Annotated in this window: 59 protein-coding genes, 1 tRNA gene and 1 pseudogene (2 of these 61 cut by a window edge); 36 read left to right on the top strand and 25 right to left on the bottom strand. The window is 62.5% G+C overall.

The window, feature by feature from the left end; translation table 11 throughout:
• Both FHX11_RS24790 and FHX11_RS24785 read left to right on the top strand, forming a co-directional pair.
• Positions 1-243: the 3' portion of a type II toxin-antitoxin system ParD family antitoxin gene (locus tag FHX11_RS24790; RefSeq protein ID WP_184362339.1), read on the top strand. Its footprint begins 36 nt before the window's first position; the window shows 243 of its 279 coding nt (coding positions 37-279); its start codon lies off the left edge, out of view; it ends in the stop codon at positions 241-243.
• Complete coding sequence (locus FHX11_RS24785) at positions 240-545, top strand: type II toxin-antitoxin system RelE/ParE family toxin (RefSeq protein ID WP_184362336.1); 306 nt, start codon at positions 240-242, stop codon at positions 543-545. Before FHX11_RS24790 ends, FHX11_RS24785 begins: the two co-directional genes overlap by 4 nt.
• A 156-nt stretch (positions 546-701) precedes the next feature.
• Here the strand turns inward: FHX11_RS24785 and FHX11_RS24780 are convergent, their stop codons facing one another.
• The 4 genes from FHX11_RS24780 to FHX11_RS24765 are packed head-to-tail and all read right to left on the bottom strand — an operon-like array spanning position 702 to position 3072.
• Positions 702-1130 carry a DUF1178 family protein gene (locus FHX11_RS24780; RefSeq protein ID WP_184362333.1) on the bottom strand — a complete coding sequence of 143 codons (429 nt, stop codon included), beginning with the start codon at positions 1128-1130 and terminating at the stop codon, positions 702-704.
• A complete protein-coding gene (locus FHX11_RS24775) occupies positions 1127-1984 on the bottom strand; it encodes a carbon-nitrogen hydrolase family protein (protein WP_184362331.1) in 858 nt (285 codons plus the stop codon). Before FHX11_RS24775 ends, FHX11_RS24780 begins: the two co-directional genes overlap by 4 nt.
• A gap of 24 nt (positions 1985-2008) precedes the next feature.
• Positions 2009-2266, bottom strand: coding sequence for a glutaredoxin 3 (grxC, locus tag FHX11_RS24770; protein ID WP_184362329.1), 258 nt, complete (start codon positions 2264-2266; stop codon positions 2009-2011).
• 29 nt (positions 2267-2295) lie between these two features.
• Complete coding sequence (locus FHX11_RS24765) at positions 2296-3072, bottom strand: ComF family protein (RefSeq protein WP_184362327.1); 777 nt, start codon at positions 3070-3072, stop codon at positions 2296-2298.
• 231 nt (positions 3073-3303) lie between these two features.
• Between FHX11_RS24765 and FHX11_RS24760 the strand changes: the two genes are divergently transcribed.
• Positions 3304-4188 (top strand): methyltransferase domain-containing protein, encoded by an 885-nt coding sequence (locus tag FHX11_RS24760; protein WP_184362406.1) that lies wholly within the window; start codon positions 3304-3306, stop codon positions 4186-4188.
• 43 nt (positions 4189-4231) lie between these two features.
• On the opposite strand, the gene FHX11_RS24755 is transcribed toward FHX11_RS24760, so the two are convergent.
• The 6 genes from FHX11_RS24755 to FHX11_RS24730 all read right to left on the bottom strand — a co-directional run bounded on the left by FHX11_RS24755 (position 4232) and on the right by FHX11_RS24730 (position 8625).
• On the bottom strand, positions 4232-4414 hold the full coding sequence (locus FHX11_RS24755) for a Flp family type IVb pilin (RefSeq protein ID WP_184362325.1): 183 nt from the start codon (positions 4412-4414) through the stop codon (positions 4232-4234).
• A 77-nt stretch (positions 4415-4491) separates the two neighbouring features.
• The gene (locus FHX11_RS24750) at positions 4492-4806 is read right to left on the bottom strand and encodes a hypothetical protein (RefSeq protein WP_184362323.1); all 315 of its coding nucleotides are present in this window, start codon (positions 4804-4806) and stop codon (positions 4492-4494) included.
• A 291-nt stretch (positions 4807-5097) separates the two neighbouring features.
• Entirely contained in the window at positions 5098-5511 is a 414-nt protein-coding gene (gene mutT, locus FHX11_RS24745) for an 8-oxo-dGTP diphosphatase MutT (protein WP_184362321.1), read from the bottom strand.
• Positions 5508-6317: a GNAT family N-acetyltransferase gene (locus tag FHX11_RS24740; RefSeq protein WP_184362319.1), complete on the bottom strand. Its 810-nt coding sequence runs from the start codon at positions 6315-6317 to the stop codon at positions 5508-5510. The genes mutT and FHX11_RS24740 overlap by 4 nt, the downstream gene beginning before the upstream one ends.
• Positions 6298-7539: a bifunctional glutamate N-acetyltransferase/amino-acid acetyltransferase ArgJ gene (gene argJ, locus FHX11_RS24735; RefSeq protein WP_184362316.1), complete on the bottom strand. Its 1242-nt coding sequence runs from the start codon at positions 7537-7539 to the stop codon at positions 6298-6300. Before argJ ends, FHX11_RS24740 begins: the two co-directional genes overlap by 20 nt.
• A 168-nt stretch (positions 7540-7707) precedes the next feature.
• Positions 7708-8625, bottom strand: a complete 918-nt coding sequence (locus FHX11_RS24730) for a peptidylprolyl isomerase (RefSeq protein WP_184362313.1) — start codon at positions 8623-8625, stop codon at positions 7708-7710.
• Between the two features lie 246 nt (positions 8626-8871).
• Here FHX11_RS24730 and secA point away from each other — a divergent pair, with 246 nt between their 5' ends.
• The gene (gene secA / locus FHX11_RS24725) at positions 8872-11592 is read left to right on the top strand and encodes a preprotein translocase subunit SecA (protein WP_184362311.1); all 2721 of its coding nucleotides are present in this window, start codon (positions 8872-8874) and stop codon (positions 11590-11592) included.
• Between the two features lie 139 nt (positions 11593-11731).
• Here secA and FHX11_RS24720 read toward each other — a convergent pair.
• Positions 11732-12361 (bottom strand): annotated as a pseudogene (locus FHX11_RS24720) (glutathione S-transferase family protein).
• Between the two features lie 232 nt (positions 12362-12593).
• Here FHX11_RS24720 and FHX11_RS24715 point away from each other — a divergent pair.
• Together FHX11_RS24715 and FHX11_RS24710 are read left to right on the top strand one after the other, a co-directional pair.
• Entirely contained in the window at positions 12594-14009 is a 1416-nt protein-coding gene (locus tag FHX11_RS24715; RefSeq protein WP_184362308.1) for a lipopolysaccharide biosynthesis protein, read from the top strand.
• A 2-nt stretch (positions 14010-14011) separates the two neighbouring features.
• Positions 14012-15283 (top strand): GNAT family N-acetyltransferase, encoded by a 1272-nt coding sequence (locus FHX11_RS24710; RefSeq protein WP_184362305.1) that lies wholly within the window; start codon positions 14012-14014, stop codon positions 15281-15283.
• On the opposite strand, the gene FHX11_RS24705 is transcribed toward FHX11_RS24710, so the two are convergent.
• Complete coding sequence (locus FHX11_RS24705; RefSeq protein ID WP_184362302.1) at positions 15280-16926, bottom strand: AMP-binding protein; 1647 nt, start codon at positions 16924-16926, stop codon at positions 15280-15282. The two genes, FHX11_RS24710 and FHX11_RS24705, sit on opposite strands and share 4 nt — an antisense overlap.
• Positions 16927-17179: 253 nt before the next feature.
• Between FHX11_RS24705 and FHX11_RS24700 the strand changes: the two genes are divergently transcribed.
• On the top strand, positions 17180-18160 hold the full coding sequence (locus FHX11_RS24700) for an aldo/keto reductase (protein ID WP_184362299.1): 981 nt from the start codon (positions 17180-17182) through the stop codon (positions 18158-18160).
• A 314-nt stretch (positions 18161-18474) separates the two neighbouring features.
• Positions 18475-19269, top strand: a complete 795-nt coding sequence (locus FHX11_RS24695; RefSeq protein ID WP_184362296.1) for a methyltransferase domain-containing protein — start codon at positions 18475-18477, stop codon at positions 19267-19269.
• Between the two features lie 67 nt (positions 19270-19336).
• On the opposite strand, the gene FHX11_RS24690 is transcribed toward FHX11_RS24695, so the two are convergent.
• Positions 19337-19924, bottom strand: coding sequence for a TetR/AcrR family transcriptional regulator (locus FHX11_RS24690; RefSeq protein ID WP_184362293.1), 588 nt, complete (start codon positions 19922-19924; stop codon positions 19337-19339).
• Positions 19925-20141: 217 nt separating this feature from the next.
• On the opposite strand from FHX11_RS24690, the gene FHX11_RS24685 reads away from it, so the two are divergent.
• The 5 genes from FHX11_RS24685 to FHX11_RS24665 all read left to right on the top strand — a co-directional run bounded on the left by FHX11_RS24685 (position 20142) and on the right by FHX11_RS24665 (position 24452).
• Positions 20142-21440 carry an MFS transporter gene (locus tag FHX11_RS24685; protein ID WP_184362290.1) on the top strand — a complete coding sequence of 433 codons (1299 nt, stop codon included), beginning with the start codon at positions 20142-20144 and terminating at the stop codon, positions 21438-21440.
• Positions 21441-21582: 142 nt separating this feature from the next.
• Positions 21583-21667: transfer RNA gene (locus FHX11_RS24680), tRNA-Leu, on the top strand.
• 284 nt (positions 21668-21951) lie between these two features.
• On the top strand, positions 21952-23136 hold the full coding sequence (locus FHX11_RS24675; protein ID WP_184362287.1) for a Fic family protein: 1185 nt from the start codon (positions 21952-21954) through the stop codon (positions 23134-23136).
• A gap of 193 nt (positions 23137-23329) precedes the next feature.
• Complete coding sequence (locus tag FHX11_RS24670) at positions 23330-23923, top strand: YqaA family protein (protein ID WP_184362284.1); 594 nt, start codon at positions 23330-23332, stop codon at positions 23921-23923.
• Between the two features lie 16 nt (positions 23924-23939).
• The gene (locus FHX11_RS24665) at positions 23940-24452 is read left to right on the top strand and encodes a disulfide bond formation protein B (RefSeq protein WP_184362281.1); all 513 of its coding nucleotides are present in this window, start codon (positions 23940-23942) and stop codon (positions 24450-24452) included.
• Between the two features lie 240 nt (positions 24453-24692).
• Here the strand turns inward: FHX11_RS24665 and FHX11_RS24660 are convergent, their stop codons facing one another.
• Together FHX11_RS24660 and FHX11_RS24655 are read right to left on the bottom strand one after the other, a co-directional pair.
• Positions 24693-25250 carry an HNH endonuclease gene (locus FHX11_RS24660; RefSeq protein WP_184362279.1) on the bottom strand — a complete coding sequence of 186 codons (558 nt, stop codon included), beginning with the start codon at positions 25248-25250 and terminating at the stop codon, positions 24693-24695.
• A 111-nt stretch (positions 25251-25361) separates the two neighbouring features.
• Positions 25362-26006 carry a DNA-3-methyladenine glycosylase gene (locus FHX11_RS24655; RefSeq protein ID WP_184362276.1) on the bottom strand — a complete coding sequence of 215 codons (645 nt, stop codon included), beginning with the start codon at positions 26004-26006 and terminating at the stop codon, positions 25362-25364.
• Between the two features lie 43 nt (positions 26007-26049).
• Here FHX11_RS24655 and gluQRS point away from each other — a divergent pair, with 43 nt between their 5' ends.
• Positions 26050-26931 carry a tRNA glutamyl-Q(34) synthetase GluQRS gene (gene gluQRS / locus FHX11_RS24650; RefSeq protein ID WP_184362273.1) on the top strand — a complete coding sequence of 294 codons (882 nt, stop codon included), beginning with the start codon at positions 26050-26052 and terminating at the stop codon, positions 26929-26931.
• Here the strand turns inward: gluQRS and FHX11_RS24645 are convergent.
• The gene (locus FHX11_RS24645; protein ID WP_184362270.1) at positions 26896-27846 is read right to left on the bottom strand and encodes a YihY/virulence factor BrkB family protein; all 951 of its coding nucleotides are present in this window, start codon (positions 27844-27846) and stop codon (positions 26896-26898) included. The two genes, gluQRS and FHX11_RS24645, sit on opposite strands and share 36 nt — an antisense overlap.
• Before the next feature lie 98 nt (positions 27847-27944).
• Here FHX11_RS24645 and FHX11_RS24640 point away from each other — a divergent pair, with 98 nt between their 5' ends.
• The 6 genes from FHX11_RS24640 to FHX11_RS24615 all read left to right on the top strand — a co-directional run bounded on the left by FHX11_RS24640 (position 27945) and on the right by FHX11_RS24615 (position 32521).
• Complete coding sequence (locus FHX11_RS24640; protein ID WP_184362267.1) at positions 27945-28778, top strand: SDR family oxidoreductase; 834 nt, start codon at positions 27945-27947, stop codon at positions 28776-28778.
• Between the two features lie 19 nt (positions 28779-28797).
• Entirely contained in the window at positions 28798-29001 is a 204-nt protein-coding gene (locus tag FHX11_RS24635) for a twin transmembrane helix small protein (protein WP_184362264.1), read from the top strand.
• Positions 29002-29014: 13 nt separating this feature from the next.
• Positions 29015-29593: a cob(I)yrinic acid a,c-diamide adenosyltransferase gene (locus tag FHX11_RS24630; protein WP_184362261.1), complete on the top strand. Its 579-nt coding sequence runs from the start codon at positions 29015-29017 to the stop codon at positions 29591-29593.
• A 197-nt stretch (positions 29594-29790) separates the two neighbouring features.
• Positions 29791-30540 (top strand): electron transfer flavoprotein subunit beta/FixA family protein, encoded by a 750-nt coding sequence (locus FHX11_RS24625; RefSeq protein ID WP_184362259.1) that lies wholly within the window; start codon positions 29791-29793, stop codon positions 30538-30540.
• Positions 30541-30564: 24 nt separating this feature from the next.
• Positions 30565-31494 (top strand): electron transfer flavoprotein subunit alpha/FixB family protein, encoded by a 930-nt coding sequence (locus FHX11_RS24620; protein WP_184362257.1) that lies wholly within the window; start codon positions 30565-30567, stop codon positions 31492-31494.
• Positions 31495-31642: 148 nt separating this feature from the next.
• On the top strand, positions 31643-32521 hold the full coding sequence (locus FHX11_RS24615; protein ID WP_184362255.1) for a 3-hydroxybutyryl-CoA dehydrogenase: 879 nt from the start codon (positions 31643-31645) through the stop codon (positions 32519-32521).
• A 35-nt stretch (positions 32522-32556) separates the two neighbouring features.
• Here FHX11_RS24615 and FHX11_RS24610 read toward each other — a convergent pair whose 3' ends face one another.
• Positions 32557-33222, bottom strand: a complete 666-nt coding sequence (locus tag FHX11_RS24610) for a TlpA disulfide reductase family protein (protein WP_184362254.1) — start codon at positions 33220-33222, stop codon at positions 32557-32559.
• Positions 33223-33245: 23 nt separating this feature from the next.
• Between FHX11_RS24610 and argH the strand changes: the two genes are divergently transcribed.
• The 4 genes from argH (at position 33246) to FHX11_RS24590 (ending at position 39202) form a co-directional block, all read left to right on the top strand.
• Positions 33246-34646 carry an argininosuccinate lyase gene (gene argH / locus FHX11_RS24605; RefSeq protein WP_184362251.1) on the top strand — a complete coding sequence of 467 codons (1401 nt, stop codon included), beginning with the start codon at positions 33246-33248 and terminating at the stop codon, positions 34644-34646.
• A gap of 100 nt (positions 34647-34746) precedes the next feature.
• Positions 34747-34941 carry a lipoprotein gene (locus FHX11_RS24600; protein WP_184362248.1) on the top strand — a complete coding sequence of 65 codons (195 nt, stop codon included), beginning with the start codon at positions 34747-34749 and terminating at the stop codon, positions 34939-34941.
• 14 nt (positions 34942-34955) lie between these two features.
• Positions 34956-36224: a diaminopimelate decarboxylase gene (lysA, locus tag FHX11_RS24595; RefSeq protein WP_184362245.1), complete on the top strand. Its 1269-nt coding sequence runs from the start codon at positions 34956-34958 to the stop codon at positions 36222-36224.
• A gap of 215 nt (positions 36225-36439) precedes the next feature.
• A complete protein-coding gene (locus FHX11_RS24590; protein ID WP_184362242.1) occupies positions 36440-39202 on the top strand; it encodes a TIGR02302 family protein in 2763 nt (920 codons plus the stop codon).
• A 144-nt stretch (positions 39203-39346) separates the two neighbouring features.
• Here the strand turns inward: FHX11_RS24590 and FHX11_RS24585 are convergent, their stop codons facing one another.
• The 3 genes from FHX11_RS24585 to FHX11_RS24575 all read right to left on the bottom strand — a co-directional run bounded on the left by FHX11_RS24585 (position 39347) and on the right by FHX11_RS24575 (position 41335).
• Positions 39347-39706 (bottom strand): response regulator, encoded by a 360-nt coding sequence (locus tag FHX11_RS24585; protein ID WP_028754822.1) that lies wholly within the window; start codon positions 39704-39706, stop codon positions 39347-39349.
• A gap of 203 nt (positions 39707-39909) precedes the next feature.
• Positions 39910-40458 carry a hypoxanthine phosphoribosyltransferase gene (gene hpt, locus FHX11_RS24580; protein ID WP_184362239.1) on the bottom strand — a complete coding sequence of 183 codons (549 nt, stop codon included), beginning with the start codon at positions 40456-40458 and terminating at the stop codon, positions 39910-39912.
• Positions 40459-40648: 190 nt separating this feature from the next.
• Positions 40649-41335, bottom strand: a complete 687-nt coding sequence (locus tag FHX11_RS24575) for a hypothetical protein (protein ID WP_184362236.1) — start codon at positions 41333-41335, stop codon at positions 40649-40651.
• A 209-nt stretch (positions 41336-41544) separates the two neighbouring features.
• Between FHX11_RS24575 and ftsE the strand changes: the two genes are divergently transcribed.
• From ftsE to FHX11_RS24555, 4 genes are all read left to right on the top strand, one after another.
• A complete protein-coding gene (ftsE, locus tag FHX11_RS24570) occupies positions 41545-42204 on the top strand; it encodes a cell division ATP-binding protein FtsE (RefSeq protein WP_184362233.1) in 660 nt (219 codons plus the stop codon).
• Between the two features lie 91 nt (positions 42205-42295).
• Positions 42296-43243 (top strand): ABC transporter permease, encoded by a 948-nt coding sequence (locus FHX11_RS24565; protein ID WP_184362403.1) that lies wholly within the window; start codon positions 42296-42298, stop codon positions 43241-43243.
• A gap of 69 nt (positions 43244-43312) precedes the next feature.
• Positions 43313-44032 carry a YdcF family protein gene (locus tag FHX11_RS24560; RefSeq protein ID WP_184362230.1) on the top strand — a complete coding sequence of 240 codons (720 nt, stop codon included), beginning with the start codon at positions 43313-43315 and terminating at the stop codon, positions 44030-44032.
• 98 nt (positions 44033-44130) lie between these two features.
• A complete protein-coding gene (locus tag FHX11_RS24555; protein ID WP_184362227.1) occupies positions 44131-44934 on the top strand; it encodes a 1-acyl-sn-glycerol-3-phosphate acyltransferase in 804 nt (267 codons plus the stop codon).
• 31 nt (positions 44935-44965) lie between these two features.
• Here FHX11_RS24555 and FHX11_RS24550 read toward each other — a convergent pair whose 3' ends face one another.
• Complete coding sequence (locus tag FHX11_RS24550; protein WP_184362224.1) at positions 44966-45499, bottom strand: gamma-glutamylcyclotransferase; 534 nt, start codon at positions 45497-45499, stop codon at positions 44966-44968.
• Between the two features lie 51 nt (positions 45500-45550).
• Here FHX11_RS24550 and FHX11_RS24545 point away from each other — a divergent pair, with 51 nt between their 5' ends.
• The 3 genes from FHX11_RS24545 to FHX11_RS24535 all read left to right on the top strand — a co-directional run bounded on the left by FHX11_RS24545 (position 45551) and on the right by FHX11_RS24535 (position 47171).
• Complete coding sequence (locus FHX11_RS24545; RefSeq protein ID WP_184362221.1) at positions 45551-46564, top strand: DUF2125 domain-containing protein; 1014 nt, start codon at positions 45551-45553, stop codon at positions 46562-46564.
• A gap of 87 nt (positions 46565-46651) precedes the next feature.
• Positions 46652-46900, top strand: a complete 249-nt coding sequence (locus tag FHX11_RS24540; protein WP_184362218.1) for a plasmid stabilization protein — start codon at positions 46652-46654, stop codon at positions 46898-46900.
• Entirely contained in the window at positions 46890-47171 is a 282-nt protein-coding gene (locus FHX11_RS24535; protein ID WP_184362215.1) for a type II toxin-antitoxin system RelE/ParE family toxin, read from the top strand. The genes FHX11_RS24540 and FHX11_RS24535 overlap by 11 nt, the downstream gene beginning before the upstream one ends.
• A gap of 75 nt (positions 47172-47246) precedes the next feature.
• On the opposite strand, the gene FHX11_RS24530 is transcribed toward FHX11_RS24535, so the two are convergent.
• From FHX11_RS24530 to FHX11_RS24520, 3 genes are all read right to left on the bottom strand, one after another.
• Complete coding sequence (locus FHX11_RS24530) at positions 47247-48176, bottom strand: prephenate/arogenate dehydrogenase family protein (RefSeq protein WP_184362212.1); 930 nt, start codon at positions 48174-48176, stop codon at positions 47247-47249.
• Positions 48173-49282, bottom strand: coding sequence for a histidinol-phosphate transaminase (hisC, locus tag FHX11_RS24525; protein ID WP_184362209.1), 1110 nt, complete (start codon positions 49280-49282; stop codon positions 48173-48175). Before hisC ends, FHX11_RS24530 begins: the two co-directional genes overlap by 4 nt.
• Positions 49283-49385: 103 nt before the next feature.
• A complete protein-coding gene (locus FHX11_RS24520; protein ID WP_184362206.1) occupies positions 49386-50165 on the bottom strand; it encodes a class I SAM-dependent methyltransferase in 780 nt (259 codons plus the stop codon).
• A gap of 54 nt (positions 50166-50219) precedes the next feature.
• On the opposite strand from FHX11_RS24520, the gene gloB reads away from it, so the two are divergent.
• The 3 genes from gloB (at position 50220) to FHX11_RS24505 (ending at position 52691) form a co-directional block, all read left to right on the top strand.
• Positions 50220-50990 carry a hydroxyacylglutathione hydrolase gene (gene gloB / locus FHX11_RS24515; protein WP_184362203.1) on the top strand — a complete coding sequence of 257 codons (771 nt, stop codon included), beginning with the start codon at positions 50220-50222 and terminating at the stop codon, positions 50988-50990.
• A gap of 14 nt (positions 50991-51004) precedes the next feature.
• Positions 51005-51430: a cupin domain-containing protein gene (locus FHX11_RS24510; RefSeq protein ID WP_184362400.1), complete on the top strand. Its 426-nt coding sequence runs from the start codon at positions 51005-51007 to the stop codon at positions 51428-51430.
• 103 nt (positions 51431-51533) lie between these two features.
• On the top strand, positions 51534-52691 hold the full coding sequence (locus FHX11_RS24505) for an alpha/beta hydrolase-fold protein (RefSeq protein WP_348649731.1): 1158 nt from the start codon (positions 51534-51536) through the stop codon (positions 52689-52691).
• A gap of 165 nt (positions 52692-52856) precedes the next feature.
• Here the strand turns inward: FHX11_RS24505 and FHX11_RS24500 are convergent, their stop codons facing one another.
• The gene (locus FHX11_RS24500; protein WP_184362200.1) at positions 52857-53633 is read right to left on the bottom strand and encodes a DUF3108 domain-containing protein; all 777 of its coding nucleotides are present in this window, start codon (positions 53631-53633) and stop codon (positions 52857-52859) included.
• A 237-nt stretch (positions 53634-53870) separates the two neighbouring features.
• Here FHX11_RS24500 and rpmB point away from each other — a divergent pair, with 237 nt between their 5' ends.
• A complete protein-coding gene (rpmB, locus tag FHX11_RS24495; protein ID WP_069612914.1) occupies positions 53871-54170 on the top strand; it encodes a 50S ribosomal protein L28 in 300 nt (99 codons plus the stop codon).
• Between the two features lie 116 nt (positions 54171-54286).
• On the top strand, positions 54287-54693 hold the 5' portion of the coding sequence (locus FHX11_RS24490) for a queuosine precursor transporter (protein WP_184362197.1). It continues 229 nt past the right edge of the window; only the first 407 of its 636 coding nucleotides appear in the window; the start codon lies at positions 54287-54289; its stop codon lies off the right edge, out of view.

Below are 54693 nucleotides of genomic sequence, written 5' to 3'. Positions count from 1 at the left end.
CCGAATTTGGAAGAGTTCGTTCGCGACGAAGTTAAACGCGGATCATTTGCGTCGGGCAGTGAATACATAGAAAACATTTTGCGTGAACGTTATGAAGACGACCGGGTAAGACAAGAACAGGAGCTCGCCGACGCCTTGGCTGTAGGACGCGAGGATATCAAGGCAGGTCGGGTCATGCCGCTGGACGAAGCTTTTGCTAAGCTTCGCGCGGAACTTGGTCTGGATAAACTGCGCGCTAAATGAAAGTCGCGATTTCTGACGCCGCATATAATGATCTGACCGCCATCGGCCGCGCAATCGCCAAGCATAATCCTGAAAGAGCGTTATCCTTTATGGACGAACTTCATAACGCGTGCTTTGAGCTTGGCGAGATGCCGTACGCGTTTGCGGAACTCGCAATGCCAGATTTGAATAGCGTTCGGCGGCGGCCCTATGGCAACTATCTGATCTTCTATGAAATTGAAGACACGACAATATATGTATCGCGTGTCTTGCACGGTGCTCGGAACTATCCACGCATATTGCGAGGGAAAACCGGCGGCTGAAGCAGGCCTGCGGCTACCAGTTTAGCAAGTGTCAGCAATGCTTAAACCTTTAGCCCCGACACATGCTTCAATAGATCGCCCTGTCCCGCCGTATTCTCAGCGGCCAGCCGTTTCACCCGAAATTATACATTGCGAGATGTTTGCAGCCACGCGGCATCAGTTGATGTCGTCGGGCAGGACCGGGATCGCGGCGATCTCGATGCCTTCTTCGACCAGAGCCTGTGCCTCGTCCGGCGTCGCCTTGCCGATGATCCCGCGCGCATCCGCCTCGCCGTAATGGATCTTGCGGGCCTCTTCCGGGAATTTCGCGCCGACATCCTCGGCATTCGCCTTGATGGTATCGACCGCTTCCTTGAGCTTGGCCATAGCCTCCTTGCGGGCGGCGTTCATGGCAAGCGTCTGCATCTCGTCCTTCTTGCGGCCGGTGGACACCGACGGCGCCATCAGCAGTTTGGAGATTGTGCCGGAATTGCAGACGGGACAGGTCAGAAAGCCGCTTGCGACCTGCCGGTCGAAATCGGCGCTTTCCGAAAACCAGCCCTCGAACTCATGGGCATTGTCGCATCGCAGGGAATAGCGGATCAAGCGGCGACGCCTCCAGACGCCGGCGTCGCGATCTTCTCCAGCGAAAATTCGCGCGCATTCTTCAGGTTCGGAATCTTGTCATGGGCCGATTTCACCGCCGAGACATCGATCTCGGCGATGACGACCGCCTCCCCGGTGCCGCCGGCGGACGCCAGTACCGTGCCCCAGGGATCGATGATCATCGAATGGCCGAAGGTCTCGCGGCCATCCTCATGCTTGCCGGCCTGGGCGGCGGCGATGACGAAAACACCGTTCTCGATGGCGCGGGCGCGCAGCAGGATCTCCCAATGCGCCTCGCCGGTCTGCCGGGTGAAGGCGGCAGGCACCGTCATCACTTCGGCGCCGGCCACGGCCTGGGCGCGGAAGAGCTGCGGGAAGCGCACGTCGTAGCAGATGGCAAAACCGAGCTCGGCAAAGGGCAGCGATGCGATGCGCGCCTCCGAACCCGGACGATAGACGGCGCTTTCGCGCCAGCTCTCGCCATTGTCGAGATCGACGTCGAACATGTGGATCTTGTCATAGCGATTGATGAGCTTGCCATCGGGACCAAAGAGGAATCCGCGATTGGCGATCTTGCCGTCATCGAGCGCGATCGCCGTCGAACCGACATGCAGATGGATGCCGAGCTCCTTCGCCAGCTCCGACGCCGTCTTGACAATGATGTCGCCGGCCTCGTCGCGCAGCACGGCGCGCAGACCCGGCCGATCCTTCTGCACCGCGCCGGTCATTTCCGGCGTCTGCACATAGATCGCGCCCTGCGCGGCAGCCTCGCGGACCAGCCGCGTCATATCGGCGGCATTCTTCACCGGATCGACACCGGAACACATCTGAATGGCGGCGGCTTTGAAGGTCATCGTCTTCTCCGAGGGTAAACCTTTTCAGGCGGCCAGCAGCGAGTCGAGCTTGCCGTCGCGGTCGAGCGCATGGATGTCGTCGCAGCCGCCGACATGCTCGCCATTGATGAAGATCTGCGGGAAGGTCGAACGGCCGTTCGCCTTGGCGATCATCTCCTGGCGCAGCTCGGGGGAATAGGTGGCATTGTGCTCGACATAGGCGACACCCTTGGCGTCGAGCAGGGATTTCGCCCGGGCGCAATAGCCGCAGAATTCACGCGTATAGATGACGACGGATGCCATGATCCACTCCGGAAATTACAGGTTACCTGTCATATAAGCTCGCCGACTGCCCTTGCAAAGGTCAAAACGGTCACATCAGACGCACCGGCCTTTTTCAACGCCCGCGTGGCCGCCGATACCGTCGCGCCGGTCGTATAGACGTCATCGACCAGCACGATGCGGCGGCCGAAAACATCGGCGGCGCGAGCCGCGGGGATCGTAAAAGCACCACGTACATTGTCCTGGCGCGCCCTCGCCCCGAGACCGACCTGCTGGCTCGTCCGCTTGCTGCGCAGCAAGGTCGCCGGCAGCAGCGGCTTGCCCGAGAGACGGGCCAGATGCCGGGCAAGCTCGGCCGCCTGATTGTATTTGCGCGAAAACAGCCGCGTGCGGTGCAGCGGTACCGGAACGATCGCATCGCAGGCGGCGACCATGCCGTCACTGGCGCGCAGCATCCAGCCGGCCATCATCGGCGCCAGATCGGTGCGGTCGCGATATTTCAGATTGAGAACGAGATCCCGCACCACCCCGTCATGCACGGCGGCGGAGCGCAGCCGGTCGAAGACAGGCGGATCGGCGATCGCCTCGGCGCTCAGTATCCCCGAACCGAGATCGTGGGAAAACGGGCTGCCGAGCACCTCGCAATAGGGCCGCTCGATTAAGCGGATGCCGGACCAGCAGATCGGGCAGAGACCGCGATGCGCGCCCGTCGACACGCCACAGCCAGGACAGGCGGGCGGATAGACGAGATCGGCAAGCATGGTCCACGGTCTGATCAAGCCGGCCCGCAGCCTCGACAGCGTGATTTCGTGCCCCACGATCCCCATATGCCCCGCAACGCCCTATATACCCCATGTGATTGACACTACAGCGCCGCACGTCACATGTGACGCGCAAAGGTCGCTGTAGCACTTTAAATCTGCTGCATAATCTTATCCTTAAATCGATTTCGATTTAAGGATAAGATTATGCAGTGGCTTTTTCCCGTAGGCTTTGCGAAGGGAAAACGCGCCGGGCCGAGATGCCTCGCCGACTGGATGATATTGCAGGAAACCGCCATGGAAATCGTCTTCGATCAATCGCTGCTTGCCGCACGCAGGCGCCGGGCGCTGAAACAGGGCGACGGGAACGCCGCCTTCCTGCTGGAGATCGCCGCGAACGAACTGGCCGAAAGGCTTGCCGTCATCGAGCGTCGCTTCGACAAGGCGGTGGAGCTGCAGGGGGCAACGGGTATTGCCGCGCGCGCCGCGCTCGCGACCGGCAAGATCGGCCATATGACGCGCATCGAGAGCGAAGCGGGTTTCGCGGCGCCGGGCGAGGATCTGGTCGCAGCACCGGCGGAGGAGCTGCCGCTGGAAGCGGGCTCCGTCAATCTCGTGCTGTCGCCGCTCAGCCTGCATGTCACCAACGATACGCCGGGCGTGTTCATCCAGGTGCGCCGGGCGCTGCAGCCCGACGGCCTGTTTCTCGCCGCCATTCCCGGCTCCGGCACCTTGCAGGAGCTGCGCGACGTGCTGCTCGCCACCGAGATCGAGCTGACCGGCGGCGCCAGCCCACGCGTCATTCCCTTTGCCGACGTCCGCGATGTCGGCGGGCTTCTGCAGCGCGCCGGCTTCACCCTGCCGGTCATCGACGCCGAGACCTATACGGTGCGCTACGACAATCTCTTCGCGCTGATGCGCGACCTGCGCGCCATGGGCATGACCAATCCGCTTGCCGACCGCAGCCGCAAGCCGCTGACGCGCGCCTTCTTCCTGCGCGCGGCCGAACTTTACGCCGAACGCTATTCCGATCCGGACGGCAGGATAAGGGCGACCTTCACGATCATCTACGTCTCCGGCTGGACGCCGCATGAAAGCCAGCAGAAGCCGCTGCGACCGGGCTCGGCAAAGGCACGGCTCGCCGATGCGCTCAAGGTCGAGGAACACAAGCTGAAGCAGTGAACGGATCGGAGCCGATCCGGCCAAATGCCGGACTGTAACGGCATCAGTTGGTGGACGCCGGCGAGTCCTCGATGGTGTTGGAGATATAGTTGAACATCGACGACAGGCTGCCGCCGAAAGCGCCGACGCCACTGACGATCGCCACCGACATCAGCGCGACGATCAGGCCATATTCGATGACCGTGGCGCCGGTCTTGTCATGGAAAAAACGCCGTACGGAACGCATACGCTTCAAGCTCCCAGCCTTTGAAAACGAGCGAATCCGGCGTCTTCATGCACCCGATTGCTTTACCTGTGCGACGGTCAGCAACCGTTGTCGGCGCCATAGCCCTGAACGATGCAAACGGAACCCGGCTCCTGCTGCAGCACGCTGCGGCGGATGGTGTAACGCTTGCCATTCTCGGTCTGGGGAATGGAACCGGTGGAGATAGTGTCGATATCGGGCGCGCTGGCCAGCACGTCGGACTTGGATTTCTCCGAAAGCATCGGCGTCAGGATCAGCGACAGCGCGACAGCCGCCGTGCCGAACAGCAAGGCGATATTCAGCGCACCCGTCCTGCGCGACGCGGAATAAGACTGCTCTTTTTCCTGAACAGCTTTCCAGAAATCGTCGTCCATCGTGTCAAGCCTTCTTTAACGCAAACACCAATCGCTTGATTGAGAGAACTCAATGCCAGAAGGTCATAAACGATCCCTTAATATCCACAGGCGAATTGGAAGCATGTCGAGTCGCGGGACAAGGCCGAATTTTCTCTAAAATATTGATATTAAATATCTAATGGAAATTAACCATATCAAAATGATACAGCTTCGAACGCACCTGCACCGATAACGATGCCGTGTCGGGCGAAAGATCCAGCAGGATGTGAACGCACCGTGGCCTTACGCACCCGCGTCCAAGGTCCGAAATCAGAGCAGATCCTGCAGAAACGGGATCAATGGTTCGTCGGCTGGCGGCATGGGATAGTCGCGCAGGGCCTGAGGCCGGACCCATTTGATCGCCTGCCCCTCGCGGCCATGCGGGATACCCTCATAGCGCCGGCAGATATAGAGCGGCATCAGCAGATGGAAGGTCTCGTAGGTATGGCTGGCGAAGGTCAGCGGCGCGAGGCAGGCGGCCTTGGTCTGGATACCGAGCTCTTCGTCGAGTTCGCGGATCAGCGTCTCCTCCGGCGTCTCGCCGGCCTCGACCTTGCCGCCGGGAAATTCCCAAAGGCCGGCGAGTGATTTCCCCTCGGGGCGCTGCGCCAGAAGAATGCGGCCATCGGCGTCGATCAGCGCGCAGGCGGCAACGAGAATGATCTTGCGGCCTGCTTCGCTCATGCTTCCTCCGGGGAGCGCCAGTAACAATAACGATAGGCCTCGCGGAAACCGAAACGGGCATAAAGCGCCAGCGCCGGCTCGTTGAAGGCGCCGACCTGAAGCCAGGCGGTGCGGGCGCTGCGCATGCGCGCCCAGCGCAGCGCCGAGGTCAGGATCTCGACGCCCAGCCCCTTCCGCCGATGCTCCGCCGCGACCGACACCGACATGATGCCGGCAAGATCATTGTCCTGCACGCAAAGCGTCGTCGCCACCGGCCCGGCATCGTCATTCTCGATGACGAAAAGGCCCGACGGCGGCTTGATGCCACTCACCACCTCCGCCAAAGCGGGCTTCAGAGCCGGATCGGCGCGATCGACCAGCAGGCTGGCATCGACATAGCGGCCGACATCGTGGCTGGGCAGATGGTCCAGCGCATCGGGCAGCTCGAGATCGACAAGATCGGCGGTCATGACGATGGTCTCGTCGAAACAGTCCCAGCCACGGTCGCGCAACAGCTCGATCAGCATGGGCGAGGCAAGCGGCGTCTCGCGCACCACCATCAGCCGGCCATAGGCTTCGAACTTGCGCTGCGCCTTCGCCAGCCGGATTTCCAGGTCGCGATGGTCGGAGGGATCGAGCGGCACGACGCAATTCAGCCGCTTCGACGGATGGCCCGCCGTCAGCCGCACTTGCCAGCTACCGTCATATTGCACGGATGAGGCGGGCCAGGCCCGGAAGCCAACGGCTTCGAGCCTGCGCACCAAGGGCAGCTTGTTCATCGAGGACAGCGCATGCATCAGTTCGGCATCAGCTCCGGTAGTCGCCATTGATGGCAACATATTCCTTGGTGAGGTCGCAGGTCCAGACCGTCGCCCGGCCATTGCCGAGCCCGAGGTCGACTTTCACCGGAATGTCCTGCCGCTTCATGACGTTCGAAGCGGCCTCCTCCGAATAGGAAGGATCGCGCTCGCCGTTGACGGCGACGCGGACATCGCCGAACCAGATGGCGAGCTTGTCGCGGTCGGCCATCTCGCCGGCCTTGCCGACGGCCATGACGACACGGCCCCAATTGGCGTCCTCACCGGCGGCCGCGGTCTTGACCAGCGGCGAATTGGCGATCGAAAGCGCGATGCGCTTGGCGCTAGCATCGCTCTCGGCGCCGGTCACCGTGATCTCCAGCATCTTGGTGGCGCCTTCGCCGTCGCGGACGACCTGAATGGCGAGGTCCTTGAGCAGCTCGTTCAGCGCCGCGCGGAAAGCAGCGAGCCTCGGATCGTCGGCGCGCTCGATGCGGGCCTGGCCGTCGGCCGCGGCGGCGCCGGTGGCAAACAGCATCAGCGTGTCCGAGGTGGAGGTATCGCTATCGACCGTCATCGAGTTGAAGCTCGGTCCGACACCGTCGGACAGCAGCGACTGCAGGGCGGAAGACGAAATATCGGCGTCGGTGACGACGAAGGAGAGCATGGTCGCCATGTCGGGCGCGATCATGCCGGCGCCCTTGGCGATGCCGTTGATGGTGACCTTGATGCCATCGATCTCGGCGCTGCGGGTGGCGACCTTCGGATAGGTATCCGTGGTCATGATCGCCTTGGCGGCTTCGAACCAGAAATCGCTCGTGGCATCCTTCGCCATGGTGTCGAGCACGCCGGAAAACTTGGTGGCGTCCAGCGGCTCGCCGATGACGCCGGTCGAGGCGAGATAGACCTCGTTCTCGCCGCAGCCGACGGCGGCAGCCGCCGACTTAGCGGTCAGTTCGGTCGCCTGACGGCCCTTGAGGCCGGTAAAGGCATTGGCATTGCCGGAATTGACGACGACGGCGCGGGCGCTGCCGTGGGCCAGGTTCGACCGGCAGAAATCGACCGGCGCCGACGGGCACTTCGAGCGGGTGAAGACACCCGCGACCGAAGCCGGCTTGTCGAAGACCATGAGCAGGACGTCCGTCCGGTTCTTGTATTTGATGCCGGCGGACGCCGTGGTCATGCGCACGCCGCGCAGGGCCGGCATGGTCACGAAGGATTTGGGAGCAAGCGGAGAGACGGAACCGGACATGAGGCCACCTGAAAGGACATGATGCCGAAAAGCGTAGGCGGTTTTCGGCATCATGCTCTATTTTTGATTCTGGAGCGGATTCAGATTTTAGGTCGATGCGATCTAAAATCATCCGGCTCCAGTGAAAGGCCCGGAAGAACCGGGCCCTGATGGTTTGACTGCGAATGCTTACTTCTGCGGCTGGGCGTCGGGCGCGGCTGCATCGGGGGCTTCCACATCCCCTGCCGGCGCGGCATCCTGCTGCTTCTGTGCGTCTTCATAGGCCTTGCTCAGCGCCGGGTCGCTGATGACGACCTTCGATTCCTGCTTGGCCTTGTTCAGGAGTTCAAGATACTTGTCGCGCATGACGAGCTGACGAACCTGGTCCTTGACCTGGTCGAACGGCGGCGGCGGAGCGTCGCGCTTGTCCTCGACCTTGATGACATGCCAGCCGAAATCGGACTTTACCGGGGTCTTGGTGTAGCTGCCGACCGGCAGCGCGAAGGCTGCGTCTTCGAATTCCTTGACCATGCGGCCATGGCCGAAATAGCCGAGATCGCCGCCGTCGGCCTTGTTCGGGTCGGTCGACTTTTCCTTGGCGAGCGCAGCGAAATCCTTGCCGGCATCCAGTTCCTTGATGATCGCCTTGGCTTCGTCCTCGGTCTTCACCAGGATGTGGCGGGCATGGACTTCTTCCTGCTTCGGCAGGGCAGCGACTTCCTTGTCGTAGCGGGCCTTGACTTCATCGTCGGTGATGCCGTCGGCGACATGCGCCTTGAAATAGGCATTGTGCAGCTCGCGGTCGCGCAGATAGGCCATGTGCGACTGGAAGTCCGGCGTCTGGTCGAGTTTCTCGGCAGCGGCGCTCTTGGCGAGCAGCTTGACGTCGATCGAAGCCGAAAGGGCGGCGACCTTCTTCTGGTCGTCGGGAAGCTGGCCGAGTTGCGGGTCGAGGTTGGCGATCGCAAGATCGAGTTCGGACTGATGGATTTCCACATCGCCGACCTTGGCAACGACTGGGTCCTTGGCGTCAGCGGCGAAGACCGGCGCCTGCAAGGTGACGAATGTTGCGAAAGCAACCGCAGCAAGTTTATTATAGCTCAACATCAAATAACCTTTCGGTGGTCACGACCGGCTCGACGTTGCGAATCCGGCAGGAAGAAAGCCTTCAGCAGGAGAATGTGGCCTTTCTGTATCGGCCAATTCCCGTTGACATCAATCGACCCCCCTCTTATCTGTCACGCAACCTCGCGTCCAGAACAGTTTCCGGGCGTTTTGCGCTATACTCCCGATTTTTTCGGAGATGGATAAAGCGGAAAACGACAGGATGAAATCTCAGAAAGGACCAGTCACATGGTCAGCCTAGGTGGAATTGCCCGCAAGTTGTTTGGCTCGTCCAACGACCGCCGGGTGAAGTCTTTCCAGCCGAATGTCGCCGCGATCAACGCGCTCGAAGAACAGATGCGTGCCCTGTCCGACGAGGCGCTGGCCGCCAAGACGGTCGAGTTCCGCCAGCAGCTCGCCGACGGCAAGACGCTCGACGACATCCTCGTGCCCGCCTTCGCCGTTGCCCGCGAAGCCTCGCGCCGCGTTCTCGGCATGCGACCTTTCGACGTACAGTTGATCGGCGGCATGATCCTGCATTCCAACGCCATCGCCGAAATGAAGACCGGCGAAGGTAAGACGCTGGTCGCGACCCTGCCGGTCTATCTGAACGCGCTCGCCGGCAAGGGCGTGCATGTCGTCACGGTCAACGACTATCTGGCACAGCGCGACAGCGCCACCATGGGCCGTCTCTACAGCTTCCTCGGCCTGACCACCGGCGTCATCATCCACGGCCTCTCGGACGAAGAGCGCCATGACGCCTATGCCTGCGACATCACCTACGCCACGAACAACGAACTCGGCTTCGACTATCTGCGCGACAATATGAAATATGATCGCGCCCAGATGGTGCAGCGCGGCCATAATTTCGCGATCGTCGACGAAGTGGACTCGATCCTGATCGACGAAGCGCGCACGCCGCTGATCATCTCCGGCCCGCTCGACGACCGCTCCGATCTCTACAACACGATCGATGCCTTCATCCCGCGCCTGTCGAAGGACGATTACGAAATCGACGAAAAGCAGCGCTCGGCCAACTTCTCCGAAGACGGCACCGAGAAGCTGGAAAACATGCTGCGCGATGCCGGCCTGCTGAAGGGCGAATCGCTCTACGACGTCGAAAACGTCGCGATCGTCCACCACATCAACAACGCGCTCAAGGCCCACAAGCTGTTCCAGCGCGACAAGGACTATATCGTTCGCAACGGCGAAGTCGTCATCATCGACGAGTTCACCGGCCGCATGATGCCGGGCCGCCGCTATTCGGACGGCCAGCACCAGGCGCTGGAAGCCAAGGAACGGGTGCAGATCCAGCCGGAAAACCAGACGCTGGCGCAGATCACCTTCCAGAACTATTTCCGTATGTACGACAAGCTCGCCGGCATGACCGGCACGGCTTCGACCGAAGCGGAAGAATTCGGCAACATCTACGGCCTCGACGTGATCGAAGTGCCGACCAACCTGCCGATCCAGCGTATCGACGAGGACGACGAGGTCTATCGGACGCATGAGGAGAAATACAAGGCGATCATCGCCGAGATCCTGGACGCCCACAAGCGCGGCCAGCCGGTTCTCGTCGGCACCACCTCGATCGAGAAGTCGGAACTGCTGGCCGACCTCATGCGCAAGCAGGGCTTCAACGACTTCCAGGTCCTGAACGCCCGCTACCATGAGCAGGAAGCCTATATCGTCGCCCAGGCCGGCGTTCCCGGCGCGGTGACGATCGCCACCAACATGGCCGGCCGCGGCACCGACATCCAGCTCGGCGGCAACCTCGAAATGCGTGTCGAGCGCGACCTGCACGAGGTCGAGCCCGGCCCCGAGCGCGACGCGGCCATTGCCCGCATCGCCGAGGAAATCAAGGAACTGAAGCAGCGCTCGCTCGCCGCCGGCGGTCTCTACGTCATCGCCAGCGAACGCCATGAAAGCCGCCGCATCGACAACCAGCTGCGCGGCCGTTCCGGCCGTCAGGGCGACCCCGGCCGCTCGAAATTCTACCTGTCGCTCCAGGACGACCTGATGCGCATCTTCGGCTCCGACCGCATGGACGGCATGCTGCAGAAGCTCGGCCTCAAGGAAGGCGAAGCCATCGTCCATCCTTGGATCAACAAGGCGCTGGAACGCGCCCAGAAGAAGGTCGAGGCCCGCAACTTCGACATCCGCAAAAACGTTCTGAAGTATGACGACGTGCTGAACGACCAGCGCAAGGTCATCTTCGAACAGCGCGTCGAGCTGATGGAAGCGGCCGATCTCTCCGAGACCGTCGGCGACATGCGCCACGAGGTCATCGAGGACCTCGTCGCCCGGCATATTCCGGAGCGCGCCTATGCCGAACAATGGGATGCCGACGGCCTGAAGATCGCCGTCGCCAACTTCTTCGATCTCGACATGCCCATCCACGACTGGGTCAAGGAAGAAGGCATCGCCGAAGACGATATCCGCGCCCGCCTGACGGAAGCCGCCGACAAGGCTGCCGCGGAAAAGGCCGAGCGCTTCGGCCCCGAGATCATGACCTATGTCGAGCGCTCCATCGTGCTGCAGACGCTGGACAATCTCTGGCGCGAGCACATCGTCAACCTCGACCACCTGCGCTCCGTCATCGGCTTCCGCGGCTATGCCCAGCGCGACCCGCTGCAGGAATACAAGGCCGAAGCCTTCGAGCTCTTCCAGTCGCTGCTGAACAATCTTCGCCAGGCCGTCACCGCGCAGCTGTCGCGCGTCGAGCTGGTGCAGCAGCCGGCCGAGCCGCAGCCTTTGCCGATGCAGGCGAGCCATATCGACGCCACCACCGGCGAAGACGAATTCGCGCCGCTCCGGCTCGTCAACGAGACGGTCGTGCCGCCGGAAAATCGCGATCCGCAGAATCCCGCCACCTGGGGCCGCATCGGCCGCAACGAGGCCTGCCCCTGTGGCTCGGGCAAGAAATACAAGCACTGCCACGGCGCCTTCGAGAGCAATGAAGTGGTCTGAGGCTTCGTGAACCGACAGCAATGAACCGAATGCCGCCGCTTGGCGGCATTCGTGTTTCTACGCCTATCGAATGTTGATCGGGGAAATGCACCAGCCCGGAGAACTCATGCGGCGACACCTCGCCAGCAAGCCATCACGCTCAAAGAGCGGAATATGGATCCTCGCCATAGAGATGGACCGTATAGGCGCGACCGATGACCTCCCGTACCCGGTCGAACCAAGCCCCGACTGCCGGATAGTCGGCGAGAACGAAACCGCAATCCCCTGCCCGGTGGCCATAGGCTTAGACGGCGATATCCGCGATCGAGAACGCTTCGCCGGCAAGAAACGGCGTGTTGGCAAGGCCGCGCTCCAGCGCGGCGAGAGCCCGGGCGCCGGCTGCGCGCTTGGCGTCGGCCATCACCCGATTGAGCTCAAGCCGTCCCGTCAGCGTCCAGAAGCGCAACGTGCCGATGATCGGTTCGACATGATATTGCTCGAAGAACAGCCATTGCATGATCTTGGCGCGCTGATAGCGTTCCGCGGGGAAGAACGGCGTACCTTCGGCGAGATAAGCGAGGATCGCATTTGATTCGGCGATCGTCCGCCCATCCTCCAATTCGAGAACGGGAATGCCGCCAGCCGGGTTCAGAGCGAGAAAAGCATCGGTGCGCCCCTCGCCCTCGAAGATCGACACCAGTCGGGTATGGTAGGGAATATTCAGCAGCCCGAACAGCACCCTGGCCTTCCAGCCATTCTGCGATGGCAAATAATCGTAAAGCGTGAGCATGCGGTCCTCCACCGGCGAGCCCTGCGACTCTGCACGCCGCGCCGCCATCCAGCCACCCGATTCCTGCGCGGTCCATGGAGGACAGGCGCCACCGTCAGGTTGCACATGCCGACAAACACACCGTTGCAGCCGCCATGCGATTTTCCTTACATGAGGAAAACCGATTCTTAACCCCCCTCTGCCAAGACTACCGCAGGGTTAAGATCATATTTCAAAGTATTGCGTATCGATCATGACGGTCTTTCAAACAGCAGAAAGAATGCTGCCGTCCGGGCTGCGGACCGTTCTGTCGCCCTATCTGCGCAAGCTTGCCCCCATTCTTGCCGGCAAAGACGAAAAATCCGTCTCGCAGCGCATGGCGCTCACGGCCTTCTCCATCCGCATCGCCGGCGCCGCCCTTGCCTTCGTCTCGCAGATCGCGCTCGCCCGCATGATGGGCCAGTTCGAATATGGCATCTTCGTCTTCGTCTGGGTGCTGATGATCCTGTTCGGCAATCTCGCCTGCCTCGGCTTCCCCACGGCCATCATCCGTTTCCTGCCGCAATATGACGCCAGCGGCGAGCATGACGCCATTCGCGGGCTGAACCGCACCGCGCGCCTCTTCGTGCTGGCGGTCGCCGGCGGGCTCGCCCTGATCGGCATGGCGGCGCTCCATGCCTTCGGCGGCAGGATCGAAAGCTACTATGTGATGCCGATCTTCCTCGGCCTGATCGCCGTGCCGATGATCGCGCTGGGCGACGTGCTCGACGGCACGGCGCGCGCCAAACATTGGCCGGTCATGGCGCTCAGCCCCACCTTCCTCATCCGGCCGACACTGATCCTGCTCTTCATGCTCTGCGCCATTCTCGCCGGCGCGGCCCACAGCGCGGTCACGGCCATGTCGGCAGCGCTGGCGGCGAGCTTCGTGACCGTGCTCTGCCAATATCTTGCGGTCGACTTCCGCCTGCGCCGCCACTATCCGGGCGGCCCGAAAGCCATCGAGTTCAACGCCTGGTTCGCCGTCGCTTTCCCGGTCTTCCTCGTCGAGGGCGTCGGCTATCTGCTGACCAATTCCGACGTCGTCGTGGTCGGCATCTTCCTCGACCCCGGCGAGGTCGCGATCTATTTCGCCGCCGCCAAGATCATGGCGCTGGTGCATTTCGTCCATTTCGCCGTCAAGGCCGCCATCGGCCCGCGCTTTGCCGCGATCATGGCCGAGGGCGACCGCGGCAAGCTCGCCGCCTTCGCGACGGAAGCCACGCGCTGGACCTTCTTCCCGGCGCTTGCCGTCGGGATCGCGATGCTGGCAGCCGGGCAATTCCTGCTCTCGCTCTTCGGCGCCGCCTTCACCGAGGGCCAGTTGGTCATGGCCACCCTGCTCGCCGGGGTGCTTGCCAAGGCATTGGTCGGCCCGGCCGAGGTACTGCTGATGATGGCGGACCGGCAGATGCTCTGCGTCTATCTCTATGCCGTCGCATTGCTTGCCAATATCGGCCTCAACCTCCTGCTCATCCCGCAATTCGGCATCGAGGGCGCCGCCATCGCCGCCGCGAGCGCCCTGGCGATCGAAGCCCTGTTGCTGCACATGGCGGTGCGCCGCGCGCTCGGTATCACGCTCTTCGCCCTCCTCCGCAAACCTGTAATTTCCTCAACGAACGGGGCACTCTGACCATGGCGCGCCCTCCTTTCACCGAAAGCACCGACAGCCAAGTGAATGCGCTCACGCATACGCTCGCGGCGCTGCATTTCGAGCCGCCCAAGGCGGAAGCCCGTGTGGAAGTCGGCCGCGCCGGCCGCGAACTCTGCCTCTATCCCGGCAAGCTCGGCTATGAGCTGCAGGACGAGTTGGACTTCCTCTCCAACCGCGCCATGGAGCCGAACGTCTTCTTTTCCGGCCGTTTCCTGGCTCCGGCCATGCCGCGCCTGGAGGACCGCCACATCCGCCTCGCGCTGATGCGCGACCAGAACGGCACCCGCAGCCGCATGCGCCTGCTGATGCCCTTTACCCTCGACAAGCCCGGTTTCGCCATCGGTCCGTCGATCATCCGTGTCTGGTCGAATTCCTTCGGCCCGCTCGGCACGCCGCTGGTGGATGCCGAGGAGGCCGGCGAGACGCTGGACAATCTCTTCGAGGCGCTGACCCGGCGCGAGCTGCAGCTGCCGACGACATTGGTGCTGCCGGATATCCGCCTGAACGGCCGCTTCGCGCAGATGGCAAAGGCCGTCGCCATCGGCCGCAACCTGCCGCTCACCGTCGCCAATACCTATCGCCGGCCAATGCTTCACAGCAGCGACGATGCGCTCGCCTATCTCAAGCGGACGATCTCGAATGCGCATTTGCGCGAGATGCGCCGGCAATGGCGGCTGCTGGAAAGCCATGGCGAGGTCGTCTACACCGTGAGCCGCCAGTCGCGCGACATCCATCTGCGCATGGAGGAATTCCTGGCGCTCGAGGCCAGCGGCTGGAAGGGCAAGAAGCGCAGTGCGCTGGTGACCGACCGTCACCACGCGGCCTTTGCCCGCGAAGCCGTCTCCAACCTCGCCGCCGTCGACGCCGTGCGCATTCATACCATCGACCTCAACGGCAAGGCCATCGCCTCGATGATCGTGCTGATGATGGGCGGCGAAGCCTATACCTGGAAGACCGCCTACAACGAGGATTATGCCCGCTACTCGCCCGGCAAGCTGCTGATGGGCGAGCTGACGGAATGGCATCTCGACGACGCCAATATCGTCCGCTCCGATTCCTGCGGCACGCCCGACCATCCCATCATGAGCCGCTTCTGGCAGGAGCGCGAGGACATGGGCACGCTGATCATCGGCCTGACGCAGAACGGCGACCGCGACGTGCGGCAGGTGGCGGCACAGCTGCACATGTACCGCAGCACCCGCAACATGGCGAAACTGCTGCGCCAGAAGATCCTGTCGCTGACGAAGCGCTAATCTTTCGAAGACGCTGCCTCGGCAACCGCCCGCTCGCGCAGCAACCGGCGGATCACCTTGCCGGAGGTCGTCAGCGGCAGTTCATCGACGAATTCGATCTCGCGCGGATATTCATGCATGGAGAGCCGCGTCTTCACCCAGTCGCGGATGTCAATCGCCAGCGCCTCGCCGGGCGCATGGCCGGGCACCAGCACCACATAGGCCTTGACGATTTCCGTGCGCACCGCATCCGGCTTGCCGACCACGGCAGCGAGTTGCACGGCGGGATGGCCACCGAGGCAATCCTCGATCTCGCTGGGGCCGATGCGATAGCCTGAGGAGGTGATGACATCGTCGTCGCGGCCGATGAAATGGATATAGCCGTCCGCATCCTGCCGGCCGAGATCGCCGGTCAGCATCCAGTCGCCGACGAATTTCCCTTCCGTCGCCGTCTCATCACGCCAATAGCCGAGGAACATCACCGGATCGGGGCGCTGGATGGCGATCTGGCCGCTTTCACCCATCGGCACCTCCCTGCCCTCGGCGTCGACGACCGCCATGCGATGGCCGGGCACCGGCTTGCCGGTCGCGCCGCCACGGCTGACACCGAAGGCGGCGCTGGAGGACAGAACGAAATTGCACTCGGTCTGGCCGAAGAACTCGTTGACGGTGATGCCGAGGGCCGATCGCGCCCATTCATAGGTCTCGCGCCCGAGCGCCTCGCCCGCCGAACCGATGGTGCGCAGCTTGAGATCGTAGAGCGCGCGGGGATTGTCGACCGATTTCAAGAGCCGCAGCGCCGTCGGCGGGATGAAGGCATTGCGCACGCCCATCTCGGCCATGATGCGAAACGCCGTATGCGCGTCGAATTTCTGCGCCGGCGAGGAAACGACGGGTACGCCGAGCAGCAGGCTCGGCAGCAGCGCGTTCAGAAGACCGCCCGCCCAGGCCCAGTCCGACGGCGTCCAGAGCTTGTCGTCCGCCTGCGGAAAACCCTCATGGGCGAACTGCATGCCGGGAATATGCCCCGGAAGCACCCGGTGGCCATGCAAGGCGCCTTTGGGCGGCCCGGTCGTGCCCGAGGTGAAAATCATCAGGGCCGGATCGTCCGGCCCGGTATCGGCGACATCAAAGAGCGGCGGATGCGCCGCGACGAGATCGGCAAAACCGGCCACGCCCTCTTCGCCGCCATCGATGCTGATCACATGCGCCAGTTCCGGCAGGCGGTCGCGGATCGGCCGCAGCCGATCGAGGCCGAAGCGGTTGGCGACGATCACCGAAGCGCCCGCGACCTTCAGCCGGTATTCCAGCGCCTCCGCGCCGAACAGCAGCGCAAGCGGCAGGGCGATGGCCCCCATCTTGTAGATCGCCACATGCGCCGCGACGGTTTCGAAACCCTGCGGCAGAAGCAGTGCCACGCGATCGCCGCGCCCAATGCCGAGCGCCGTCAAGGCATTGGCGAAGGCGGCGGAGCGATCGCGCAGTTCGCCATAGGTCTGGCTGAGATGCCGGCCGTCGGGGCTGAAATGTTCGAGGCAGATCCGGTCAGGCTCCCGCTCGGCCCAATCGTCGCAGACCGCGCGCCCGATATTAAATTTCGCCGGAATCTGCCAGCGAAAATCACGGTAAAGGGCTTCATAAGTATCGCGCGGAGGCAGTTGCATGCGGATTTCCGGAAAAATGTTGCAGCGCAGCTAACACCTGTCACCCCTGCGGTTCAAGGAAACATTTACGGCCTCCATCTTTCCCGGCCGGCGAAACGCCTTATTTATTGAGAGAATATCTCGAAGCTCTTCACGACCTGATGCATTGTCGGCGGCGTCTGTCTGCCGAGCTTATCTTTGGTGACGCATCCGCCCTGTCGCCCTCGCGGCGCGGCCCATGCGCCCGATACCCCCGAATGAACGGAGACGATCGATGGAATACGTAAAGCTTGGCAAGACCGGTCTTGAAGTGTCCCGCATCTGCCTGGGCTGCATGACCTATGGCGACCCCAACAAGGGCACGCATGCCTGGTCGCTGAAGGAAGAGGACAGCCGTCCGCTGCTGCGGCAGGCGATCGAGGCCGGCATCAATTTCCTCGACACCGCGAACACCTATTCCAACGGCTCGTCGGAAGAGATCGTCGGCCGCGCCATCAAGGATTTCGCCCGCCGCGAGGACATCGTGCTCGCCACGAAAGTGTTCAACCGCATGCGCCCCGGCCCCAATGGCGCCGGCCTGTCGCGCAAGGCGATCTTCGACGAGATCGACAACAGCTTGCGTCGCCTCGGCACCGATTATGTCGACCTCTACCAGATCCACCGCTGGGACTATACGACGCCGATCGAGGAAACGCTCGAGGCGCTGCATGACGTCGTCAAGGCTGGCAAGGCCCGCTATATCGGTGCCTCCTCCATGTATGCCTGGCAGTTCGCCAAGGCGATCTACACCTCGCGCCTCAACGGCTGGACCGAATTCGTCAGCATGCAGGACCACCTGAACCTGCTCTACCGCGAGGAGGAGCGCGAGATGCTGCCCTTCTGCGAGGACCAGAAGATCGCCGTCATCCCCTGGAGCCCGCTCGCCCGCGGCCGCCTGACCCGCGACTGGGACGAGGCGACGGCCCGCACGGAAAGTGATGAATTCGGCAAGACGCTCTACACCCAGGCGCTCGAATCCGACCGGAAGGTCGTCGAGGCTGTCGGCGCGGTCGCCAAGGCGCGCGGCATCGCCCGCGCCCAGGTCGCCACCGCCTGGATCCTGCAGAAAAGCGCCGTCACCGCCCCGATCATCGGCGCCTCCAAGCCCGGCCACATCACCGACGCCGTTGCAGCCCTCACGGTCAAGCTGACGCCGGAGGAGATCGAAGCGCTGGAGAGCCCTTATGTGCCGCATGGGGTTGCCGGGTTCAAATAGGGGGTTTTGGAGCTGGTCAGATGAGGGCAGTGACGCCGCATCTACTTGCCTGGCCCCTCACCCCGGCCGTCTCCCCGCAATGCGGGGAGAGGGAGGCCCCACAATGCCCAACGCCGCTTCTGTTTGTGTGGTGAGGCCGATTGCCTTGCGCGGTCGGTCCCCTCTCCCCGCCTGCGGGGAGAGGGCTAGGGTGAGGGGCAGTCCCAAGCTCTGAAGCCGATTGGCCCGCGGCAAATCGCGCAATCGTTATTTCACGCCCCGGTCATAGTTGAGTCATAACAGGTCAAGGCTCCCTACCCCCGAGGATCCCAGCCATGACCACCATGCCCTTCGAAGCGCGGCGATTTCAGTCCACCGCGGCCTATTACCTGCGCTACCGCATCCCCTATCCCGACAGCTTGATCACCCGTGTCGCCGAGCGCAGCGGCCTGAAGGCGGGCGATCCTGTGCTCGACCTCGGCTGCGGCCCCGGCCAGCTCGGCATCGCCTTCGCGCGGCTTCAAGGCGCCACCGTGACGGCCATGGACCCGGAACCGGAAATGCTCGCCGCCGCCCAGGCCGACGCGAAGGCGGCCGGCGTCGGGATCACCCTTCGCCAGGGGTCGTCCTATGACCTCGGCGCGGATATCGGCCGGCTGCATCTCTGCATCATGGGCCGCTCCTTCCACTGGATGGACCGCCCGGCGACGCTCGCCGCGCTCGATAGGCTGATCGAGCCCGGCGGCGCGGTCGTGCTGTTCCACGACAAGACCATCCTGGCGACGCCGGACTGGCGCGGCATCGTCGAAAAGCTGGCGGAAACCTTTTCGCCGGAGCGGCACGAACAGCAACAGTTGCGCAGGAGCAAGGCCTGGGCGCCGCATGAGGCCATGCTGCTCGCCTCGCCCTTCTGCAATCTCGAGCGTATCGGCATCGTCAGGGAATATCAGCGGGATATTGAAGACATCGTCGGCCGGACCTTCTCCATGTCCTCGACTTCGCCGCAGGCGCTCGGCGACAAGCGTGCCGATTTCGAGGCGGCGCTGCGGGCCGAGCTGCTGGAGGTCGCCCCCGACGGCAAGATCACCGAAATCGTCGAGGCCAACGGGCTGCTGGCCTTCCGGGACTAAAGCAATTCCAGGAAAAGTGTGCAGCGGTTTTCCGTCCGGAATTGCGTCAAAAAAAGTTAGAGCATCCTTATTCCTTGCCGCTCTCCGGCGCGGGCGTCAGCTCCTGCCGGGTGGCGGCGAGGAACTCCTCCGACAGCGCGGGATTGTCCATCGCCCGCGCCAGGATGACGGCGCCGACCATGGCCGAGAGACTGACCAGCGCCTTGCGGCGGCGCTCTTCCGGCGTTTCGCCGGGTGTGATTTCCTCAAGAATCTCCGCCATCCCCATCAGACCGCCGGTAAAGGTCGACTGCATTTTCGGGCCGTGACGGCTGACTTCCTGCGTCAGCGCCGCGAAGACGCAGCCGGTCGCATGCTCCACCACATTGCGATGCGACAGATAATGCGCGAGCAGCGCTTCCAGCGGCTCGTCCGGCGCGCCGTCGACCACCTGCTTCCAGCGCTCCAGCGAGCGCGACACCAGCGCCTTGCTGGCCTCGCAGGCCAGCTCGTCCTTCGATTCGAAATGGCCGTAGAAGCCGCCATGCGTCAACCCGGCCGCCTTCATGATGTCGGCGACGCCGATGCCGTCAAAACCCTTCTCGCGAAAAAGCTCCCCTGCCACCGCAAGGATCTTCTCGCGGTTCTCGGCGAATTTTTCCCGGCTCACTCTCATCAAAAAACTCCATCAGAGCTTCAATAAATCTGTATTGACAATTTATATGACGATCATCATCAATAAGCAACAAACATGATCGCGATCATCTAAATGCCTTTGCACAATCGTTCAAGCCGGGAGAGGGGCCGTGCGATACAAGCCAGCATGACGAAGCCGCTCTTTCACCCTTCCCGGCCTTGAGGCCGAAACACGAAACTCCCACGGAACGCATCCCATGGTCTCCACAGTCCTTGCCTCGACACTGGCCCGCCGCAACATCCACTACGGATGGATCGTCGTCGGCGCCACCTTCCTCACCATGCTCGTCACCGCCGGCGCCATGGGCGCGCCCGGCGTGCTCATCAAGCCGCTGGAGGATGAGTTCGGCTGGAGCACCTCCTCCATCTCCTCGGCGCTCGCCGTCCGGCTTCTGCTGTTCGGCCTGATGGGGCCGTTCGCCGCCGCCTTCATGAACCATTTCGGCGTGCGCAAGGTCATCGTCTTCGCGCTCGCCACCATCGCCGCCGGCTTCGTCGGCTCGCTGTTCATGACGCAGGTTTGGCAATTGCTGCTCTGCTGGGGCATCGTCATCGGCTTCGGCACCGGGCTGACGGCCATGGTGCTGGCGGCGACCGTTTCGACGCGCTGGTTCACCAAGCATCGCGGTCTCGTCGTCGGCATGCTGTCGGCCAGCTCCGCCACCGGCCAGCTCGTCTTCCTGCCGCTGATGGCCGAGCTGACGACCCGCTACGGCTGGCGCACCACCGTGCTCTTCGTCTGCGGCATGATCGTCGTCGCCGCCCTCGTCGTGCTGCTTTTGATGCGCGATCGTCCCTCCGACGTCAACCTGCCGCTGGTCGGCGAGATCCACATCACCCCGCCGCCGCCCGCCACGAAGAACCTCAAGGCGGCGCTGGCCTCGCCGATCATGATCCTGCGGGAGATATCGACGACCTCGACCTTCTGGATCCTTTTCGCCACCTTCTTCATCTGCGGCCTGTCGACCAACGGCCTGATCCAGACGCATTTCGTCACCCTCTGCGGCGATTTCGGCATCGTGCCGGTAGCGGCCGCCAGCGTGCTCGCCGTCATGGGCATCTTCGATTTCGTCGGCACCATCGGCTCGGGCTGGCTCTCCGACCGCTTCGACAATCGCTGGCTGCTCTTCTGGTATTACGGCTTGCGCGGCCTGTCGCTGATCTACCTGCCCTTCAGTGACTTCACCTTCTACGGCCTGTCGATCTTCGCCGTCTTCTACGGCCTCGATTGGATCGCCACCGTGCCGCCGACGGTCAAGATCGCCGCCGACCGCTTCGGCCGCGAAAAGGCCGGGCTGGTCTTCGGCTGGGTCTTCGCCGGCCACCAGCTGGGCGCGGCCACCGCCGCCTACGGCGCCGGCCTCAGCCGCACCGAGCTCAACACCTACCTGCCCGCCTTCTTCGTCGCCGGCGCCTTCTGCGTGCTCGCCGCCATCCTGGCGCTGACCATCCGCAAATCCGGCGCGACCGAGCGCGCGCCGGCCATGGCGCACTGAACCGCGCGAGCCAAAGCCCATGGCGCCAACCGCCGCCATGGGCCGAACCGCAACCCTGCGGAAACAGCCGGAATATCCCACCAACCCGGCTTGCGCCCCCCGGCGATCACATGCTAGACAGCCGCCTCGTCAGTACCCCGTTGCCCCATTGGCGGAATTGGTAGACGCGCTCGACTCAAAATCGAGTTTCGAAAGAAGTGCTGGTTCGACTCCGGCATGGGGCACCACTTTCCAATTTCCTAACTGTTTTTCTCGTCATTGCTCCAGCGATCAAGGGCCACATTGGCTTTTGCTCGAGCACCTCCGGGAATCCTTTCCAAGCGCATAAGAGACGGAAGGGGAACCACCCGTCACAGGTCACTTAAACGGCACACTTCATGGACAATCTTTAGCTTACAAAAATGCAATTTTATTTGATTTGATTTGGACATTTTTTACCGATATAATTTATAATGTGTAGAATAAAATTACAAATTATAAAGATATTACAGTTGGTTAAGTGGAGGAGAAGATGCTTGCAAAACGGACATATACAACGACACATCCATGGATAACATTTGACCTAGGATCGGAGAAGTTCTCGCCACAAACATGGATGTTGCTGGGCGAAGCGACATCAAAAGCGAAACATATAGCCGGTGTGCCTCTCGCACCCGCCGCAGCAAAGACACTTTACCAAGTATTTTTGGCGAAGGGTGCTCGCGCTACGACCGCAATTGAGGGGAATACGCTAACTGAAGAGCAGGTAGTAGCTCAGGTCGAAGGTAAGCTACACCTTCCCCCGTCGCAGCAATATTTACAGCAGGAAGTCCAAAACATCATTGATGCGTGCAACGTTCTGGTAAATTCACTTGCTAACGGCGGCCCCAAAAAAATCGATCTCGAATTCTGCTGCTCGTTGAACTCAATGGTACTCAAGAATTTAGAGTTAGAGAGCGGCGTGAACCCCGGAGAAATAAGGCATCACTCTGTGGTGGTCGGCAATGTATATCGAGGGGCACCCCCTGAGGATTGCGCTTATCTAATGGAGCAAATGTGCGCAAAGATTGAAGAAATCGATTCTGTCGGCGAAGATAGACAGCATTTAGCTATCCTAACAGCCTTGTTTTCTCATATTTATTTGGCACTGATTCATCCATTTGGCGATGGAAACGGACGAACCGCTCGGCTTCTCGAGTACTACATTCTTCTTAGGGCTGGATTACCTCAACCAACAGGGCACCTTTTAAGCAATCACTACAATATGACTCGTTCGAAATATTATTCAGAGTTGGATAAAATCAGCAAAAGTGGTGGGGAGACGCGCAACTTCGTCTCTTATGCCCTTCAGGGCTTTGTTGATGGCCTAAAAGACCAAATTAAGTACATTCGTAACGAGCAGATCAATGTCACCTGGACTAATTATGTGCACGGACTGTTCGAGGGTCAGAAAGGCGTCGCTGATCTTCGACGTCGTGCACTTGTTCTGCAACTCGGCCTACAAAAAGAGCCGGTAAAGATATCGGAGTTGATGGACATGAATGTTCGAACTGCGAGAGAATATGCGGGCAAGACAGACAAGACCATGACGCGAGATATAAATCTTCTTGAGGATATGCAATTAATACGCCGCTTACCTGGTCGGAGAGTTGAGGCGTGCAAGGATATCATCAAAGCATTCTTGCCCTGGCGTGCCAAACATCAAGATGCCGCCTAAAGAGTGCGCTGATCGGGCCTGAGGTTCGATCAGCCTTCATTCTTGAATATTCACGTCGAGTGAGCCGACGACGATCTCGACACCCCACCCCATCACGAAAAATTTTGCCTTTCCGTCACTTCCCTCACCCGCCGACCATTTACAGCCATAATCCTCCCCCCTAAAGGTGTGCAACGCAGCAAAAGGGGGCACTATGCTTCGTAGACTCTACGACTGGACCATGTCGCTGGCCGGCCGCAAATCGGCGGAAATCTGGTTGGCGGTGATCGCCTTTGTCGAAAGCTCCATCTTCCTCGTCCCCGCGGACGTGCTGTTCCTGCCGATGTCGCTGGCAAAACCCGAGCGGGCCTGGCGCTATGCGCTGACGGCGACCGTCGCCTCCGTGCTCGGCGGCATCGCCGGCTGGGCGCTCGGCTATTTCGCCTTCGAGACCATCGCAAAGCCGATCCTCGAATTCTACGGCAAGCTCGATGCCTTCAACCAGATGAGCGCCGGCATCACCTATGAATGGGTCCTGCTGCTCTTGGTCACGTCGGGCCTGGCGCATCTGCCGCCGATCAAGGTGGTGACGATCCTCTCCGGCGTCGCCCATATCGATCTCGGCCTGTTCATCATCTCGGCCATCGTCGCGCGCGGCGCCCGTTTCTTCTTCCTGGCCTATCTGCTGCGCCGCTACGGCGAATCGATCCGCCATTTCATCGAGAAGCGCCTCGGCCAGATCACCATGGCCGCCGCCGGCATTCTCATCGCCCTCTACGGCATCTTCCATTTTGCCCTGGCGCGCTGACCAAGGAGCCCCCCGCATGTCCCCGACTTCGCCTTCCCCTCGCGCCGGCCTCACCTATAGCCTGTTGCTGGCGCTCGGCATGATCGTCGTCATCGGCTCAGCGCTCGGCTTCCAGCATATCGGCGGCTATATCCCCTGCGCGCTCTGCCTGGAGCAGCGCCAGCCCTATTATTACGGCATCCCCGTCGCCATTCTGGCGGCCCTGACGGCAGCGCTGCGCCTGCCCGTCTGGACCACCCGCACGCTGCTTGTCATCGCCGGCCTGATGATGGTGGTCGGCGGCGGCATCGGCGTCTACCATGCCGGCGTCGAATGGCATTTCTGGGCGGGCCCCACCACCTGCTCCACCACCGCCAGCAGCATGACGCAGAACGCCGGCGACCTGCTGAACGAACTCAACACCATCAAGGGCCCCTCCTGCACGGAAGCAGCCCTTCGCGTCCTCGGCCTGTCGATGGCTGGATGGAACGTCATCGCCAGCGTGATTTTGGCGGCGATTGCCTTTGTGGGTGTGAAGAAGGCGGGTTGAGCAAACAGAAATAGTCAGGAGCGTCAGCAGGGCCGCAGCTCGGTGCCTGGCCCCTCACCCCAACCCTCTCCCCGCAGGCGGGGCGAGGGAGCTCTTTCTGCGTTTGCCGAACCATCCTGCCCCAGCCGTAGAACTCGGTAAGTTCCCTCGCCCCGCTTGCGGGGAGAGGGCTAGGGTGAGGGGCCGTGCATATAGGTGCGGCAAAGCGAAACTCGCCCGACCTGCGGAAGCAACACGACCTTACGGCTGCAGTTCCGAATCCCAGTAGAGATAGTCGAGCCAGCTGTCGTGCAGGTAATTCGGCGGGAAGAGCCGACCGTTATTGTGCAGGTCCTGCACGGTCGGCTGATAGGGTTTCTGCGCCGGGAACATGCCGGCCTGTCTCGGCAGCTTGCTGCCCTTGCGCAGGTTGCAGGGCGAGCAGGCGGCCACGACATTCTCCCAGGTCGTCTCGCCGCCATGGGCGCGCGGGATGACATGGTCGAAGGTCAGGTCGTCATGGGCGCCGCAATACTGGCATTCGAACCGGTCGCGCAGGAAGACGTTGAACCGGGTGAAGGCGGGATTGCGGGACGGCTGCACATAGGTCTTGAGGCATACGACGCTCGGCAGCCGCATCGAGAAGCTCGGTGAGGACACACAGTGATCGTATTCCGCGATGATGTTCACACGGTCAAGGAAGACCGCCTTGATCGCGTCCTGCCAGGACCACAGCGACAAGGGGTAATAACTCAGCGGTCTATAGTCAGCGTTCAGCACGAGCGCCGGCAAGGACTGCGGGGAGACTGCAATCGTCAAGGAACCCTCCTGATCGATTCGGCATCTGCACCTGTATATTAGGCCGGTTGTTACAGGATTGTGAAGTCCAATAAATTCAGTGCATAAAGGCTAATCTATGGGAGGCGCCGATTAATCTATCGGCAGCGCGTCGCGGCGGGTTTTGACGGCGTAATAGGCCCAGAAAAGCCGGGCCGCCACCGAGCGCCAGGGCGCCCAAACCGCCGCCTGCCCGGCCAAAACCTTCGGCAAAGGCCGGGTTTCCTGCCCGAAGGCCATGCCGACCGCCGCCTGCAGCGCGACATCGCCGACCGGAAACACATCTGCGTGACCGCCGCAAAACATCAGATAGACCTCCGCCGTCCAGGGGCCGATTCCCTTGATCGACGTCAGTTCCGACAATGCTTTCTCCGGGCTTTCGGCGCTCAACGCATGCAAATCGATTCGGCCTTCGACGACGGCATCGGCAACGCGGCTCAAAGTATCCGCCTTGATTCGCGACAGGCCGAAGCCGCGCCAGGCATCCGGCTCCAGCCCGGCATAGGCCTCCGCCGTCACCCTACCGGTGCGCGCCGTCATCCGGCCCCAGATCGCATCCGCACTTGCCCGCGACACGACCTGCGACACGATGATATGCGCAAGCCCCTCGAAACCGGGCTCGCGCAGGCGCAGCGGCACCGCCCCCGCTTCCGACATAATCGGCCGCAGGCGCGGATCGAGCTCGACCAGCGCCGCCAGCCCTTCCCTGATATCGTCCTCATTGCGAATGATGTGCATGGCGTCTCATGGTCCCGGACAAAATTTCGTGGCAGAAGAAAGCATGATCGCGATTCCCCGTCAAAAGCCGAGATTCCGCTTCGCGCCGAGCCCGAACGGCGCGCTGCATCTCGGCCATGCGCTGTCGGCGATCCTCAACCACGACATAGCGAAGGCGGCCGGCGGCGATTTCCTGCTGCGCATCGAAGACATAGATCAGGCCCGCTGCACACCCGATTTCGAAGCGGGGATTTTTGCCGATCTTTCCTGGCTGGGATTGTCGTGGGAGGAGCCGGTGCGCCGGCAATCGGACCATGTCCCGGCCTATCAGCAGGCCCTGCAGGCGCTGATCGGACGCGGCCTCGTCTATCCCGCCTTTCTGACGCGCGGCGAGGTCAAGGCAAAGGTGGCCGCCGGTGAGGCCGAGGGCAGGCCCTGGCCGCGCGACCCGGACGGCACGGCCCTTTATCCGCCCGACGACCGCGAACGCAGTCCACGGGAGCGGCAGCGATTGCTTGACGCCGGCCTCAAGCATGCCTGGCGGCTCGACATGGAAAAAGCCATCGCCGAAATCGGCCAGCCGCTCTCTTGGCGCGAAAGCGGCGATGGCGAGACGGGCGACATTCCGGCCGATCCCGCCGCCTGGGGCGATGTCGTGCTGTCGCGTTCCGACGCGCCGTCGAGCTACCATCTCTCCGTGGTCGTCGATGACGCCACGCAGGGCATCACCCATGTCGTACGCGGCCTCGACCTCTTCCACGCCACGTCGATCCATCGCCTGCTGCAGACCCTGCTCGGCCTGCCCGAGCCGCTCTATCACCACCACCGGCTGATCCTCGGCGACGACGGCCGCAAGCTGTCGAAGAGCCTCGGCGACACCGGCATCGCCGAATGGCGCAGGCAAGGCCTGTCACCGATGCAGCTTCGCCGCCGCGTCGGCCTCTGATGGCGGCTTGTCGGCCTCCTGGCTGCCGGTCTGCGGGCTGTCGGTCTGCGGGCTGGCCGCCATCTTGCCGAACAGCAGGCGCCGCACCTTGAACTTCATCAGCGCCGCATTGATCTCCGCCCCCATGATGAAGATCACCGCCAGCATGTAGAGGAAGATCAGCACGATCATCACCGAAGCCAGACCGGCATAGGTGGCGGTGTAATTGGCGAAGGTCGAGAGATAATAGGCAAAGAGCACCGCCCCGATCGACCAGAAGATCAGGGTCAGCACCACGCCGGGAATGACGTCGAGCAGCCGCCGCCGTCCGGCCGCCAGCCACAGATGCAGGATCAGCAGCCCGGCGAGCAGCAGGAAGATGGTGCCGTAGATCCGCCAGCTGAAGACGATAGCAAGGATATCGGCAAGCCGCGGCAGCCATTGCCGCGTATAGTTCAGCGCCAGCGGCACGGCGACCAGCAGGATGCTCAGAATAGCGAAGATCAGCACCGCGATCAGCACATAACCGAGGCTGGCCAGGCGGTTGAAATACCATGGCCGCATATCGACCACCCGATAGGCGCGGTTGAGCGAGACACGCAGCGCCTCGACGCCGTTGGAGGCGAAATAGGCGGCCGCGAGCACGGAAATGGTCAGCAGCCCGCCGCGCGGAATGGTCAGCACCTGCACCACCTGGTCGGCGAGCGGCTTGGCGATCGCTTCCGGCCATGTATCGAAGATCAGATGCACGGCGGTGGAGGAAAACTGGCTGGCGCCGAGAAAGCTCGCCAGAGCCGTGCCGAAGATCAGAAAGGGGAAAACCGCCAGCAACGTCGAGAGCGCGACATGGCTCGCCATGGCGAAACCGTCATCCTCGACGAAGTGATACACCGCGTCGTAGACGACCTTGTAAAGCGCGCGCACGAATGTCGGCATTCCATCTCCGCTTGCTCCCGGTCCTCATCCACCGGTTGTCGATTGTATCGGGCTCCTGAATATGGGAAACGACTCCCACTTTGTACAGGAATCATTCCATGGCGGATCAACGCACCATCATCGTCACGGGCTGCTCTTCCGGCATCGGCGCCCATTGCGCCCGGGCGCTGAAAGCCGAAGGCTGGCGGGTTTTCGCGACCGTGCGCAGAGAGGCCGATCTCGCTTCTCTGACGGCGGACGGCATCGAAGCGTTCTTGATGGACTATACCCGCCCGGACACGATAGCGGCCCTGGTCGCGACGGTCAGCGAACGGACCGGTGGCCGCATCGATGCCCTGTTCAACAACGGCGCTTATGGCCAGCCGGGCGCGGTCGAGGATCTCTCCACGGATGTGCTGCGCGACCAGTTCGAGACGAATTTTTTCGGCTGGCACGAGCTGACGCGGCAGGTGATCCCGCTGATGCGCGCCCGCGGCCAGGGCCGCATCGTCAATTGCTCCTCCATTCTCGGCCTCGTCCCTTATCGCTTCCGGGGCGCCTATACGGCATCGAAATTCGCACTGGAGGGCCTGACGATCACGCTCAGGATGGAGCTGCAGGATAGCGGCATCCATGTCAGCCTGATCGAGCCCGGCCCGATCGCAACGCGCTTCACCGCCAACGCGCTCGCCAAGATCGAGGAACATATCGACCTCAAGAATTCAGCCCATGCCGTCGAATACCGGCGGCAACTGGCGCGACTGAATGGCACAGGCCCGGTCAACAAGCATAAATTGGGACCCGAAGCAGTCCATGACGTGTTAAAATCCGCCTTGAACGCCAGAAATCCGCGTCCGCACTATCTCGTGACCACCCCTGCGAAACAGGGCGTTCTTCTGAAAAGGCTGTTGCCGGCTAACCTTTTCTATCGTCTGATGCGCCGGCTGGATTGAAGACGAGGACGGAGGAGCCATGTCCACAGTTACCTATATCGCCGCCATCATCGTGATGGGCCTCGTCGTGCTCGTTCTCATTCGCGGTCTGTTCAACATGATGAAGGGCGACAACCCGAATCTCTCGAACCGGCTGATGCAGCTGCGCGTGCTGCTGCAGGCCATCGCCGTCATTCTGATCATGCTGACGCTGTGGCTGACCGGCGGCGGCCGGCCGGCCTGACGACGGGATCCAAATGGTCAAGCTCAACAAGATCTATACCAGGACAGGCGACGACGGTACCACCGGCCTCGTCTCCGGTCCGCGCCGGCTGAAGCACGATCTGCGCGTCGAGGCCTATGGCACCATCGACGAAACCAATTCCGCCATCGGCGTCGCCCGGCTGCATACATCCGACATGCCCGACCTCGATGCCATGCTGATGCGCATCCAGAACGACCTCTTCGATCTCGGCGCCGATCTCTCCGCGCCGGAAACCGATGAGCCGCTCCCTTACGAGCCGCTGCGCATCATTGCCAATCAGGTTGAGCGTATCGAACACGATATCGACACGCTCAACGCCGCTCTCCAGCCGCTGAATTCCTTCGTCCTGCCCGCCGGCAGCCCCGCCTCGGCGCATCTCCACCTCGCCCGCACCATCGCGCGCCGCGCCGAGCGGCTGATGGTGGCCCTGTCGCGCTTGGAGGGCGAGCGCGTCAGCCCGGCGGCATTGAAATATGTCAACCGCCTCTCGGACTTCCTGTTCGTCGCCGCGCGGCATGCCAATGATCGCGGAAGGGCGGATGTGCTCTGGGTTCCCGGCAAGAATCGCTGACGGCAAATTCCTCCGAGTAGGAGCGATCTGATTGACGTTAACGTAAACGTAATTTATACCCGTCTCGCAATTTGCCTGACTGCGACGGCGAAGCGTTGTAATTGGGAAAAAAACGCGTATCCATGTCGCCATTCGACAAATGGAGCGGCGCGGAACAGGCCATGTTCTAGGACGCAGTGTTGAGAGGTAGGAATTCCATGAAGATTCTGGTCCCGGTAAAGCGGGTTGTTGACTACAACGTTAAGATCCGCGTGAAGTCGGATGGGACGGGTGTGGAGCTTTCGAATGTGAAGATGTCGATGAACCCGTTCGACGAGATCTCGGTCGAGGAAGCGCTGCGGCTGAAGGAAGCCGGCAAGGCGGACGAGGTGGTGGTGGTATCGATCGGCCCGGCCAAGGCCGAGGAAACGCTGAGGACGGCGCTGGCCATGGGTGCCGACCGCGCCATCCTGGTCGAGACCGACGATCAAGTCGAGCCGCTGGCGGTTGCCAAGATCCTCAAGGGTGTGGCGGCTGCCGAACAGCCCGGCCTGATCATCGTCGGCAAGCAGGCGATCGACGACGACAGTAACCAGACCGGCCAGATGCTGGCCGCCCTGCTCGGCACGGCGCAGGCGACCTTCGCCTCGAAGATCGAGATCGGTGACGGCAAAGCTCAGGTGACGCGCGAGGTCGATGGCGGGTTGCAGACGATCGAAGTCAAGCTGCCGGCGGTGGTGACCACCGACCTGCGCCTCAACGAGCCGCGCTATGCCTCGCTGCCGAACATCATGAAGGCGAAGAAGAAGCCGCTCGACAAGAAGAGCCCGGCAGACTTCAGTGTCTCCACCGAGCCGCGCCTGAAGGTGCTGAAGACGGAAGAGCCCGGCGGCCGCAAGGCGGGCGTCAAGGTCAAGTCGGTTGCCGAGCTCATCGAAAAGCTCAAGACAGAAGCCGGCGTGCTCTGAGGATAGGAAAGGGAGAACTTCATCATGGCCATTCTTCTTCTGGCTGATCACGACAATGCCCACCTCTCCGACCAGACCGCCAAGGCGCTGACGGCCGCCGCAAAGATCGGCTCGGACATCCACGTCCTCGTCGCCGGTTCGGGCGCCAAGGCTGCGGCGGAAGCCGCCGCCAGGCTTGCCGGCGTCTCCAAGGTGCTGGTTGCCGAGGACGCCAGCCTTGCCAACAATCTCGCTGAACCGCTGGCGGCCCTCATCGTATCGCTCGCCGGTTCCTATGACGTGATCATCGGCGCTGCGACCTCGGTCGGCAAGAACGTGCTGCCGCGCGTCGCCGCCCTGCTCGACGTCGCCCAGGTCTCGGAAATCATCGAGGTGGTGTCGGCCGATACCTTCAAGCGGCCGATCTATGCCGGCAATGCCATCCAGACGGTACAGTCGACCGACGCCAAGAAGGTCATCACCGTGCGCACCGCCTCCTTCGCTTCCGCCTCCGAAGGCGGCTCGGCTTCGGTCGAGACGGTATCTGCGGCGGCCAATCCCGATCTTTCCACCTTCGTCGGCGATGCGCTGTCGACCTCGGACCGTCCGGAGCTGACCTCGGCCAAGATCATCATCTCCGGTGGCCGGGCACTCGGCTCGGCGGAGAAGTTCAAGGAGGTCATCCTTCCCGTCGCCGACAAGCTCGGGGCTGCCGTCGGTGCGAGCCGCGCGGCTGTCGATGCCGGCTATGCGCCGAACGACTGGCAGGTGGGGCAGACCGGCAAGGTGGTGGCGCCGCAGCTCTACATCGCCTGCGGCATTTCCGGGGCCATCCAGCATCTGGCCGGCATGAAGGACAGCAAGGTGATCGTCGCCATCAACAAGGACGAGGAAGCCCCGATCTTCCAGATCGCCGACTACGGCCTCGTCGCCGACCTCTTCGAGGCACTCCCAGAGCTCCAGAAGGCGCTGTGAGTCAAGCGATCCTCTTCTTTCGCAGTTGCGAAAGACTGGAAAATCGTACTTTATAGGGCTATCAATCTTGCCGGGCTAGAAATAGTCCGGCAAATTTATGACGAAAAGCATTTCGCGCCATCAAGAGCGCGCCGCCGGGGAGTTGGCAATGAGTTCGCTGAAGACGATCGGTGTTATCGGTGCCGGCCAGATGGGCTGCGGCATTGCCCATGTGTCGGCCTTGGCCGGCTACAAGGTGCATATCTACGATCTGTCGCAAGACCGCATCGAGAGCGGCCTTGCCACCATCAACGGCAACCTTGCCCGCCAGGTCTCCTCCGGCAAGATGACTGACGAGGAACGCAAGGCGGCGCTGTCGCTGATATCGGGCTCCGCCGATCTCAACGATCTTGCCCAGGTCGACCTCGCCATCGAGGCGGCGACCGAGGACGAAAGCGTCAAGCGCAAGATCTACGCCCAGGTCTGTCCAGTTCTGAAGCCCGAAGCGCTGCTCGCCACCAACACCTCGTCGCTGTCGATCACCCGGCTCGCCTCCGCGACCGACCGGCCGGAGCGCTTCATGGGTATCCACTTCATGAACCCGGTGCCGGTGATGAAGCTGGTCGAACTGGTGCGCGGCATCGCCACCGATGAATCGACCTTCGCCACCGCCAAGGACTATGTCAGCTCGCTGGAAAAGACGATTACCGTGGCCGAGGACTTCCCGGCCTTCATCGTCAACCGCATCCTGCTGCCGATGATCAACGAGGCGATCTACACGCTTTACGAAGGCGTCGGCACCGTCGATGCCATCGACACCGCCATGAAGCTCGGCGCCAACCATCCGATGGGCCCGCTGCAGCTCGCCGATTTCATCGGCCTCGACACCTGCCTGTCGATCATGCAGGTGCTGCATGACGGCCTCGCCGATTCGAAATATCGCCCCTGCCCGCTGCTGGTGAAATATGTCGAAGCCGGCTGGCTCGGCCGCAAGTCCGGCCGCGGCTTCTACGACTATCGCGGCGAAGTGCCGGTTCCGACGCGGTAAAATAACCCTCGCCCCAGCGGGGAGAGGGAAGAATATCAAATCCCCACCGCCGCCTTGATCAGCTTCTTCGCGTCCTCGCTATCCCAGGCCGCCGGGCCGTTCATGGCCGAGACCAGGCAGCCCTTGTCGTCGATCAAAAGCGTCACCGGCAGGCCAAAGGCCAGGCCCTGCTTCTTCAGCGTGTTGAAGACACCCATGGTGCCATCGCGATAATAGCCGAGCTTGTCGATACCGTAATCGGTACGGAACGCCTTCGGCTTTTCGTCGTCGCCGGTATCGATATTGACGGCGACCACCTCGAACTTGTCGTTGCCCATGCTCTTCTCCAGCGCGTTCAGAGCCGGCATCTCCTCGCGGCAGGGCACGCACCAGGTCGCCCAGACATTAAGCAGCAGCGTCTTGCCGGAGAAACTGCCGATCGACAGCGGCTGGCCGTCCGGCCCCTTGAAGGAAACGTCCCGCAGCGAGATCGGCGTCTGCGGCGGCGCCATGGCAGCAACCTGCCCCTTGGTGAACGGCGTCAGCGCCGCGGAGCGCTCCTTGGCCGCCTCGCACTGCCCGGCCGAGGCCGTTTCACCAATGCCATTGCCATACCCCGCTTCCTTCACGTATACCGCTGCCGCACCTGCGATGACCCCGGCGACGGCGGCGAGCAGAACGAGTTTCACGGATGGCAGAGCAAACGGCTTCTTCGCTGTCATTACATTCTCCAGGTAGGCATCTCATGGCTGACGGCACGGACACCAAATCCTCCAACCAGATGTGGGGCGGACGTTTCGCCTCCGGCCCCGCGGCGATCATGGAGGAGATAAATGCATCGATCGGTTTCGACAAGAAGCTGTTTGCGCAGGATATCCGCGGCTCCATCGCCCATGCGACCATGCTCGCCCATCAAGGCATCATTTCAGCCGAGGATAAAGACAAGATCGTTCACGGGCTGAACACGATCCTGTCAGAGATCGAGAGCGGCAATTTCGAGTTTTCCCGCAGCCTCGAAGATATCCATATGAATGTCGAGTCCCGGCTTGCGACCCTGATCGGCCCCGCGGCCGGACGGCTGCACACCGCCCGCTCGCGCAACGACCAGGTGGCGCTCGATTTCCGCCTCTGGGTCAAGGAAGAGCTGCAGAAATGCGAGCAGGCGCTGACCGGCCTGATCGCCGCCTTCCTCGACCGCGCCGAGGAACATGCCGACACCGTCATGCCCGGCTTCACCCACTTACAGACGGCGCAGCCGGTCACCTTCGGCCATCATTGCATGGCCTATGTCGAAATGTTCGGCCGCGATCGCTCGCGCGTGCGCCACGCCATCGAGCACATGGACGAATCGCCGATTGGCGCCGCCGCTCTTGCCGGCACCGGCTTCCCCATCGACCGCCACATGACCGCCAAGGCGCTCGGCTTCCGCGAGCCGACCCGCAATTCGATCGACACCGTCTCCGACCGTGACTTCGCCATCGAATTCCTGTCGATCGCCGCCATCGCCGGCATGCATCTGTCGCGGCTCGCCGAAGAGATCGTCATCTGGTCGACGCCGCAATTCGGCTTCGTGCGCCTGTCCGACGCCTTCTCCACCGGCTCCTCGATCATGCCGCAGAAGAAGAACCCGGATGCCGCTGAGCTGGTGCGCGCCAAGACCGGCCGCATCAACGGCTCGCTGGTGGCGCTCCTGACCATCATGAAGGGCCTGCCGCTCGCCTATTCCAAGGACATGCAGGAAGACAAGGAACAGGTCTTCGACGCCGCCGAAAGCCTGGAACTGGCGATTGCCGCCATGACCGGCATGGTGCGCGACATGACGATCAATACTGCCCGCATGAAGGCCGCCGCCGGCTCCGGCTATTCGACCGCGACCGACCTTGCCGACTGGCTGGTGCGCGAGGCGGGCCTGCCCTTCCGCGATGCCCATCACGTCACCGGCCGCGCCGTGGCGCTCGCCGAAAGCAAGTCCTGCGATCTCGCCGAACTGTCGCTGGAAGAGCTGCAGGCGATCAACCCCGCGATTACGGCCAAGATCTTCGACGTCCTGACCGTCGAGGCCTCGGTTGCCAGCCGTAAGAGCTTCGGCGGCACGGCACCGTCGGAAGTGCGCAAGCAGATCGCCTACTGGCGCGCCCGCAACTGAGTGGGCCGCCGGAAACCACAGTCACACAATCGGGGTGCACAAGCCGCGGAAACTTCGCTATGAAGGACTGCTTTCGCGTTAGCCGCCCAAGAGGATTTCGATGCAGATCAACATGCCGCACATCATCCGCCTGACCGTCGTTGTCTCGGTCATCGGCCTTGCCGTCGTCGGATGTGGCCGCAAGGGCGATCTCGATCCGCCGAGTGCGGCAGCGACCAAGGGCGGCGACGTCTCCAAGCCGACGAAACAGCCCGGCACCGAGGACAAGAAGTTCCTCCTCGATCCGCTTCTCTAAGCAGGCCCAGACCCGTGAACCATTTCCAGTACCGCGACGGCATTCTCTACGCCGAGGACGTTCCCGTTCCCGCAATCGCCAAGGCGGTCGGCACGCCCTTCTACGTCTATTCGACGGCGACGCTCGAACGGCACTACCGCGTCTTTTCCGAAGCCTTCAGCGATGTCGACGCCATGGTCTGCTACGCGATGAAGGCCAATTCCAACCAGGCGGTGCTGAAGACGCTCGGCCGGCTCGGTGCCGGTGTCGACGTCGTTTCCGTCGGCGAGCTGCGCCGCGCACTGGCTGCGGGCATTCCGGCGAACCGCATCATGTTCTCCGGCGTCGGCAAGACCGCCGGGGAGATGGACGTCGCGCTCGAAGCCGGCATCTACTGCTTCAACGTCGAATCCGAGCCGGAACTGGAAGTGCTGAACCAGCGCGCCGTCCGCGCCGGCAAGATCGCTCCCGTTTCCTTTCGCATCAATCCCGACGTCGATGCCCGCACCCACGCGAAGATCTCGACCGGCAAGAAGGAAAACAAGTTCGGCATTTCCTGGGAGCGCGCCCGCGCCGTCTATGCCCGCGCCGCCAGCCTGCCGGGTATCGACGCCACCGGCATCGACATGCATATCGGCAGCCAGATCACCGAACTGCAGCCCTTCGAGGACGCCTTCAAGCTGCTGCGCGAACTGGTCGAGACGCTGCGCGGCGACGGCCATGCCATCCATCACGTCGATATCGGCGGCGGCCTCGGCATCCCCTATCGCGACGACAATACGCCGCCGCCGCTGCCGGACGCTTATGCCCATATCGTCAAGGATCAGCTTCGCGGCCTGAACTGCAAGATCGTCACCGAGCCCGGCCGCCTGATCGTCGGCAATGCCGGCATCCTGGTGACGGAGGTCATCTATGTGAAGGACGGCGGCGACAAGAGCTTCATCATCGTCGACGGCGCCATGAACGACCTGATCCGCCCGACGCTCTACGAGGCCTATCACGAGATCCGCCCCGTCGAGATCACCGCCGCCAACGCACCGCGCATCAAGGCCGATATCGTCGGCCCGGTCTGCGAAACCGGCGACTATCTGGCGCTCGACCGCGAAATGGCCATGCCAAAGCCCGGCGATCTGCTTGCCGTCAGCTCCGGCGGCGCCTACGGCGCGGTCCAGGCCGGCACCTATAACAGCCGGCTTCTGGTGCCCGAAGTGCTGGTCAAGGGCAGCGATTTCCACGTCATCCGCCCGCGCCGGACCTATGAAGAGCTGATCGGCCTCGATTCGATCCCCGCTTGGCTCGACTGAAGCACTAAGGCGCCCTGGGCGGCGCAATCACGTTTCGGCGAGAACCGGTGAAAAAGTGGCCTTTCCCGCCGCTTGCCCTCGTCTTCGCCACAAAGAATGTTATCTTTCCCGAAAGGGCGTCTCGCCGGGCGCCATGATCGCGGGCGTGTGGGACGCCCCGACATCTCCAGCGAGCCAGCAGCCGTCAACATCAGATCGGGGAGAAAACCGGACCGATGACCAGCCCCAGCAACCCTAGAAAGGGCGCTTTCGCCAGCCGTCCGGCGCTGGCGCGGATGGTTGCGGTCAAACGTCTCTTCGCGCGGTTCGTGCTGGTCGTGGAGCAATTGCTGCCGCTATCGCTGCTGCCGCTGTCGATCCTGGCGCTTTTTCTCGCAACCGCGTGGTTCGGCCTCTTCCGTATAGCGCCGGACATGGTGCGCCTCGGCCTGCTTGCCGGCTTCGCCCTTGCCTTCGTCGCCGCATGCCTTGCCTTCCGCCGCCTGCATTGGCCCTCGGTCGCACAGGCCGACCGGATGCTGGAGGAGCGCAACGGCCTCCCGCACCAGCCCGTGACCGTGCAGGAAGAAGAACCGGCCTTCGACACGCCCTTCGCGCGGGCGCTATGGCGCGAGCACCAGACCCGTATGGCCGCGCGCATCGCCGCTCTCGATGCCGGCCTGCCCCGGCCCGATATCGCCCGCTACGATCGCTACGCGCTGCGCACCGTTCCGGCGCTCCTGCTGGTTACGGCTTTCAGCTTCTCCATGTCCAACAGCGGGGGATCGCTGAGCGATGCCTTCACCGCCCCGGCCATGATCTCGAACAGTCCCGATATACGCGTCGACGCCTGGGTGACGCCGCCCTACTACACCGGCGAAGCCCCGGTCTACCTCACCGGCAATACCGCCAATGGCGCCGACAGCATCAGCGTTCCACAATTCTCCGAGCTCACCGTGCGCGTCACCGGCGCGTCGAGAAACGAGAAAGTGCTGTTCCAGGCCGCCGGCAGCGACACGCCGACGGAAATCGACGAACAGGCCGCGGACGCCGGCAAGCAGGCGCCGGCCGGCGCGCCACCGGCTCCGCCTGTCGCCCAGCCGGCGGCCGATAGCGCCGCATCCGGAACCGGATCGGAGCCGATGATCGCCCGCACGCATGTGCTGAAGCTCGAAAAGGGCGGCGAGCTGAGCGTCAACGGCAAATCCTGGACCTTCCGGGTGATGACCGACAAGCCGCCGGAAATCACCTTCGACGGCATTCCGCATGCGGCGCCCAGCAACGCGCTCGAGATCGGCTTCAGGGTGAAGGACGACTACGGCATCGAGGAGGCTCACGCCGAGATCGTGCCCGTCGGAGCCGATCAGCAGGCCAAGCCGCTGTATGGCCTGCCGGAATACAGGCTGGAGATTTCGCGCCGCGACCGCCGCAACGGCAAGGGCCTCGCCAGCCACGACCTGACCCAGGACCCGCTTGCCGGCAAACGCGTGCGCATCACGCTCGTCGCCCGTGACGGCGCCGGCCAGACCGGCCGCAGCGCGCCCTATGAGATGATCCTGCCCTCACGCAATTTCAGCCAGCCGCTCGCCGCCGCCGTTGCCGAGGAGCGCCAGGTCTTCGCGCTCGATATCCGCAAGATGCCGGAGGCGATCGAGCTCAACAAATCGCTGACGATCCGCCCGGATGAAACCATCCCCGATCTCGGCGACTATCTGCTGATCAAATCGGCCTTGACACGCATGAAGCTCGCCAGCGGCGATGCCGCGCTGAAGGACACCGCCGATTATCTCTGGCAGATCGCGCTCGGCATGGAAGACGCGCAGCTCACCGACGCCGAGAAGGCGCTGCGCGACGCACAGCAGAAGCTCTCCGACGCCCTGCAGCGCAATGCCTCCGACGCCGAGATCAAGAAGCTGACGGACGAGCTGCGCAAGGCGATGAACGCCTATATGAAGGAGCTCGCCGAGCGCATGAGGAACATGCCGGCGCAGCCAAACCAGAAGTCGGCCAACATCTTGCGCCAGCAGGATCTGCAGCGGATGATGGACCAGATCGAAAATCTCGCTCGCTCCGGCAACCGCCAGGCGGCGCAGCAGATGCTGTCCGAGCTGCAGCAGATGATGAACAGTCTTCAGGCCGGTCGGCCGCAGCGCGGCGAGCAACAGCAGCAGGGCGAAGCCAACGACAAGATGCGCCAGCAGATGGACAAGCTCGGCCGCATCCTGCGCGACCAGCAGAAGCTGATGGAGCAGACCTTCAAGCTCGACCAGGCCATGCGCGACCGCATGCAGCGCGGCGATCCCAACGAGGACGGCGACGATGCGCTGAACCAGCCCATGCCGGGTCTGGACGACCTGCCGCAGCCGGACATGGGCCAGCGCAATCGGCAGCAAGGTCAAAATCAACAGGGCCAAGAGCAGCAGGGACAGAACCAGCAGGGCAAGCAGCAGGGCGACAACCCGACCGACGGCATGACCGCCGACCAGTTGCGCGATGCGCTGAAGCAATTGCGCCAGCAGCAGGACGAGCTCGGCAAGCAGCTCGGTCAGCTGCAGAAAGACCTGGGCTCGATGGGCATGAAGCCGAACCAGAATTACGGCAAGGCGCAGCAGGAAATGAATGGCGCCGCCGGCAATCTCGGCAAGGGCAATGGCGAGGCTGCGGTGCAGGGCCAGGGCCGCGCGCTGGAAGCCCTGCGCAAGGGCACGCGCGACATGATGAACCAGCTCATGGCCCAGATGCAGCAACAGCAGGGGCAAGGCCAGGGCCAGCAGCAAGGCATGAACGGCCAAGGCAACCAGAGCGGCCGCGATCCGCTCGGCCGCCGGCTCGACGGTCCTAACTGGTTCAACGATACCAACGAGAACAAGGTGCCGAACATCATCGATCCGCAGCGTGCCCGCGAAATCCTCGACGCCATCCGCGAACGGCTGGGCAACAACCCGACGCTGTCGGAAGAGCGGCGCTATCTGGAGCGGCTGCTCGATATGGGGCAGTAAGCCCCCGGCACGCCTCCGCCGATCCGGCCAGGGCTATCCGCATTAGGCCCTTCTCCCCTCGGGGAGAAGGGGTTGCGCCGCAACGGCCTCATCTCATATGCGATTCCCTACCGTCCAGCGGTGGGGTCTTCCTGTTATGGCCTGTCAGGCCGCCAGGGCGCGGGCGACCGCCTTGCGGATATCCGGCAGGGCGAAGGGCTTGGAGACGACATCGACGATCTTTTCCATCAGGTCGTCGGCGCGCTCACGCTGCTCGGCATAGCCGGTCATCAGCAGGATTTTCATGCCGGGGCAGGTCGAGGCCGCCTGATGCGCCAGCTCGATGCCGTCCATGACCGGCATACGGATATCGGAGAGCAGCAGGTCGTAGGCGCCCTGCTTCAGTTTTTCCAGACCTTCGGCGCCGTCGGCCGCCTCTTCGGTCTCGTGGCCGTCCAGGCGCAGGGCCCGGGCGACGAAGGTGCGAAGAGAATCCTCGTCTTCCGTGATCAGAATTTTTGCCATGGTCTATGCTCCGTGGTCCGTCATGTTCCGCGACCGAAATCACCAGAATTCCGTTTGCGATCGGTAAACGACGGCGGTGCGATGCAATCCCGTGGTTAACGCTTCGTCATCGCTGGAGCAAATTGGGACAGTGCGCCGGAGCGCTGCATTAACCGAGAACCGGCGCTTGTTTTCAGGCAGGAAACAAGCGCGCGGTGTGGCAATCAGGCCTCGGCATCGCCGGTGACGACACCGACGAAAGGCAGTTCACGGAACGCGTAGGCGACATCCATGCCATAGCCGACGACGAAATAATCGGGGCATTCGAAGCCGACATAATCGGCCTCCAGCTCCTCCTGGCGCTTGACGCTCTTGTCGAGCAGCACGGCCAGCGTGACGTTGCGCGCGCCACGCTCATAGAGCAGTTCCTTGGCGAAACGCAGGGTGCGGCCGGATTCGAGGATATCGTCGATCAGCAGTACGTCGCGGTCTTTGACGTCGCTGTCGATATCCTTGACGATACGCACGCCCTGGGAAACCGTGCCCGCGCCGTAGCTCGAAAGCGTGATGAATTCGACTTCCGGCGCCAGCCCCGTGTCATGCAGCGCGCGCAGCAGGTCGGCGGCGAAAATGAAAGACCCCTTGAGGACGGCGATGACGAGGAGATCCTTCGTCGGGCCGCTGGCGATCTGCTGCGCCATGGCCTTGTTGCGCTCGGCGATCTGCTCGGCGGTGAAAAGCGGCTCGATATTCTTCCCGCGTACGACAGGCATTGATGGGCATGCTCCATGGCTGTGCTGCGGCGCTTGTCCGCTGGTCAAGCCTTAGCCCGTAGCACAATCGCGGCGGCCGACACAGCCCCAAAAGCAATTCCAGGAAAAGTGCGCAGCGGTTTTCCGTCCGGAATTGCGTAAACGCAAAGAGATAGAACGGTTCCGCGATTCCATGAAACGCGGAACCGTTCTATGGCATGAAGGAAAGGCGAATATCCGGCGTTTTTCCACCGGGATGCTGCAATCGCGTGGAAAAACCGCGGCTTTCATGTGGGCCGATACGGTCGACCGGCGGGTCCACCACGATGCTCGCCAACAGCTGCTCGCCGGAGACGAGATCGGCACGCACGAGCGGCACGGAGAGCGTGGCACCGGTCTGGTTCTCGATGATCCCGTTAAGGGTGAGCACCCGAAGGCCGTTTTCGTCGCGTGGCGTCAGCGTCACATGCGAAAATTGCAGAGGCTCGGAGGCCGATGGCGCCGGCGTGGCGGACAGTCCGGAAAAACCGCCGGCAAGCCCGAAAACCAGCACGGCAAGGGCGGCGATCAGAGCCACGAAACTGCGCCGCGATGCCTGCTGCAGCCAGATCTCGATAAAGCGCAAACCGGCGATGGCAGAAACAAGCGCACCGCCCCTGACCCGCCGGGGCGGCAACGCCTCGTCAAAACCTCTGCCTCGAAAACCCGCGTCGCGCGCAGCTTTGTCACGAAAATCCTTACCATGACCGCGGCCGGGAATAACGGTCACGAATTCGGCATCGACGATATCGGCTGCCCGTTCGGTGCGATGCGGCGGCCGGGCACGCGATCCGCGCTCGGGCGGTATGAGGTCGTAGACCAGCCCCGCCTGCTGCCGATGGTGGCGAAAAGCGCCCATGGCGACCTCCCTTTCCGGTGATCCACATGGTTTCCACGCCCACCTGAATTCTGGGCATTGAAACGAATCCTGCCCAGTCGTAAATTTTAATGGTTAATGCTTCGCAAAGATCGCCATGAATGGGGCGCCTTTCCAGAAAAATTTACCGTCTGTTAACGCTGTTGGTTAACAAGTCGCCTGATTGAACACCCGCGAGACTGGACTGCCCGTTGATTCACTTTGAGAACGTCGGTTTGCGCTATGGCATGGGTCCGGAAATCCTCCGCGACCTGACCTTCGACATTCCGAGAAAATCGTTCCAGTTCCTGACGGGCCCCTCCGGCGCCGGCAAGACCACGCTGCTGCGGCTGCTCTTCATGTCGCTGCAGCCGACGCGCGGGCTGATCCGCATGTTCGACCGCGAGGTTTCCTCGATCCCGCGCAATGAACTGCCGATGCTGCGCCGCCGCGTCGGCATCGTCTTTCAGGATTTCCGCCTGCTCGACCATCTGACCACCTACGAGAACGTCGCTCTGCCGCTGCGCGTGCGCGGCAAGGACGAGAGCTCCTACCGCACCGACGTGCTGGAACTGCTGAAGTGGGTCGGTCTCGGCGAGCGCATCAATGTGCTGCCGCCGGTGCTGTCGGGCGGCGAGAAGCAGCGCGCCGCCATCGCCCGCGCCCTGATCGACCGCCCGGAAATCCTGCTTGCCGACGAGCCGACGGGCAATGTCGATCCGCCGATGGCGCGCCGCCTGCTCAACCTCTTCCTCGAGCTCAATCGCCTGGGCACAGCCGTCGTCATCGCCACGCACGACCTTGCCCTGATGGACCAGATCGAGGCGCGGCGCATGATTCTGTCGGGAGGGCATCTCGATATCTATGACTGAGCCAGCCCCCCGCCGAAGCGCTGCCAACGGCAGAGCCGCCGGCAACACCCAGAGACCCGCCGCGACGCCGCCGGAAAAGAGGCGGCCGGAGATGCGCGTGCGCCCGACCGGGCCGATCGTGCCCTCCTCCAATATCCAGGGCAATGCGCTGATCGTCGTCATCGCCATCATGGCCTTCCTCGCCTGCCTGACGCTCGGCGCCGTCAGCATGGTCCGCTCGACGGCGGCAAGCTGGGAAAGCCAGATTTCCCGCGAAATCACCATCCAGATCAAGCCGGACGACAATCTCGACATGGACAAGGCGCTCGCCAGTGCCCGCGACATCGCGCTTGGCTTCGTCGGCACCAAGAGCGGCCAGATCGTCGACGAGGCGGCGACCGCCCGCCTGCTCGAACCATGGCTCGGCTCCGGCCTCGACCTCAAGGAACTGCCCGTCCCGCGCCTGGTGATCATCACCATTGATGAAACCCATCCGCCCGATTTCGAGGCGATGCGCGGTCTCCTGAAGAGCGAGATACCGCAGGCGACGCTGGACGATCATCGCACCTGGGTCGACCGGCTGGTCTCCATGGCGCACACCACCGTCCTCATCGGCACCGGCGTCCTGCTGCTGGTCTTCACCGCCATGGTGCTGACGGTCGTCTTCGCCACGCGGGGCGCGCTTTCGGGCAACCGCCATATCGTCGAGGTGCTGCATTTCGTCGGCGCCGACAGCACCTTCGTCGCCACCGAATTCCAGAAGCATTTCCTCAAGATCAGCCTGAAGGGCTCGGCCGCCGGCAGCGCGCTCGCCGCCCTGTTCTTCGCCATCGCCGGCCTTCTGCAACGCAGCACGATCGCCACGCCGCAGACCGACCAGGCAACGGCTCTCTTCGGCACGTTTTCGGTCGGCACCCTCGGCTATCTCGGCATTCTCGCGACCATGATCATCATCGCGCTGCTCACCACGGCGACCGCGCGCTTCACCGTCATGCGCACCATCGACGAGATCGATCTGGTCCGCTCCGACCCCGGAAGAACCGAAAATGCACAGGGCTGACGGTTTGCTAACCAATTTTTATGGTCCGATGGCCCGTTCCTTGCCGCATTTCGCGTATAATGACGAATCATGAGCATGGACCTGACGACTCGCAAGGCTGTGAGTACGCAAACGTTGTGGGAGCGCTTCCACCGCGACAGGCCAGTGCGGCGCAGTTTTTTCCGACGCTTTCTGCGCTGGGGCGGCTTCGCCTTCATCTTTCTGGTCGCCATCGTTTTCGGCGGCTTCCTGCATTTTGCTGATTCGATCACCACGCTCCGGCCGCCGCTGGAGCCGAAGGCGGATGCCATCGTCGTCCTGACCGGCGGCTATCAGCGCATCGACCAGGCCGTGGAACTGCTGCGCTCCGGCGCCGGCAACCGGCTGCTGATCTCCGGCGTCCATCCGACGACCACGCCGTCGCAGATCCGCAAACTGACGCAGAGCCCCATCAATCTCTTCAATTGCTGCGTCGATGTCGGCTATGACGCCCTCGACACCATCGGCAATGCGCGCGAGGCGGCAAAATGGATTCATGCCAGGGGCTACAAGAGCATCCTGGTCGTGACCAACAACTACCATATGCCGCGCAGCCTGGCGGAACTGAAATATGTGGACCCGGCCACGGATTTCATCCCCTATCCGGTGGTCAATTCCGATCTCAAGACCAAGAACTGGTTCACCGACCCCAATGCGCTGCGCACCATGGTCTCCGAATATGCCAAGGTCCTGCTCGCCGGCGCCCGCAATCTCACCGGCCTCGGGCGCCCGCTCGGCCTGCGGTCGCGCGGCCCAGGCGACGACGACTGAGAGATCCGGACACCGTCGCGGCGACTTTTTATTGACAGCGTAATCGTGTAGGCAAAGCTTCGGATACCGGCGCGAGCCGGCATATTGGGAAAGCCTTGATGATCACGCTGCGTTCGATCCTGTTCAATATCGTCTTCTATGCCAATCTGATCATCCGGATGATCGTGCTCACGCCGATCTACTTCCTGATGCCGCGCAAGGCCGCCTATGCGATCCCCAAGGCCTGGGCGAGATCCAGCACCTGGCTGATGGAAAAGATCGTCGGCACGACATATGAGATCGAGGGCCTGGAGAACATTCCCAAGGGCAGCTACATCTTCGCGCCGAAGCACCAGTCCTTCTGGGATACGTTCGCGCTGCTGCCCTATCTCGACGATCCGGTCTACATCCTGAAGCGCGAGCTGATGTGGATTCCGCTGTTCGGCTGGTATGCGAAGAAGCAGCGCATGATCCCGGTCGACCGCAGCGCCCGCGGCAAGGTGATGTTCGATGTCCTGAAGCGGACGCGCGAGGAGCTTTCCACCGGCCGGCAGCTGATCATCTATCCGGAGGGAACCCGCCGGCCGCCGGGCGCCGAGCCGGTCTACAAATACGGCATCGCCCGCATGTATCGCGATCTCGACATTCCGGTGGTCGCCGTCGCCATGCACCCCGGCCTGTTCTGGCCGCGGCGCACCTTCCGCAAATATCCCGGCCACTTCAAGGTGCGCATCCTGCCGCCGATCCAGCCGGGCATGGACCCCGACGCCTTCTTCGAAAAGCTTGTCCACGACACGGAAAAGGCCAGCGACGACCTGCTCGTGGAAACCATCGCCAGCAACCCGCATCTGCCCATACCGCCGACGGCGGCGCGGCGGCTGGCCGAGATCGACAAGGCCAAGATGGCGGCCGCAGCGGGTTAGGCTGAACGCCTTCCAGCGGAGAGATGGCGGCTCAGGACGCCTCCCGCATCCGCTCGACCTCGCCGGCGACCTGCTCCAGCCACTGGTCGCGAATGCGCATCTCGCGCAGATGCGCCAGCGTGTTGAAGACATAGGCGTCGTTCGGACCGGATTGGCCCTCCGCCGACTCGACGATCTGCGCGGCCCCGACGGGATCGAGCGTCCCGGCATATTGCCGGTGGTCGCGGTCGACGACATAGGCAACCGCAACCACCCGCCGCCCATCGGCAAGCCGGATCGGCAGCGTCTTTTCCAGATAGACGTTGGTGACGAGTTCACGCTCGCGCAGATAGGTCAGCGCCTCGGCCCATTCGCCGGACGCCACACGAAAGGCCATGCCACGGCAGGAACCGCCGCGGTCGAGACCGAGCACCAGTCCGGGGCTTGCCTCGGTGCCGCGATGGACCCAGGAATAGACGCACAGCGAGCGGCGATAGCCGAAAATCAGCGCTTCTGATTTTTCGACGTAACCAAACCCCGGATTCCACATGAGCGATCCGTAGCCAAACACCCAAAATTCGTCCATATCCCACGCCAAATCAGTGTGATTACATTCGTCCAACCATTGGAGAACAACATGGCAGCGTCAAGCCAAAGCGTCGCATCCGGCAAAGGCAAACGCTTATGGCTCGTCGGACTGGGATTGCTGGCGATCCTTGCCGGGCTCTATGCCGGCGGCTGGTACTATGCGACATCCGTGGTGAAGACGACCGTCCTGAAGGCGCTCGGCCAGCAGAACAATGCCGGCATCTCCGGCGAATGCGGCGACATGGCCTTCAGCGGCTTTCCCTTCGCCATCGGCCTCTCCTGCGCCAAGGTGACCGTCGATAACCAGACCAGAGGCATTTCCACGACCTTCAGCAGCCTGCAGGCCTCCGCGCCGGTCTACCAGCCGAATCACATCGGCTGGAAACTGCAATCGCCGGCAGAATTGCACACCACCCAGGGTCTGACCGTCTCGGCCGCATGGACCGACCTGCAATCGAACCTCGTCGCCAAGGGCCGCGGGGTGGAACAGAGCCAGACCGTCATCGACGGCCTGAAGGCCAATATCGTCTCCTCCGTCACGGGCCAAGGCGCCGATGTCACAGCCGATCACACGGAGCTGCATGCGCGCCAGAACGGCAACGACCTCGAACTCGCCCTCGGCATCGAGAACGCCACCGCCGTCATCAAGGATTTCCCCCAGGCGCTGCCTTCGGCCTCGACAAGCGCCAATATCACGCTGACCGACAAGGCAGGCCTGCTCGACGGCAGCGACAGGAACGGCATGCGCGGCGCTGCCGGCACGCTGCATCAGGCCGTCATCGATATCGGCGACGGTCGCGTCATGACGCTCTCCGGCCCCTTCAACTTCGATGATGAGGGGTTCCTTTCCGGCCAGTTCAAGCTGGAGATCAACCAGATCGAACCCTGGGGCGACAGCCTGACCGCCACGCTCCCCGCCGCCAAGAACATCATTAAGACAGCGACGAAGATGCTGAAGGCGCTCGCAAATGGCGGCAGCAAGGTTTCAGTCGACCTGACGGCCGACCGCGGCCGCCTCTCCCTCAGCGGCTTCATCCCGCTCGGAAAGATTCCGCCGATTTGATCGCTCTCTGTTCAATTGGGCGACACCTTGAAGAGACCTGTTAAAAGCACTATTTAAAGTGCCATTAAGGGAACCTTCGAGGGTACGATGACAAATGTAATTCTCGCCGAAGTCACCGCCAGCGTCTCGGAACTGAAAAAGAACCCGATGGGAACCGTGGCGGCCGGCGAAGGCGCGACGGTTGCCATCCTCAACAGGAATGCACCCGCCTTCTATTGCGTTCCGGCCCGCCTCTATGAAGCCATGCTGGAGCGTCTCGAGGATATGGAACTCAACGCCATCGCCGACGCGCGGGCGGGCGAGCCAGTCGTCAAGGTCAAGCTGGATGACCTATGAACTCGGCTTTCTGGATGCCGCTCTGAAGGAATGGCGCAAGCTCGACGCCAATACGCGCGAGCAGTTCAAAAAGAAGCTTGCCGAACGCTGCGAAAACCCGCGTGTGCCATCCGCCAAGCTTTTCGGAAGCAAGGATCGATACAAGATAAAATTGCGCGGCGTCGGCTATCGCCTTGTCTATGAGGTTCGCGACGAGCAACTCGTGGTCATCGTGGTGGCCGTCGGCAAGAGAGAGCGCAACCAGGTCTACAAGCTCGCAGACAGCCGCTGAAAACGATCCCATCCCGGATGCTCGCCGATTGGAGGCTCATCACCTTCTCCCCGAGGGGAGAATGGAAAAGAACCGCTACTCCTGCACATCCAGCGCGTGACGACCGAAATCCGGCGTATCGACATCCTGGCCGGCCTCGACGATCGAGCGGCGGATGGCGCGGGTGCGGCTGAAGAGTTCGAATATCTTGTCGCCCTCGCCCCAGCGGATCGCCCGCTGCAGGGAGGCGAGGTCTTCGGAGAAGCGGGCCAGCATTTCCAGAATGGCATCGCGATTGTGCAGGCAGACGTCGCGCCACATGGTCGGGTCGGATGCGGCAAGGCGGGTGAAATCGCGGAAGCCGGAAGCGGAATATTTGATCACTTCCGACTCGGTCACCGTCTCCAGGTCGTCGGCCGTGCCGACGATGTTGTAGGCGATCAGGTGCGGCAGATGCGAGACGATCGCCAGCACCTTGTCGTGATGCTCCGGATCCATCTCGTCGACGCGCGAGCCGAGCGCCTCCCAGAAATCGCGAAGCCTCTTGATCGCCGCTTCGTCGGTGCCGGGGACCGGCGTGAAGATGCACCAGCGCCCCTTGAACAGTCCGGCAAAGCCGGCATCCGGTCCGGATTTTTCGGTGCCCGCCAGCGGGTGGCCGGGGATGAAATGCACATTTGCGGGCATATGCGGCTGCATCTGCGCGATGACGGAAGCCTTGGTGGAGCCGACATCGGTGACGATGGCGCCGGGCTTCAGATGGGCGGCGATGTCCTTGGCGACGCTTTCCGACGCTCCCACAGGCACGGAGACGATGACGAGATCGGCATCCTTGACCGCCTCGGCCGAGGACGGCGTGTAGCGGTCGCCGAGCTTCAGCTCCTCGGCGCGCTTCAGCGTCTCAGCGCTGCGCGTCGAGATCACCACCTCCCCGGCAAGGCCAAGGCGCTTGATGTCGTGGGCGATCGAGGAGCCGATCAGGCCGATGCCGATCAGTGCGATCCGGTTGAATTGAATGCTGCTCATGCCTTGCGACCCATAAATTCCGTCAGGGTATCGATGACGCCCAGATTGGCCTCTTCCGTGCCGATGCTGATGCGCAGCGAATTCGGGAAGCCGTAAGCCCGCACCGCGCGCACGATATAGCCGCGACTGGTCAGGAAATCGTCGGCCTCGGCGGCACGCTTGCCGTCGACATCGGGGAAGTGGACGAGAACAAAATTCGCGACGGATGGGGTGACCTTGAGGCCGATCGCCTCCAGCGCCGCAGTCACCTTGTCGATCCAAAGCTGGTTAAAGGCGACGGCTTTCTCGGTGAAGGCCTGGTCACGAATGGCGGCGGCACCTGCGGCGATGGCGGCGCTGTTCATATTGAACGGGCTGCGTACGCGGTTCAGCGCATCGATGACGTCGAGCGGGCCGTACATCCAGCCGACGCGCAGCGCCGCAAGGCCATAGACCTTGGAGAAGGTGCGGGTCATGACGACATTCGGGTTCGCCGATACCAGCTCGAGACCGGCTTCATAGTCGTTGCGGCGCACATATTCGGCATAGGCGGCATCGAGCACGAGCACGACATGCTTCGGCAAGCTCGCCTGCAGACGGCGGATTTCGCTGACCGGGACATAGGTGCCGGTCGGATTGCCCGGATTGGCGATGAAGACCATCTTGGTCTTACCGGTGACGGCGGCGAGGATCGCGTCGACGTCGACGGTGCAATCCTTCTCCTTCACCGTAACCGGGGTCGCGCCCGCGGCCATGATCTGGATCTTGTAGACGAGGAAACCATGTTCCGTGATGACGGCCTCGTCGCCGGCGCCGAGATAGACATGGCAAAGCAGGCCGAGCAGCTCGTCGGAGCCGTTGCCGCACAGGATATTGGCCGGATTGAGCCCGTGAACGTCGGCGATCGCCTGGCGCAATTCCTTGGCCTGGCCGTCGGGATACCGCTCCAGATGCGCGGCCGCCTCCCGGCAGGCTTCGATGGCCTTGGGGCTCGCGCCGAGCGGCGTCTCGTTCGAGGAGAGCTTGAACACCCGCGCAACGCCCGGCGCATGTTCCTTGCCCGGCACATAGGCGGCGATATCGAGAATGCCGGGGCGCGGGACAGGCTTGCTCATTTCCATGCTCATGGGATCGACCTTGGGAAGGGCCGGATATGTCCGGCTTTAAACACCCCGTCGCATTAAAGCGGATTGACAAATTTGTCGAGTGTTCGCGCGGCAGGCCAGAGCGTTACGCGCCGTCGCGCGTCGTCGGTATGCCGCGCGGCGCCAGCACGGGAACGAAGACGCGGCGCGAGGCACGCACGGCCACCGGCAAGCCCTGATAGAGCCGCTTCTGCGCCTCGACCACGATGACCCCAGAAAAGGCCGGCCAGAGCGTGCGCCCGACCCGCTCGAAGGCGCGCCGGAGGCTCAGGACCGTGCGCAGCTTCGAGGGCGGAAAGAACAGCGCCTCAGCAGAAGCGCCCGGTGTGAAATTCGTCTCGCGCAGCAGCGAAGTGAGCTGGCCGCGCGAATAGGGCCGGCCCGAGCCGAAGGGCGTATGCTCCATGCGCGCCCACACACCCCTGCGGTTCGGCACGACGATGACGAGCCGCCCGCCGGGCGCCAGCACCCGCCAGAGCTCCTTCAGGGTCTCGCGCGGGCTCTCGGCGAATTCCAGCGAATGCACCATCAGCACGCGGTCGATGGAGCTGTCGGGCAGCGGCAACTCCTCGTCGAAGACCAGCGCCGTCGACGATGCCGAGCCCATCGGCCAGTTCACGGCCCCCTGCCCGGCCGGCATGAAGGCGAAGGTGCGCTCGGTGTCGGCGCGGAAGCGGTCGAGATAGGGAACGGCATAGCCGAGGCCGACGAGACGTTCCTCGGGCAGGCGCGCCCAGATCGAGGACAGCGCCATGGCAATAGATTGCTCCGCCAAGCGACCGAGCTCGGAATGGTAGAATTGGCGGAGATCGACGATATCGGCGTGCATCGCGGTAAATGTTATCAGCCGCCCGTTGGACTTCAAGGCCGAACCGCCTACATTCCGAATCAACCCCCACGAACGAGAACGAGTTAGACCATGAAACCTTTGGAATTAGAGGTATTTCTCTGCCGCTCCGACAATTTCGGCGTTCTGGTGCATGACCCCGAAACCGGCTATACAGCCTCGATCGACGCGCCCGAAGCCGGCCCCATTCTGGCGGCCGCCAAGCGCCGGGGCTGGACGATCACCCATATCTTCACCACCCATCATCATACCGACCATGTCGAGGCCAATCTGGCGCTGAAGGAGCAATTCGGCTGCGAGATCATCGGCCCGGTCAACGAGGCCGTCGCCATTCCCGGCCTCGATCGCGCCGTCGGCGATGGCGATAGCTTCGAGTTCGGCAACCACACCGTCAACGTCATCGAGACGCCGGGCCATACCGCCGGCCATATCTGCTATCATTTCGTCGACGACAAGCTGCTGTTTGCCGCCGACACCCTCTTTGCCCTGGGTTGCGGCCGGCTGTTCGAACGCCCGGCGACGGACATGTGGGCTTCGCTTCAGAAGCTGGCCGTGCTGCCGGACGAGACGGCGATCTATTTCGGTCACGAATATACGCTTTCCAACGCTCGCTTCGCCGTCACCATCGATCCGGACAACGAGCGCCTGAAAAGCCGCGCCGCCGATATCGAGGCGCTGCGGGCCGCGGGCAAGTTCACCATCCCGACGACGCTGGCCCTGGAGAAGGAAACCAACCCCTTCCTGCGCGCCGGCGACCCGTCGATCCGCCGTCATCTGCTGATGGAGAGCCGCAGCAACGAAGAGGTCTTCGCCGAAATCCGCAAGCGCAAGGACAATTTCTGATGCGGCCGATTCTGATGCAGCCGGACGAGATCATCGCGGCGCTGTCGATGCAGCCGCATCCGGAAGGCGGCTGGTATGTCCAGACCTTCCGAGACGACCACGGCGGCGCACGCGGCCATTCCACGGCGATCTACTACCTGCTGCAGGCCGGCGAGCGCTCGCATTGGCATCGGGTGCGCGACGCCGCCGAGGTCTGGCATTACTATGCCGGCGCACCGCTCGCCCTGCATCGCTCGGCCGACGGCAGGGAGAGCGAGACCCTCGTGCTCGGCATCGATCTTTCCAAAGGCGAACGCCCGCAGGCGATCGTTCCCGCCGATTGGTGGCAATCCGCCGAGAGCCTCGGCGCCTTCACCCTGGTCGGCTGCACGGTCGCGCCGGGCTTCGAATTCTCCAGTTTCGAAATGGCACCTCCGGACTGGGAGCCTGGGGTGTCGTGAGCATGCGGGATGCGCAAATATGATGCCGTCCTGAAACTGCTCCGTGCGCCATTATCGGCGCACGGGGAGATCGATATTGAATTGTTTTGGAGGAGATTTTGCCGTGCGTTTGCTTTTTCCATTACTCGTCGTGGCGGGTTGCGCCATGAGCCTTCCCGCCGCCGCCCTCGACGCTCCGGCCTCGCCGCCGGCCGACCGACCGCTGAAGGACTTCGTCACCTCCGTCGAAAAGGACGGCTCGATCACCTTCCGCCTGTTTGCACCGGCCGCCAAAGCCGTCTCGGTCGTCCTCGGCTCGCGCGAGCCGCTCACCCTGCAACGCAGCGACGACGGCGTCTGGAGCGCCAGGAGCGAGCCTCTGAAGCCCAATCTCTATGAATATTATTTCAACATAGACGGCTTCCGCAGCATCGATACCGGCACCAATGCGCCGAAGCCGCAAAGGCAGGTCAATACCAGCCTCATTCTGGTCCCCGGCGGTATCCTCGATATCCGCAACGTACCGCATGGCGACCTCAGGCTGGTGACGCTGCATTCCAAGGCGCTCAATTCCGAGCGGCAGATGTATGTCTATACCCCGCCGGGCTATACCGACGCCTCGAAGCCACTGCCCGTCGTCTATCTCTATCACGGCTTCGGCGATACGGTCGGCTCCTGGGTGGAACAGGGCCGTGCGCCGCAGATCCTCGACAATCTTCTGGCGGAAAAGAAGATCGAGCCGATGATCGTCGTCATACCGGATACGGAAACCGACATACCGGAAGCGATCCCGGAAAACGTTCCCGGCGCCGACCGCCGCAAGACCTTCTATCCGGTCAATGCCGATGCCGCCGATCGGGAGCTGACCCAGGATCTCATCCCCTATATGAAGAAGCACTATCGGGTGCGCGACAATGCCGACGGCCGCGCCGTCGTCGGCCTGTCGCAGGGCGGCTACCAGGCACTCGTCTCCGGCCTCTCGCATCTCGGCACCTTCGGCTGGGTCGCGACCTTCAGCGGCGTCTCCACGACCACCGTGCCGAACAAGGCGGTCGACGACGCGCTCAACAATCCCGAAAAGATCAACAAGGCGCTGCGCGGCTTCACCGTGACCGTCGGCAGCAAGGATCAGGTTACCGGCAAGGACATTGCCGGGCTCAAGGCGATCCTGGACGACAAGAAGATCGCCCACGATTACCATGAATATCCCGACCTCCAGCATGAAATGGATGTCTGGCGGCCGTCGCTCATCGCCTTCCTGGAGAAGGTCTTCAAGAAATAGCGGATAAGGCAAAACCGGCGGCTGGACGAAAATTCCCGCCGCCGGAAATCCGTTACGCCTCGCTTAGAGCATTTCCGCTTTTCTTCGAATCGCGAAAACGCTCTATCTTTTTATTGTTACGCAATTCCGGACGAAAAACCGCGACGCACTTTTCCTGGAATTGCTCTAGCTGCCGTATTTCACGGCGGTAATCGTCACCGTCCCATATTGCGTGGGAATACGGACATAGACGGGGGCGTAGACATTCATGGCATCGGCCTTGGCAAACCAGATCTCCATGGCATCGCTCTTGGCGAGATAGAGATAGTCCTTGCGCGTCCCCTTATAGCCGCTCTTCGGCGTGAAGCGGACGCCGCAGGCGATCGTCTTGCCCTTGAAGCCATCCGTCGAGAAGGGATGCGATCCCTTGGGCGACAGCTTCAGATCCATCCGCATCTCGCCGTCGAAGACGGGCAGCGTCTGATTGCAGAGATTGAGATCCGGCGTGATCGGAAAGATCATGCCGGCAATCGGGTCGAGCACCGAGCGCAGGTCCCCCTGCCCCAGCGGAATCCAGCTATCCGGCCGCTTCGGCTCCGGCGTGATGCTGTTCGAGGTCACGCTGCCATTGGCATAGGCGACGTCATAGGTGCGCTCCCGTTTGCCGCTCTTGTAATAGAGCGTGTAATGGGTCGCCTGCAGCCGGTTGTCGCCGACAGTGCCGGTCACGTCGGTTCTGGCATTGATCGAGGTGACGAGATCGGCCAGGCCCGCCGAAGTGATATCGCCGCGGATCGTGAACTGTTTGTCCTTGACCTCGGTCTTGAAATCCGCCCTGGCGATCGGAAGCCCGGCGAGTGCTACGCGATATTGCGTTTCATGCCGCAGCACGTCCGCCGATGCCGCAAGCGGTATCGATGCCGCCAGGGCCGAAATGAAAAGCAACTTGCGAATATGAACCATGACCGAAGCCTTCAACAGGGAGCAAGCAGGATATATAGGTGCTTTGGGCGCTTGCCGCGACTGTCAGAAAATAGCAGCTTTTTGACGGAATTGCGGGAAAGCTCAAGGTTTGGCTTGACGCGGGCGACTGCTCTGACTATAGAACCGCAACTTTCCAATTATGGCCTGTTGGATTGCTCGCCGGGTTTTGCCCGGGATGACTATTCGATGGCCGAGAAAAACAAAAGTAGGTGTACCATGTCCCGCATGTGCGAATTGACCGGCAAGGCCGTCCTCGTGGGCAACAATGTCAGCCACGCCAACAACAAGACCAAGCGTCGGTTCCTGCCGAACCTCTGCCAGGTCACGCTGATCTCCGACGTTCTCGGCCAGCGCTATCGTCTGCGCGTTTCCGCTGCAGCGCTGCGCTCGGTTGAACATCGCGGCGGTCTGGACGCTTTCCTCCTGAAGGCAAGCGAAAACGAACTCAGCATGCGCGCCCGCCTGCTGCGTCGCCAGATCGTCAAGAAGTCCGCTGAAGCCGCAGTCGCTGCCTAAGCTTCATCGCTTCGCGATAGCATACGGATCAAGAGGCTTGCACGGATAATCTCCGGACAAGCCTTTTTCCATGTCCGGCCCTGTTTTCAACTGGTGGCATCACCCAGGATAAAAAAATGCTGAAGACGCGCTATACCCTGATCTATGTCCTCCTGATGACGCTCGTCGTCGTCGCCTCGAACGTCCTCGTGCAGTATCCGCTGCAGGCGACGCTCGCCGGCATCAATCTTGCCGATATCCTGACCTGGGGCGCCTTCACCTATCCGGTCGCCTTCCTGATCACCGACCTCACCAATCGTCAGTTCGGGCCGCAAGCCGCGCGCAAGGTGGTCTTCGCCGGCTTCGTCGTCGGCGTGGCGCTGTCCTTCGTCACCGCGCAGCCGCGCATCGCGATCGCCTCCGGCTCGGCCTATCTCGCCGGCCAGCTTCTCGACATCTCGGTCTTCAACCGCCTGCGCCGCATGGCCTGGTGGCGCGCGCCGCTCTTCGGCTCGCTGATCGGCTCGATGCTGGACACGCTGAT

This window comes from Rhizobium sp. BK602, from assembly GCF_014195095.1.
GTDB lineage: Bacteria > Pseudomonadota > Alphaproteobacteria > Rhizobiales > Rhizobiaceae > Rhizobium.
The sequence above is the reverse complement of the archived record's forward strand: the minus strand, read 5'-3'. Positions and strand labels throughout refer to the sequence as shown.

Bases quoted from the DNA above. Each gene is read 5' to 3' on its own strand.
- FHX11_RS24785 (WP_184362336.1), top strand. From the start codon at position 240: ATGAAAGTCGCGATTTCTGACGCCGCATATAATGATCTGACCGCCATC.
- FHX11_RS24775 (WP_184362331.1), bottom strand. From the start codon at position 1,984: ATGACCTTCAAAGCCGCCGCCATTCAGATGTGTTCCGGTGTCGATCCG.
- grxC (WP_184362329.1), bottom strand. From the start codon at position 2,266: ATGGCATCCGTCGTCATCTATACGCGTGAATTCTGCGGCTATTGCGCC.
- FHX11_RS24765 (WP_184362327.1), bottom strand. From the start codon at position 3,072: ATGGGGATCGTGGGGCACGAAATCACGCTGTCGAGGCTGCGGGCCGGC.
- FHX11_RS24760 (WP_184362406.1), top strand. From the start codon at position 3,304: ATGGAAATCGTCTTCGATCAATCGCTGCTTGCCGCACGCAGGCGCCGG.
- FHX11_RS24755 (WP_184362325.1), bottom strand. From the start codon at position 4,414: ATGCGTTCCGTACGGCGTTTTTTCCATGACAAGACCGGCGCCACGGTC.
- FHX11_RS24750 (WP_184362323.1), bottom strand. From the start codon at position 4,806: ATGGACGACGATTTCTGGAAAGCTGTTCAGGAAAAAGAGCAGTCTTAT.
- mutT (WP_184362321.1), bottom strand. From the start codon at position 5,511: ATGAGCGAAGCAGGCCGCAAGATCATTCTCGTTGCCGCCTGCGCGCTG.
- FHX11_RS24740 (WP_184362319.1), bottom strand. From the start codon at position 6,317: ATGGCGACTACCGGAGCTGATGCCGAACTGATGCATGCGCTGTCCTCG.
- argJ (WP_184362316.1), bottom strand. From the start codon at position 7,539: ATGTCCGGTTCCGTCTCTCCGCTTGCTCCCAAATCCTTCGTGACCATG.
- FHX11_RS24730 (WP_184362313.1), bottom strand. From the start codon at position 8,625: ATGTTGAGCTATAATAAACTTGCTGCGGTTGCTTTCGCAACATTCGTC.
- secA (WP_184362311.1), top strand. From the start codon at position 8,872: ATGGTCAGCCTAGGTGGAATTGCCCGCAAGTTGTTTGGCTCGTCCAAC.
- FHX11_RS24715 (WP_184362308.1), top strand. From the start codon at position 12,594: ATGACGGTCTTTCAAACAGCAGAAAGAATGCTGCCGTCCGGGCTGCGG.
- FHX11_RS24710 (WP_184362305.1), top strand. From the start codon at position 14,012: ATGGCGCGCCCTCCTTTCACCGAAAGCACCGACAGCCAAGTGAATGCG.
- FHX11_RS24705 (WP_184362302.1), bottom strand. From the start codon at position 16,926: ATGCAACTGCCTCCGCGCGATACTTATGAAGCCCTTTACCGTGATTTT.
- FHX11_RS24700 (WP_184362299.1), top strand. From the start codon at position 17,180: ATGGAATACGTAAAGCTTGGCAAGACCGGTCTTGAAGTGTCCCGCATC.
- FHX11_RS24695 (WP_184362296.1), top strand. From the start codon at position 18,475: ATGACCACCATGCCCTTCGAAGCGCGGCGATTTCAGTCCACCGCGGCC.
- FHX11_RS24690 (WP_184362293.1), bottom strand. From the start codon at position 19,924: ATGAGAGTGAGCCGGGAAAAATTCGCCGAGAACCGCGAGAAGATCCTT.
- FHX11_RS24685 (WP_184362290.1), top strand. From the start codon at position 20,142: ATGGTCTCCACAGTCCTTGCCTCGACACTGGCCCGCCGCAACATCCAC.
- FHX11_RS24675 (WP_184362287.1), top strand. From the start codon at position 21,952: ATGCTTGCAAAACGGACATATACAACGACACATCCATGGATAACATTT.
- FHX11_RS24670 (WP_184362284.1), top strand. From the start codon at position 23,330: ATGCTTCGTAGACTCTACGACTGGACCATGTCGCTGGCCGGCCGCAAA.
- FHX11_RS24665 (WP_184362281.1), top strand. From the start codon at position 23,940: ATGTCCCCGACTTCGCCTTCCCCTCGCGCCGGCCTCACCTATAGCCTG.
- FHX11_RS24655 (WP_184362276.1), bottom strand. From the start codon at position 26,006: ATGCACATCATTCGCAATGAGGACGATATCAGGGAAGGGCTGGCGGCG.
- gluQRS (WP_184362273.1), top strand. From the start codon at position 26,050: ATGATCGCGATTCCCCGTCAAAAGCCGAGATTCCGCTTCGCGCCGAGC.
- FHX11_RS24645 (WP_184362270.1), bottom strand. From the start codon at position 27,846: ATGCCGACATTCGTGCGCGCGCTTTACAAGGTCGTCTACGACGCGGTG.
- FHX11_RS24640 (WP_184362267.1), top strand. From the start codon at position 27,945: ATGGCGGATCAACGCACCATCATCGTCACGGGCTGCTCTTCCGGCATC.
- FHX11_RS24635 (WP_184362264.1), top strand. From the start codon at position 28,798: ATGTCCACAGTTACCTATATCGCCGCCATCATCGTGATGGGCCTCGTC.
- FHX11_RS24630 (WP_184362261.1), top strand. From the start codon at position 29,015: ATGGTCAAGCTCAACAAGATCTATACCAGGACAGGCGACGACGGTACC.
- FHX11_RS24625 (WP_184362259.1), top strand. From the start codon at position 29,791: ATGAAGATTCTGGTCCCGGTAAAGCGGGTTGTTGACTACAACGTTAAG.
- FHX11_RS24620 (WP_184362257.1), top strand. From the start codon at position 30,565: ATGGCCATTCTTCTTCTGGCTGATCACGACAATGCCCACCTCTCCGAC.
- FHX11_RS24615 (WP_184362255.1), top strand. From the start codon at position 31,643: ATGAGTTCGCTGAAGACGATCGGTGTTATCGGTGCCGGCCAGATGGGC.
- FHX11_RS24610 (WP_184362254.1), bottom strand. From the start codon at position 33,222: ATGACAGCGAAGAAGCCGTTTGCTCTGCCATCCGTGAAACTCGTTCTG.
- argH (WP_184362251.1), top strand. From the start codon at position 33,246: ATGGCTGACGGCACGGACACCAAATCCTCCAACCAGATGTGGGGCGGA.
- FHX11_RS24600 (WP_184362248.1), top strand. From the start codon at position 34,747: ATGCAGATCAACATGCCGCACATCATCCGCCTGACCGTCGTTGTCTCG.
- FHX11_RS24590 (WP_184362242.1), top strand. From the start codon at position 36,440: ATGACCAGCCCCAGCAACCCTAGAAAGGGCGCTTTCGCCAGCCGTCCG.
- FHX11_RS24585 (WP_028754822.1), bottom strand. From the start codon at position 39,706: ATGGCAAAAATTCTGATCACGGAAGACGAGGATTCTCTTCGCACCTTC.
- hpt (WP_184362239.1), bottom strand. From the start codon at position 40,458: ATGCCTGTCGTACGCGGGAAGAATATCGAGCCGCTTTTCACCGCCGAG.
- FHX11_RS24575 (WP_184362236.1), bottom strand. From the start codon at position 41,335: ATGGGCGCTTTTCGCCACCATCGGCAGCAGGCGGGGCTGGTCTACGAC.
- FHX11_RS24565 (WP_184362403.1), top strand. From the start codon at position 42,296: ATGCGCGTGCGCCCGACCGGGCCGATCGTGCCCTCCTCCAATATCCAG.
- FHX11_RS24560 (WP_184362230.1), top strand. From the start codon at position 43,313: ATGAGCATGGACCTGACGACTCGCAAGGCTGTGAGTACGCAAACGTTG.
- FHX11_RS24555 (WP_184362227.1), top strand. From the start codon at position 44,131: ATGATCACGCTGCGTTCGATCCTGTTCAATATCGTCTTCTATGCCAAT.
- FHX11_RS24550 (WP_184362224.1), bottom strand. From the start codon at position 45,499: ATGGACGAATTTTGGGTGTTTGGCTACGGATCGCTCATGTGGAATCCG.
- FHX11_RS24545 (WP_184362221.1), top strand. From the start codon at position 45,551: ATGGCAGCGTCAAGCCAAAGCGTCGCATCCGGCAAAGGCAAACGCTTA.
- FHX11_RS24540 (WP_184362218.1), top strand. From the start codon at position 46,652: ATGACAAATGTAATTCTCGCCGAAGTCACCGCCAGCGTCTCGGAACTG.
- FHX11_RS24535 (WP_184362215.1), top strand. From the start codon at position 46,890: ATGACCTATGAACTCGGCTTTCTGGATGCCGCTCTGAAGGAATGGCGC.
- FHX11_RS24530 (WP_184362212.1), bottom strand. From the start codon at position 48,176: ATGAGCAGCATTCAATTCAACCGGATCGCACTGATCGGCATCGGCCTG.
- hisC (WP_184362209.1), bottom strand. From the start codon at position 49,282: ATGAGCATGGAAATGAGCAAGCCTGTCCCGCGCCCCGGCATTCTCGAT.
- gloB (WP_184362203.1), top strand. From the start codon at position 50,220: ATGAAACCTTTGGAATTAGAGGTATTTCTCTGCCGCTCCGACAATTTC.
- FHX11_RS24510 (WP_184362400.1), top strand. From the start codon at position 51,005: ATGCAGCCGGACGAGATCATCGCGGCGCTGTCGATGCAGCCGCATCCG.
- FHX11_RS24500 (WP_184362200.1), bottom strand. From the start codon at position 53,633: ATGGTTCATATTCGCAAGTTGCTTTTCATTTCGGCCCTGGCGGCATCG.
- rpmB (WP_069612914.1), top strand. From the start codon at position 53,871: ATGTCCCGCATGTGCGAATTGACCGGCAAGGCCGTCCTCGTGGGCAAC.